The organism is Shewanella scandinavica (assembly GCF_031932065.1).
GTDB classification, from domain to species: domain Bacteria; phylum Pseudomonadota; class Gammaproteobacteria; order Enterobacterales; family Shewanellaceae; genus Shewanella; species Shewanella baltica.
Genome location: NZ_JAUOES010000022.1, coordinates 1 through 57,671, shown reverse-complemented (window position 1 = coordinate 57,671; position 57,671 = coordinate 1). Strand labels below are relative to the sequence as shown.

47 protein-coding genes (1 of these 47 running past the window's edge) are annotated in these 57,671 nt (G+C 44.2%); 32 read left to right on the top strand and 15 right to left on the bottom strand.

Features of this window, described 5'->3' with window-relative positions; all coding sequences use genetic code 11:
• The 3 genes from Q4Q50_RS17200 to Q4Q50_RS17190 all read left to right on the top strand — a co-directional run.
• Positions 1-184, top strand: the 3' end of a protein-coding gene (locus Q4Q50_RS17200) for a sigma-70 family RNA polymerase sigma factor (RefSeq protein WP_006080615.1). It extends 422 nt beyond the left edge of the window; 184 of the gene's 606 nt are visible here — the last part of the coding sequence; its start codon lies beyond the left edge, outside the window; its stop codon occupies positions 182-184.
• The gene (locus tag Q4Q50_RS17195) at positions 177-902 is read left to right on the top strand and encodes a hypothetical protein (protein ID WP_311900398.1); all 726 of its coding nucleotides are present in this window, start codon (positions 177-179) and stop codon (positions 900-902) included. The genes Q4Q50_RS17200 and Q4Q50_RS17195 overlap by 8 nt, the downstream gene beginning before the upstream one ends.
• A 235-nt stretch (positions 903-1,137) precedes the next feature.
• Positions 1,138-1,674, top strand: a complete 537-nt coding sequence (locus Q4Q50_RS17190; protein WP_311900396.1) for a hemerythrin domain-containing protein — start codon at positions 1,138-1,140, stop codon at positions 1,672-1,674.
• A 210-nt stretch (positions 1,675-1,884) separates the two neighbouring features.
• Here Q4Q50_RS17190 and Q4Q50_RS17185 read toward each other — a convergent pair whose 3' ends face one another.
• From Q4Q50_RS17185 to Q4Q50_RS17165, 5 genes are all read right to left on the bottom strand, one after another.
• A complete protein-coding gene (locus tag Q4Q50_RS17185; protein WP_006084967.1) occupies positions 1,885-2,070 on the bottom strand; it encodes a DUF3545 family protein in 186 nt (61 codons plus the stop codon).
• Positions 2,071-2,286: 216 nt separating this feature from the next.
• A complete protein-coding gene (pgi, locus tag Q4Q50_RS17180; RefSeq protein ID WP_311900394.1) occupies positions 2,287-3,924 on the bottom strand; it encodes a glucose-6-phosphate isomerase in 1,638 nt (545 codons plus the stop codon).
• Positions 3,925-3,943: 19 nt separating this feature from the next.
• Positions 3,944-4,900: a transaldolase gene (tal, locus tag Q4Q50_RS17175; protein WP_311900393.1), complete on the bottom strand. Its 957-nt coding sequence runs from the start codon at positions 4,898-4,900 to the stop codon at positions 3,944-3,946.
• A gap of 250 nt (positions 4,901-5,150) precedes the next feature.
• Positions 5,151-6,260, bottom strand: a complete 1,110-nt coding sequence (locus Q4Q50_RS17170; protein ID WP_311900391.1) for an OmpA family protein — start codon at positions 6,258-6,260, stop codon at positions 5,151-5,153.
• Between the two features lie 239 nt (positions 6,261-6,499).
• Positions 6,500-8,866, bottom strand: a complete 2,367-nt coding sequence (locus Q4Q50_RS17165; RefSeq protein ID WP_311900390.1) for a phosphoketolase family protein — start codon at positions 8,864-8,866, stop codon at positions 6,500-6,502.
• Positions 8,867-9,299: 433 nt separating this feature from the next.
• On the opposite strand from Q4Q50_RS17165, the gene Q4Q50_RS17160 reads away from it, so the two are divergent.
• Positions 9,300-10,742 carry an alanine/glycine:cation symporter family protein gene (locus Q4Q50_RS17160; RefSeq protein WP_220592252.1) on the top strand — a complete coding sequence of 481 codons (1,443 nt, stop codon included), beginning with the start codon at positions 9,300-9,302 and terminating at the stop codon, positions 10,740-10,742.
• 129 nt (positions 10,743-10,871) lie between these two features.
• Positions 10,872-11,645 carry a peroxide stress protein YaaA gene (gene yaaA, locus Q4Q50_RS17155; protein ID WP_311900389.1) on the top strand — a complete coding sequence of 258 codons (774 nt, stop codon included), beginning with the start codon at positions 10,872-10,874 and terminating at the stop codon, positions 11,643-11,645.
• A 73-nt stretch (positions 11,646-11,718) separates the two neighbouring features.
• Here the strand turns inward: yaaA and Q4Q50_RS17150 are convergent, their stop codons facing one another.
• Positions 11,719-13,125, bottom strand: a complete 1,407-nt coding sequence (locus tag Q4Q50_RS17150) for a M28 family metallopeptidase (RefSeq protein WP_311900388.1) — start codon at positions 13,123-13,125, stop codon at positions 11,719-11,721.
• A gap of 136 nt (positions 13,126-13,261) precedes the next feature.
• Between Q4Q50_RS17150 and Q4Q50_RS17145 the strand changes: the two genes are divergently transcribed.
• Positions 13,262-13,558, top strand: a complete 297-nt coding sequence (locus Q4Q50_RS17145) for an ArsR/SmtB family transcription factor (protein WP_006084975.1) — start codon at positions 13,262-13,264, stop codon at positions 13,556-13,558.
• A gap of 63 nt (positions 13,559-13,621) precedes the next feature.
• On the opposite strand, the gene rpsT is transcribed toward Q4Q50_RS17145, so the two are convergent.
• On the bottom strand, positions 13,622-13,888 hold the full coding sequence (gene rpsT / locus Q4Q50_RS17140; protein ID WP_311900387.1) for a 30S ribosomal protein S20: 267 nt from the start codon (positions 13,886-13,888) through the stop codon (positions 13,622-13,624).
• 252 nt (positions 13,889-14,140) lie between these two features.
• On the opposite strand from rpsT, the gene murJ reads away from it, so the two are divergent.
• From murJ to Q4Q50_RS17080, 12 genes are all read left to right on the top strand, one after another.
• A complete protein-coding gene (gene murJ / locus Q4Q50_RS17135; protein WP_311900385.1) occupies positions 14,141-15,700 on the top strand; it encodes a murein biosynthesis integral membrane protein MurJ in 1,560 nt (519 codons plus the stop codon).
• A 65-nt stretch (positions 15,701-15,765) separates the two neighbouring features.
• Complete coding sequence (gene ribF, locus Q4Q50_RS17130; protein WP_006084977.1) at positions 15,766-16,701, top strand: bifunctional riboflavin kinase/FAD synthetase; 936 nt, start codon at positions 15,766-15,768, stop codon at positions 16,699-16,701.
• 32 nt (positions 16,702-16,733) lie between these two features.
• On the top strand, positions 16,734-19,556 hold the full coding sequence (gene ileS / locus Q4Q50_RS17125; protein ID WP_311900383.1) for an isoleucine--tRNA ligase: 2,823 nt from the start codon (positions 16,734-16,736) through the stop codon (positions 19,554-19,556).
• Between the two features lie 9 nt (positions 19,557-19,565).
• A complete protein-coding gene (lspA, locus tag Q4Q50_RS17120; RefSeq protein ID WP_311900381.1) occupies positions 19,566-20,081 on the top strand; it encodes a signal peptidase II in 516 nt (171 codons plus the stop codon).
• Positions 20,078-20,500 (top strand): FKBP-type peptidyl-prolyl cis-trans isomerase, encoded by a 423-nt coding sequence (gene fkpB / locus Q4Q50_RS17115; protein WP_311900379.1) that lies wholly within the window; start codon positions 20,078-20,080, stop codon positions 20,498-20,500. Before lspA ends, fkpB begins: the two co-directional genes overlap by 4 nt.
• A gap of 28 nt (positions 20,501-20,528) precedes the next feature.
• Positions 20,529-21,458, top strand: a complete 930-nt coding sequence (ispH, locus tag Q4Q50_RS17110; RefSeq protein WP_170927454.1) for a 4-hydroxy-3-methylbut-2-enyl diphosphate reductase — start codon at positions 20,529-20,531, stop codon at positions 21,456-21,458.
• A 184-nt stretch (positions 21,459-21,642) separates the two neighbouring features.
• Positions 21,643-22,218 (top strand): type IV pilus modification protein PilV, encoded by a 576-nt coding sequence (gene pilV / locus Q4Q50_RS17105; protein WP_261273734.1) that lies wholly within the window; start codon positions 21,643-21,645, stop codon positions 22,216-22,218.
• The gene (locus tag Q4Q50_RS17100) at positions 22,219-23,220 is read left to right on the top strand and encodes a PilW family protein (RefSeq protein WP_311900378.1); all 1,002 of its coding nucleotides are present in this window, start codon (positions 22,219-22,221) and stop codon (positions 23,218-23,220) included.
• A gap of 27 nt (positions 23,221-23,247) precedes the next feature.
• Positions 23,248-23,688 carry a pilus assembly PilX family protein gene (locus Q4Q50_RS17095; protein WP_261273736.1) on the top strand — a complete coding sequence of 147 codons (441 nt, stop codon included), beginning with the start codon at positions 23,248-23,250 and terminating at the stop codon, positions 23,686-23,688.
• On the top strand, positions 23,688-27,191 hold the full coding sequence (locus tag Q4Q50_RS17090) for a pilus assembly protein (protein WP_371824881.1): 3,504 nt from the start codon (positions 23,688-23,690) through the stop codon (positions 27,189-27,191). The genes Q4Q50_RS17095 and Q4Q50_RS17090 overlap by 1 nt, the downstream gene beginning before the upstream one ends.
• Positions 27,192-27,205: 14 nt before the next feature.
• Complete coding sequence (locus tag Q4Q50_RS17085; protein WP_311900376.1) at positions 27,206-27,598, top strand: type IV pilin protein; 393 nt, start codon at positions 27,206-27,208, stop codon at positions 27,596-27,598.
• The gene (locus tag Q4Q50_RS17080) at positions 27,595-27,897 is read left to right on the top strand and encodes a TapY2 family type IVa secretion system protein (RefSeq protein ID WP_261273739.1); all 303 of its coding nucleotides are present in this window, start codon (positions 27,595-27,597) and stop codon (positions 27,895-27,897) included. Before Q4Q50_RS17085 ends, Q4Q50_RS17080 begins: the two co-directional genes overlap by 4 nt.
• Before the next feature lie 276 nt (positions 27,898-28,173).
• On the opposite strand, the gene Q4Q50_RS17075 is transcribed toward Q4Q50_RS17080, so the two are convergent.
• Both Q4Q50_RS17075 and Q4Q50_RS17070 read right to left on the bottom strand, forming a co-directional pair.
• Complete coding sequence (locus tag Q4Q50_RS17075; RefSeq protein WP_261273740.1) at positions 28,174-28,653, bottom strand: GspH/FimT family pseudopilin; 480 nt, start codon at positions 28,651-28,653, stop codon at positions 28,174-28,176.
• Between the two features lie 178 nt (positions 28,654-28,831).
• Positions 28,832-29,344, bottom strand: coding sequence for a GspH/FimT family pseudopilin (locus Q4Q50_RS17070; protein WP_311900374.1), 513 nt, complete (start codon positions 29,342-29,344; stop codon positions 28,832-28,834).
• A gap of 243 nt (positions 29,345-29,587) precedes the next feature.
• Here Q4Q50_RS17070 and glnB point away from each other — a divergent pair, with 243 nt between their 5' ends.
• Entirely contained in the window at positions 29,588-29,926 is a 339-nt protein-coding gene (glnB, locus tag Q4Q50_RS17065; RefSeq protein ID WP_012088533.1) for a nitrogen regulatory protein P-II, read from the top strand.
• A 185-nt stretch (positions 29,927-30,111) separates the two neighbouring features.
• Positions 30,112-31,401: an NAD(P)/FAD-dependent oxidoreductase gene (locus tag Q4Q50_RS17060; protein ID WP_311900373.1), complete on the top strand. Its 1,290-nt coding sequence runs from the start codon at positions 30,112-30,114 to the stop codon at positions 31,399-31,401.
• Between the two features lie 49 nt (positions 31,402-31,450).
• Here Q4Q50_RS17060 and Q4Q50_RS17055 read toward each other — a convergent pair whose 3' ends face one another.
• The gene (locus Q4Q50_RS17055) at positions 31,451-32,467 is read right to left on the bottom strand and encodes a LacI family DNA-binding transcriptional regulator (protein WP_220592262.1); all 1,017 of its coding nucleotides are present in this window, start codon (positions 32,465-32,467) and stop codon (positions 31,451-31,453) included.
• A 428-nt stretch (positions 32,468-32,895) separates the two neighbouring features.
• On the opposite strand from Q4Q50_RS17055, the gene Q4Q50_RS17050 reads away from it, so the two are divergent.
• The 3 genes from Q4Q50_RS17050 (at position 32,896) to Q4Q50_RS17040 (ending at position 37,856) form a co-directional block, all read left to right on the top strand.
• Positions 32,896-35,592: a TonB-dependent receptor gene (locus Q4Q50_RS17050; protein ID WP_311900409.1), complete on the top strand. Its 2,697-nt coding sequence runs from the start codon at positions 32,896-32,898 to the stop codon at positions 35,590-35,592.
• Between the two features lie 61 nt (positions 35,593-35,653).
• Positions 35,654-37,183: a tryptophan halogenase family protein gene (locus tag Q4Q50_RS17045; RefSeq protein WP_311900372.1), complete on the top strand. Its 1,530-nt coding sequence runs from the start codon at positions 35,654-35,656 to the stop codon at positions 37,181-37,183.
• A gap of 19 nt (positions 37,184-37,202) precedes the next feature.
• A complete protein-coding gene (locus Q4Q50_RS17040) occupies positions 37,203-37,856 on the top strand; it encodes a putative 2OG-Fe(II) oxygenase (RefSeq protein ID WP_311900371.1) in 654 nt (217 codons plus the stop codon).
• Between the two features lie 135 nt (positions 37,857-37,991).
• On the opposite strand, the gene Q4Q50_RS17035 is transcribed toward Q4Q50_RS17040, so the two are convergent.
• Entirely contained in the window at positions 37,992-38,903 is a 912-nt protein-coding gene (locus Q4Q50_RS17035; protein WP_311900370.1) for a sulfite exporter TauE/SafE family protein, read from the bottom strand.
• A gap of 496 nt (positions 38,904-39,399) precedes the next feature.
• Between Q4Q50_RS17035 and Q4Q50_RS17030 the strand changes: the two genes are divergently transcribed.
• From Q4Q50_RS17030 to nagP, 8 genes are all read left to right on the top strand, one after another.
• The gene (locus Q4Q50_RS17030; RefSeq protein WP_311900369.1) at positions 39,400-40,467 is read left to right on the top strand and encodes a substrate-binding periplasmic protein; all 1,068 of its coding nucleotides are present in this window, start codon (positions 39,400-39,402) and stop codon (positions 40,465-40,467) included.
• Complete coding sequence (locus Q4Q50_RS17025; RefSeq protein ID WP_311900368.1) at positions 40,467-41,954, top strand: methyl-accepting chemotaxis protein; 1,488 nt, start codon at positions 40,467-40,469, stop codon at positions 41,952-41,954. Before Q4Q50_RS17030 ends, Q4Q50_RS17025 begins: the two co-directional genes overlap by 1 nt.
• A 28-nt stretch (positions 41,955-41,982) precedes the next feature.
• Positions 41,983-44,781: a beta-N-acetylhexosaminidase gene (locus tag Q4Q50_RS17020; protein WP_311900366.1), complete on the top strand. Its 2,799-nt coding sequence runs from the start codon at positions 41,983-41,985 to the stop codon at positions 44,779-44,781.
• A 223-nt stretch (positions 44,782-45,004) separates the two neighbouring features.
• A complete protein-coding gene (gene nagK, locus Q4Q50_RS17015; protein ID WP_311900364.1) occupies positions 45,005-45,940 on the top strand; it encodes an N-acetylglucosamine kinase in 936 nt (311 codons plus the stop codon).
• Positions 45,941-45,957: 17 nt separating this feature from the next.
• Entirely contained in the window at positions 45,958-46,956 is a 999-nt protein-coding gene (gene nagB-II / locus Q4Q50_RS17010) for a glucosamine-6-phosphate deaminase NagB-II (protein ID WP_006084998.1), read from the top strand.
• Between the two features lie 70 nt (positions 46,957-47,026).
• The gene (gene nagA, locus Q4Q50_RS17005; RefSeq protein ID WP_311900363.1) at positions 47,027-48,163 is read left to right on the top strand and encodes an N-acetylglucosamine-6-phosphate deacetylase; all 1,137 of its coding nucleotides are present in this window, start codon (positions 47,027-47,029) and stop codon (positions 48,161-48,163) included.
• Between the two features lie 137 nt (positions 48,164-48,300).
• Positions 48,301-49,455, top strand: coding sequence for a transmembrane glucosamine N-acetyltransferase NagX (nagX, locus tag Q4Q50_RS17000; RefSeq protein ID WP_311900362.1), 1,155 nt, complete (start codon positions 48,301-48,303; stop codon positions 49,453-49,455).
• A gap of 317 nt (positions 49,456-49,772) precedes the next feature.
• Positions 49,773-51,071, top strand: a complete 1,299-nt coding sequence (nagP, locus tag Q4Q50_RS16995) for an N-acetylglucosamine MFS transporter NagP (RefSeq protein WP_107950148.1) — start codon at positions 49,773-49,775, stop codon at positions 51,069-51,071.
• 102 nt (positions 51,072-51,173) lie between these two features.
• Here the strand turns inward: nagP and Q4Q50_RS16990 are convergent, their stop codons facing one another.
• The 4 genes from Q4Q50_RS16990 to aptA form a co-directional block, all read right to left on the bottom strand.
• On the bottom strand, positions 51,174-51,896 hold the full coding sequence (locus Q4Q50_RS16990) for a TorF family putative porin (RefSeq protein ID WP_311900361.1): 723 nt from the start codon (positions 51,894-51,896) through the stop codon (positions 51,174-51,176).
• 183 nt (positions 51,897-52,079) lie between these two features.
• Entirely contained in the window at positions 52,080-52,445 is a 366-nt protein-coding gene (locus Q4Q50_RS16985) for a cupin domain-containing protein (RefSeq protein ID WP_107946772.1), read from the bottom strand.
• Between the two features lie 30 nt (positions 52,446-52,475).
• Positions 52,476-53,966 carry a CoA-acylating methylmalonate-semialdehyde dehydrogenase gene (locus Q4Q50_RS16980; RefSeq protein WP_311900359.1) on the bottom strand — a complete coding sequence of 497 codons (1,491 nt, stop codon included), beginning with the start codon at positions 53,964-53,966 and terminating at the stop codon, positions 52,476-52,478.
• Between the two features lie 69 nt (positions 53,967-54,035).
• Positions 54,036-55,400, bottom strand: coding sequence for an omega-aminotransferase AptA (gene aptA, locus Q4Q50_RS16975; protein ID WP_311900358.1), 1,365 nt, complete (start codon positions 55,398-55,400; stop codon positions 54,036-54,038).
• A gap of 279 nt (positions 55,401-55,679) precedes the next feature.
• On the opposite strand from aptA, the gene Q4Q50_RS16970 reads away from it, so the two are divergent.
• Positions 55,680-57,176 (top strand): aldehyde dehydrogenase, encoded by a 1,497-nt coding sequence (locus Q4Q50_RS16970; RefSeq protein ID WP_063883406.1) that lies wholly within the window; start codon positions 55,680-55,682, stop codon positions 57,174-57,176.
• The last annotated feature ends 495 nt before the right edge of the window (positions 57,177-57,671 follow it).

Here is a 57,671-nt window from a genome sequence, read left to right as displayed (position 1 = left end):
CGCACTGTTACCCCAAGTCCAGAAAGAGGCATTTATCCTGAACATTGAAATGGGGTTTACGGCTGCCATTATTAGCGACATTGCGGGCGTAACTTTAGAAGCGACTAAGAGCCGTATTCGCTACGCTTACCAAAGTCTAAAGGATTGCGTCAGCGCGAAATGGCAGGAGGCGGGTCATGAGTAATTTATCTTCAAGTGCTGATGAGCGCGCATTACAACGAGAAGTGCTAGCTTGGTATCGTCAACAGGCCTTAGAAGTTCCACCGCAGCAACTCGACCAAGATATCTTGCACCTAGCGCAAACTCACTTAGCTGAAATGCATCAAAGCAAAATAACCGCAGTTGAGTCTCCAACTTCCGGCTGGCGACGCCATCCTTGGGCGTTATCGAGCGCGGCATCTTTGGTGCTTGTTGTGGGTTTATTGGTCCTTAATCGGCCGCAAATCGAAGATGTTATGGCTCCAAGTCCAATGGCGATGAGTGCTCCGGCGCCACAAGCCATGACGAGAATAGCAGATACGCAAGCGCTGCAATCCTCAAATATGCAAGTAGAAGCTGTGGCTAAGCATGAAATACAGACTCAAATGCAGCAAGCGAAGGCTGCAGCGGGTGCGCTTGAGCGACAACATGATGCAAGCAGCCCAGCTATCGCTGCAAGGTCTATGAATGCTCCGAGCAATGCTGAATCTTCAGGAATAGATAAAGTGCCACTCGCAGAGTCTTTACATCTGTTACATGCCTTCATCGAAGCGAAGGAGACTGAGCAAGCATTGATGCTTGAGCAACAACTGCTTAAGGATTATCCACAACTCGCCGTTGAGGCTGCAGATAAAGCGCTGCTAAACGAACAACAGCTCGAATTTAAAAAGTTACAACAGCAGCTACATCAGCTTGCTAAATAAGTGTGTTGTTGTGGTTTTAGTAATAAAAGCGTGATGATCAATCATAACGTGGTGAGAAAAACCGCTAAATGCCCCTGAGATTTGGATAGACGTGTTAGTGTTTGTGGTCTGTTTACTGTTTGGTATGTGATTTACTTGATCAACGTCATAAAGTGAACAGGATTTAGCCTGCTATATTGGTGTTAGTCTACGACTTGACTAGTATCAATAGTCAGATCCATATCCAGGAGGCATTATGCTTAAAAGACTCATGCATGATCATAAACATATAGCTGTATTGCTAAATGTTTTAAAAAACAAGCAGATGAAGCTGTCCGAAGGTGAGTCAATCAATTTCATCGTGGTGCGGGATATCGTTGAATATATGCAAGGATATGCTGAGCGTTGCCATCATCCGGTTGAAGACATTATTTATGCCTACTATCAAGCGCATAAAGCCAATGACAATATCGATAAGTTGAGTGCCGAACACGAGTTAGTGATCCAAGCCTCGGCGGCTTTGATGACGACGTTGAATTTGATCCTCAGTGATATTGTGGTTGCCCGTGAGAAACTGATTGTTGATTTTGCAGATTATGTCGCATTACAAGAGCGGCATATGCAAATGGAGGAGCGGGAAATATTCCCGTTATTGGCCAAAACCTTGACTGAACAAGATTGGCAACTGATTGAGTCTGAGTGTCAGAAATCCTTGATTGATGATCCTTTGTTCTTAGATCGCGAGCAGAAAGAATTTGAGGATTTGCGGGCTTATCTAACAACAGCTGACTAGCATTGATTCACTCATAGGGCCCACCTTGTGGGCTTGAACCTAGGATTCAATACTACAGAGCGATGTTTTTTTTGCGTTAGCTTCTGTTACTCGCGAATCGTTATTCCCTCTTATTTCCCACCAGATCCGATAGTACAAATAAAAAAGCGCCGAATGGCGCTTTTCTTGTTCATGTTTGAGGCTAATGGTTTAGCTCATCTCAACATGTGATTACAACTGGATGGCATCAATGTCGTAGTTAAAGTTATTATCGATTTCTTGGAGTTCTTTGATTAAACGATGCTTATCTTTCAACGCTTCGATCTCACGCCATTTACGCTTTTTATTGGAGCCTCGCGAACGATCGGGTCTTTCAACGACTTCATCTAGCGCACAACCATAATCTAAACGATCCATGGCAACCTCCTGTTGTTGTATGTTTTGTCAGCGATTAAATAACATATTTTTAAAACAGGGTGCAAGAATTATGTTTCAATTGTGTTAAGTTGAAATGAACTTTGAGTGATATGTCGTTGATCTTAAGTGTTGGGTGAGAGCGGGGAAGAGTCGAAAAGTTTAATAAAAATAAAAGGATAAAATTAAAAAGCCAGCAATTGCTGGCTTTTTGTTCGATTAGATTTTGCCTTGTCGATAAAGGTTAATCAATGCGTTACTTGAGGCATCTAAGGCATCACAATCCTGCCCAGCGCCGATGCGTGCTAACACATCGTTACCGAGATCCTTACCGAGTTCTACACCCCATTGATCGAAGGAGTTAATGTCCCAAATTGCACCTTGAACGAAGGTTCTGTGTTCATACAGGGCAATCAAAGCACCTAAGGTACTCGGCGTGAGCTTATCCATGAGTAAGGTGTTGCTCGGCTTGTTACCTGGCATCACTTTATGTTTTGCGATCAACTGCTTTTTAGCCGCAGGTAATGCGCTATTAGCGAGCTCGGCTAAGGCTTCATCAAAAGTACGACCTTGCATTAAGGCTTGAGTCTGGCCAAAGCAGTTTGACGCTAATTGGTCGTGGTGCTCACCGATAGGATTATGACTTTGCAGTGGCATAATAAAATCGGCAGGGATCAGTGCAGTACCTTGATGCAACAGCTGGTGGTAGGCATGTTGGCCATTAGTACCTTCGCCACCCCAAATCACCGGACCTGTACTGTAGTCAACATCCGTCCCGTTTAAGGTGACAGACTTACCGTTACTTTCCATATCGAGCTGCTGGAAGTAAGCGGGTAGACCACGCAGATAATGATCGTATGTCAGTACAACATGGGACTGAGCATTGAAGAAGTTACCGTACCATAGGGATAATAAGCCCATGATCACTGGCATATTTTCTGTCAGCGGCGCATTGGCGAAATGCTCATCCATTTGGTGCGCACCTGAAAGCAAGGCTCTGAAGTTATCCATGCCAATCAAGAGTGCTATCGGTAAACCAATCGCTGACCAGAGTGAGTAACGACCGCCAACCCAATCCCACATTGGGAAAATGTTGTCTGAATCAATACCAAAATCCGTCGCTTTCGCGACGTTTGACGTCACTGCGACAAAGTGTTTTGCCACATCCGACTGCAAACCGCCTTTTGCTAAGAACCATTCTCTTGCAGTGAGGGTATTGGTTAAGGTTTCCTGTGTTCCAAAAGACTTGGACGACATGATGAACAAGGTCGTTTCAGGATCCAGTAACTTCAGCTTCTCACTGATAGAAGTACCATCTACGTTTGCCACAAAGTGACATTTCAATTCTGGGTTCCAATACGGGCGCAGCGCCTGAGAGACGATCTTTGGACCAAGGAAAGAGCCACCGATACCTATACTGACGATATCGGTTATCGCTTTACCTGTGTAACCTTTCCATTGCCCCGACGTCACTGAGCTCACAAACCCTTGCATTTTATTCAGCGTTTGTTGAACTTCAGGAACGATGTCTTGACCCTCAGCAATAATCGACTGCTCCGCAGTGCTACGCAGCGCTGTGTGCAGAACGGCGCGCTTCTCTGTGGTGTTAATGATCTCACCAGCAAACATCGCTTTGATTTTTGCTTCAAGTTGACTATTGCTTGCCAACGCAAATAACAGATCAAGCGTTTCCGCCGTTGCTCTGTTTTTAGAGTAATCCAGTAATAAACCACAGGCAGATAGCGACATTTTATTGAAACGTGCCGCGTCAGTGGCAAATAATTCCCGCATATGCGGCACATTTTTACTGTGTGCTGATAAAGCTTGCCATGTTGAGCTTTGGGTCAAGAGTGTCATCTCACTGTCTCCAGAATGCTTAGTTTGCGAGCTTAGCCGTGAGCATTACTTCGAGTTTGCCTTGGTCTATGGCAAAGTTTCGAATACCTTCCGCAAGCTTATCTACAGCCATTGGATCTTGGTTAAAGTCCCAACGGAATTGCGCTTCTGTCAATGGGGCTTCGGCCGCAACAGTGCTGGTTGCCGCAACCAGTTTAGGGGTAATGTCTATTTGTGAATTAGCCAGTTCTTCTAACAGAGAAGGGCCAATTGTGAGACGATCGCAGCCTGCTAGCTCGATGATTTCACCGATATTACGGAAACTTGCACCCATAACGACAGTATTAAAACCATGCTGTTTGTAATAATTATAGATTTCGGTAACAGAAACGACACCTGGATCATTTACAGCATCGTAGTCTTTACCCGTATCTTTTTTGTACCAATCAAGAATGCGGCCAACAAAAGGCGAAATCAGATAAGCCCCCGCTTCGGCACAAGCACGTGCTTGGGCAAAGCTAAATAGCAGGGTTAAGTTACAGTTGATACCTTCTTTCTCCAACTCTTTAGCGGCACAAATGCCTTCCCAAGTTGAAGCAAGTTTGATCAGAATACGTGACTTATCAACGCCCGCTTCTTGGTAAAGGCGAACCAGCTTATGGGCTTTAGCTATTGATTGTTCTTTATCGAATGATAAACGGGCATCAACTTCAGTAGAGATACGACCAGGAACGAGTTTCAGTATTTCTACACCGATATTAACGGCGAGCTTGTCGCTGGCATCATCAAGTTGCTGCGCGAGATCGGCACTTTGTGATTTTGCCCAGTCGATAGCGTTATCTATGAGGGATTCGTATTCAGGAATTTGAGCCGCTTTCAAGATGAGCGATGGATTGGTTGTCGCATCTTCAGGTTGGTAGCGTTTAATCGCTTCGATGTCGCCAGTGTCAGCGACGATAGTGGTATATAACTTGAGTTGCTCTAATGTATTGGCCATGAAAAACATCCTTCTCAGGTAGCAGTCTTAACTCGGAATTCACTGATGACTATTAGAAGCGATTTTGCCAACTTTTCCAACCTTGAATGTAAAAAAATTACAAAAATGACAATTTTATGTCTATTTAGGTTTGGCTTGAGATACAGGCTCTCATCTTGGCTGTGGTAGAGGGCATCGCTTTTCCTAGTGTATACCTCATAAAAACAAAAAGTCGCTGCAAGCAGCGACTTTTTTACGTCAATAAGTAATATTACTTAAGAACAGGTTGTTTAGCTGTAGTTGTCACAACGGCTTCGATGCGACGGTTAGCAGCATGGGCTTCTTTCGAGTCACCAGCAACCAGTGGCTGAGTCACACCGTAACCGTTAGAAGTTACGCGGCTTTGGCTGATACCATATTTCTCAACAAGAATTTTGGCAACGGCGTCAGCACGTTTGTCAGATAGCACCATGTTGTACTCTGGTTTACCTACGTTTGAGGCATGGCCAGCTATTTCAACAGTGAACTCTGGGTTTTTGTTCAGGTAGTTAGCGAGTCTTTCAATATCTTTGTAGAAAACAGGCTTAACTACAGCTGAATCGTTAGCAAACTGGATTGAACCCACGTCTTCTTTATTTTTTACGTTTTCGTAAATGGTACAGCCAACAGAGTCAACTTTATGTGTTGCTGGTGTGGCTGGACATTGGTCTTTGTCGTCATAGACGCCATCGTTGTCTGAGTCAACAGGTGCTGCTGCGATAACCGCTGCTGCAACAGGTGCTGCAACTGCTGGAGAACCGAAGCGGTAGCTTAATTCTAAGCCCCAGTAGTTGCTATCAGCTTGAACGATGTTGTAATCGTCATCCAGGTTTTCATAACGACGATATTTAGCTTGTAACTTCAAATTATCTGTGAAGTTGTAACCCACACCAGCGCCAATATATGGAGCAAAGTCGTTTGTACTGTATTTGCTTGATTGAATGCCATTATTTTGGCTATTCTCAAGTGAATAATACATAGCACCCGCTTCAGCTGATAAGCTCCAGCGATTGGCTAGTGGCCAGATACCTACTAAGCCTAGCGTTGAACCTTTCACGCCAGCATCATTACTGGTGGCCCCATTGGTCCAATCAGCATTACCTAAATCGCGGAAACCGATTTCAGCGCCGAAGTAATCATTGAACATATAGCCTGCGAATACATCCCATGCATATGGGTCATCTTGACCATTCTGGGTCGCGATATGTTCATAGTTGTTAACGCCTAAACCTGCGCCAACATACCAAGGAGTGAGTTCTTGAGCCGCTGATACAGTGAAAGGTAATAGCGAGGCAAGCAGTACAAATTTTAATTTATGATTCATCATGTTCTCCAATTCCATTATTTATGATTCTCCACCAATATGTCTTGCTTTATGTGTGCAAAACATTGCTAGCACTTAATGTGGGGATCCTTTGGTATTGTAGCCAGCGGTTAATTATCACTTGGTTTGTTAAGTTTTACCAGTGTTAAGAGTTTCCTTTTTATGGTCACTCGTGCTGTAAGTTGTTTTTTAAACATAAAAAAGGCACTCCGAGGAATGCCTTTAAAATGAATTATTTTGTTATTTATTCGTAAACTTTAACGTGTCCATACCCAATTCTCAATTTCTACTGGGTCGACACCATTGGATTTAATATAGTTGCGGTGATCAACTAATCTTTGCAACATGTCAGTGGTGATGGAAACATGCATAGTTTCATCAATGACGCCTTGTTGGAACAGTTTGTAAGCCATATCAATCACTAGGTGATAACGTGATGTGCCGTTACGAACGCCCATATCGAATGGAGTGGTTGTTGAACCTTCTTCTTCATAGCCTTTAATTCTGAAGCGACGGCTGCCTTTGTAATCAAATATTAACTTTTTAATCGTATTTGGGTAACCATGGTAGTTGAATACCACGCCTTTATCTTGGGTAAATATTTCGTCCATTAACCAAGGTTTTTCTTTAAATTTGCGGCTTCCTAAGCCATCACTGCTTAATTCGGTGACGCTAACGAAGCGAATTTTGACTCTTGGAAGCAGTTCTCTGATCAATACTAATGAAGCCATACACTCTTGAGTGACGTAATCACCACAACCTGCAAGTACGATATCTGGATTCTCATCAGAGGCAAAATCCCACACCATCACGCCATCTTTTGCTTGTTTACGCGCTTCTTCCAAGCTCAGCCATTGTGGTAGCTCTTTCTTACCTGCAACAAGAATATTGAGTTTGTCGCGGTCAGCGTAAGCTCTTTCTGTATAAACCAAGGTGCTGTTAGCATCTGCTGGTAAATAAGCAGAGATAATTTTTGGATGCTTCTCTAGCATCGCCCCAAGGAAAGACGGGTTTTGATGCGAGTAGCCATTATGGTCTTGGCGTTCAAGCAGCGAAGATAATACGACGTTACATGCAGGCAGCGGCTTACGGAAATGCACACCTTGGCTTGCATAGACGTATTTACAGTATTGGTCGGCCATCGATGAGATCACTTGTGAGAATGACTCATAGGTTGGGAACATACCGTGGCGGCCTGTGACTGTGTAGCCGTGCAACATACCAAAGAGCAAGTTTTCAGAAAGGAGCTCAATCACTCGTCCTTCGCGGGACATGTCTTCATCCCAGCTCTCAATTGGCCATTGCCATGCACGATCGGTTTCTTCAAATACGGCTTGTAACTGATTTGAATAGGTTTCGTCAGGGCTGAAAATACGTAGATTGCGTTGATCGCGGTTTAACTTGAATGCATCACGCATCCATTCACCCATTTTCAGCATTGAATAACCACGGTGACCACGTGGTACTTCTGGGCCGTAGCTGAGTTTCTCGAGATCAGGGTTCGTTAACGCTCTAACCACTTCACCACCATAGGTGAGATGTTGACGACCACAGGCAAGTTGCTTAGGTGGAATTAATGAGCAAATGTCGGCATCAAAAATCAGCTCGCCTTTATCATTCATTTGGTAAAGTTCTTGGAAGTTGTAACTGGCAAGCCAATTGTCAAGTGCATCCAGATGACCTTTATCTGTGGCACATTTATTGACGATCACTTGGTGTGATTCGCAGTTACCTTCTAATTTCTTACCTTTATACTCACTGACACCCGTCCAACCTTTGGCGGTGCGCATTAAAATCACTGGCCATTTAGGCTTAACCACATCTTCGCCGCTACGGGCACGACGTTGGATATCATTGATCATGGCATAAGCGGTATCCATGGCATTTGTCATTTGCACATAGATATCTTCTTCTAATTCGTTATCAACGATAATAGGGAAGTAGCCAAGACCACGGAATTCAAGATCCAGTTCTTCATGGCTCATGCGTCCCATACGGGTAGGGCCTGAAATTTTATAGCCATTGATATGCACAATCGGTAATACTGCACCACTTGTCGCAGGAGAGACTAGACGGTTTGCGTACCAAGATGCGGCTAATGGCCCAGTTTCTGCTTCACCGTCACCAATTAAGACGGTGGCGATCAGATCTGGATTATCGAGAACAGCGCCCCAGCCTACTGAAAGTGAGTAGCCGAGTTCGCCACCTTCAAGAATTTGTCCTGGAGCTTCTGGGTTTGCATGTGAAGGGTAGCCGTAAGCTGCGGAAAACTTCTTACAAATATCTTCGATACCCGTTTCATTGTAGGGGATTGTTTCAGGATAGAAATGGCTTAACGAACCCTCTATGAATAAGTTAGCTTGTACTGCAGGGAAACCATGACCTGGACCAACTAAATAGATGAACGAGCGATTGTGTTTAACAATCAATCTATTAATGTTGGCGTAAACAAAGTTAATGCCGGGGCAGGTACCCCAGTGGCCAAGTAAACGTGGTTTGATATCAGTATGGGCAAGTGGACGTTTATGTAAGACGTTTTGTTTGAGATAAATCTGCGAGGTCGCAAGAAAGTTAGTCGCTCTGACATATTTTTTCAGTGCATTGATTTCATGTATTTGTGTCATATAAAGCCTCACTAAAACAAACAAGAGATGATTGAAGTTTCTATGTGACTACTATATTTGTAATTTTATTACAAAAATGTGCCCTGCATCCAAATTTTAAAAGTTGTTTTTACTGTTAAAAATAATGTGCTAACCGTGCACTTTTGTTAATTCAGCTTTAACAGTGACTTAGCTTATGTTGTGAGGTGTGATGTTGATGGCGTTTAACTGTGCAAACGCGAGCTTGATCACATGAGCAATTTCGAATACTGTGCTATTTTGCTGCGTTGAATTCGGTAGCCGTGATGTTGTAAATTCACGGAAGGATAATTTGAAAAAATAAATCTACCGAAATTCTTACCTTTAACTTGGAAGGATTCATTCACCACAGATGTTGTACCTCTAATTGCCATTCAATTTGAGGAGCATTTGCTACGGGAAGAAGTAAAATAATATGTTAGAAACCATAGTTAATTTTTTGAATGCGCTACTTTGGGGTAAGTTGTTAGTATACGGGCTAGTAGGAGCTGGTCTTTATTTTACCATTAGACTTGCCTTTATCCAGTTAACCCACTTTAAACATTCCATCAAAGTCATGACCATGAGTCGCCAAGGTTGCGATAGCGGTCTTTCATCATTTCAAGTCTTTTGTACCAGTATGGCGGCCCGTGTCGGTGCCGGTAATATGGCCGGTGTTGCAGTCGCTATTGGTGCTGCAGGTCCTGGTGCGGTATTTTGGATGTGGCTTATCGCTATTTTAGGTATGGCTACCGCTATGGTTGAATCAACCTTAGCGCAGGTTTACAAAGTACGTGATCATAATGGTCAATTCCGCGGAGGTCCTTCTTATTATATGGAAAAAGGCTTGGGTCAGCGCTGGATGGGCATTTTATTTGCTGTCTTTCTGATCATTGCCTTTGGTCTGGTATTCAACGCGGTGCAAGCAAATACGATTACTGGAGCCATGGAGCGAGTTTTTGGGTTTAATCCAACTTATGTCGGGATTGGACTGGTGATTGCCAGTGGATTTGTGATTGTCGGTGGTCTGCGTAAAGTTGCCCGAGTCTCTGAGTTTATTGTTCCTATCATGGCATTAGCCTATATTCTCGTTGCCTTTATCATCGTTATTTTCAACCTTGATCAACTACCTGCGATTATTAGCTTAATTGTGAAAAGTGCTTTTGGTTGGCAAGAGGCTGCTGCTGGTGGTGTCGCTTATACTGTCGCGCAAGCTATGCAAGCGGGTATTGCACGCGGACTCTTTTCGAACGAAGCGGGTATGGGCAGTGCGGCGAATGTCGCGGCCAGTGCGTCGCCTAATCCGAACCATCCAGCATCCCAAGGTTTTGTACAAATGATGGGTGTGTTTGCTGACACTATTGTTATTTGTACTGCAACGGCTGCAATAATCCTACTATCAGGAGATATTGGCTCGAGTGACGATGGCATACGATTAACCATTAATGCTATGTCTACTCATGTTGGTGACTGGGGTGGGGCGTTTATTGCGGTAGCGATTTTCTTATTCTGCTTTACCTCCATCATAGCCAATTACTCTTACGCTGAAACAAACGTGATGTTTTTAATGGGTAACAGTACTAAATTACTGCCTTTGTTCCGTTTGTGTGTATTGGGCATGGTAATGTTTGGTGCCGTGGCGAAGATAAGTCTGGTGTGGAACTTAGCCGACGTTTCCATGGGATTAATGGCGACAGTGAACATTATCGCCCTCTTACTGTTATCAGGTTTGGCTATTCGCGTCATCAACGATTATCGCGAGCAGGTCAAAGCGGGTAAGTCTCCTGAGTTTGATCGCAGTAAGTTCCCTGAATTAATGGATCAACTCGATGATGATATTTGGCAAGATGCCAGCCTTACATCGGTTAAAAAGCCTTAGGTAACCCAGATAGTCGACGACAGAGATTTCTGATTGTCGCAATCGAAAAGACCACGCCGTTAAAGCGTGGTTTTTTTATGTTCGTTCAGTATCATAGGCATGTCTTTTTGTTTCTGTTGGGAGTTTTTGATGTTGATATTGGTTTCGCCGGCGAAGACCTTAGATTTTGAACAGCCGCCACTGACACAGGTGTATTCACAGCCTGATTTCTTAACTCATAGTCAGGAATTGATCCAAGTTTGTCGGCAATTGACCCCTTCAGATATTGAGACTTTAATGAAGGTGAGCGATAAAATTGCGGGTTTAAATGCGGCGCGTTTCGGAGAGTGGCAGCCAGATTTTAATTTAGATAATGCCAAACAGGCTATATTTGCCTTTAGAGGGGATGTGTACACTGGTTTTGATGCTGACACCTTATCTGAGGATGAAATCGCCCAGACTCAGTCGCAGCTGCGTATTCTATCGGGTCTTTATGGGCTACTCAGACCGCTGGATTTAATCATGCCTTACCGCTTAGAGATGGGAACGGCACTTTCGAATCCAAAAGGTAAAAATCTATATGAATTTTGGGGTGATACCCTAACGCAAGCGGTAAATGAAGCGCTTGCGGAAAGTGGTAGCGATATTATTGTCAATCTTGCTTCTAATGAGTATTTCAAAGCGATAAAGCCTAAAAAACTGCAAGGGCAATTAATTTCACCCGTGTTTAAAGATGGTAAAAATGGTCAATATAAAGTGATCAGTTTTTTTGCTAAGCGTGCAAGGGGCATGATGGCGAGATATATCATCACCAATAAAGTGAATACCCTCGCTGAGTTAAAGGCATTTAATCTCGCGGGTTATTATTATAGTGAAGAGCAAAGTTCACCGACACATCCAACATTTTTACGTGCAGAGCAATAGCGAAATATCGAGAAGATGTTAATTGATAGAGAGAACAGCTTATGTTGTTCTCTCTATTATTTTTATCAACTCTCTATTTTTCAGCCTGAGTGGCTAAAGGCGTTAATGTCGCGGTTGAATTTGCCATGATATAAGCAAATTGTGCGTAGGCGGCGACGTTTTGAGCCAATGCGGCGGGGTCAATCTTATCTAAGGTATCATTCGGTGTGTGATGGTAATCGAAGTAATCGTGACCATCTTGCCTTAATGATGCAACAGGTACGCCTAGGGCTGGCAGCATAGACACATCAGGCCCGCCAGAAGCTTGGTTGTTGCCAAGTGCAACACCATTGAATGACATAGGGCTAAGTGCATGCTGTACCTCAGTCCATGCGCTCTCATTGACCTTAGTATCGATTTGATAGATTCGGCCCGCGCCAAAATCAGACTCTGCAGCTATGTAGTGCAGTGGTAATTCCGCTTTATGCGCTTCGGCATAGGCTTTACCGCCCACGAGCCCAATTTCTTCAGCGGCATATAGCACCACTCTGACAGTGCGAGCGGGTTTTACCGGAAGATCTTGAATATGCTTAGCTGCAGCTGTCACAATCGCGACACCCGCCCCATCATCAATTGCACCCGTACCTTCATCCCAAGAATCTAAATGAGCGCCAATCAATACTATTTCATTGGGCTTGCTGCTGCCTGTCACTTCGGCAATGACATTGTAAGACGTATTAAAGCCTGCATTCTTTGGTGACATCTGCAATTCAAGTAGAGCATCAGGATTGCGTTTTAGTAATGCATCGACCAAATCTGCATCGGGGTTTGACATGGCAGCAGCGGGGATCTTTGGCACGCCATCTTGGTAGCGCATAACGCCAGTATGGGCCATGCGGTCATGATCTGTGCCAATAGAGCGGATCACGATCGCAACTGCGCCTTTTTGCGCTGCTGCGACGGCACCTTTTGAGCGGCCGCCAACGCTTTTGCCATAACCTTCACCAGTAATGTGGCGTTCAGTTTTTTGGTCAATAAACGCAATCTTACCTTGCACGTCTTCAGGCTTGGCTTGTTGTAGTGCCTCTAGGCTATCAAAACGTGCGATTTTAGCCTGTAAACCACCTGCTGGTGTCGCAACGCTGCCGCCAAGCGCAGTAATGACCAGCGGCTGCTCGACTGGGAAGGTTATTTTGGCTTTGGCTTCACCGCGCTCCCAAATGGGCACTTGTACTGGTTCTTTATAAACGCGGTCAAATCCAAGGCTTGTCAGTTTCTCCATCGCCCAGTTAACGGCGATGATATCTTTTGGGCTACCAGCAAGTCTTGGGCCCACTTCAACCGTGAGCGATTCGACTATGTCATAGCCTAATTGTGAAGCTAATGCCGTCTGTTGTAATTTTATGGCTTCACTTGTCGTGGCGGTTTCTACTTGAGTTTGGCACGCACTTAAACTCCCAATTAAAAGACTAGAGAGAAGTGCAGTTTGATAGGGCTTCATTAGATTTCCTTTATTTTTATTAAGCATGTCCCATTTTTAAAAACAATCTAGCAAAAAGTGTGCTTTATGTCCCGACTATATCCGTAAGGCAACGCTATATTAGCGCAGGGGTTAGTTTTAGGAGAGAAAGTGCGTAATGAATATTGAATTAATGCAGGAGCGAGCCGATCATGCCGTAGTGCTATTAAAGGCACTCGCGAACGAACGCCGTTTATTTATTCTTTGTTATTTATTGAATGAAGGAGAAATGTGCGTTGGAGAAATGAATAAAAAATTAGGCTTAAGTCAATCGGCACTATCACAACACCTTGCTTGGTTACGCAAAGATAATTTAGTAACCACACGCAAAGAAGCGCAAACGGTATTTTATTCGCTCAAGAGTGATGAAGTACGGGAGATGATCCACTTATTGAATAACATTTATTGTCATTAATAGTGTTTTTCAGATATAAAAAAACCGGCAATTGCCGGTTTTTTTCATTTGCTATTTTATAGATTAAGCAGCGATTGCTTTGATCTTAGCGTTCAAACGTGCCTTTTGACGAGCGGCTTTATTCTTATGAATAAGACCTTTAGTCGCCATACGGTCAACGATTGGTTGAGCAACAGCAAAAGCTTCTGATGCTGTTTTGTGATCGCCTGCTTTAATTGCAGCGATTACTTTTTTAACGTATGTACGTAACATTGAGCGACGGCTGGCGTTATGCTGACGACGCTTTTCAGATTGAAGCGCGCGCTTCTTTGCAGACTTGCTATTAGCCAAGGTGCAACTCCTAAAAACTGGATTTGATACTTTTAAAGGCCGAGGAATATGCCTGCATTTAGTCACTTTGTCAATGACTATGATTGAATATTCATCATAAAGATAAATTAATCCAACCTGCCTTGGCTATCTTCGACCCAACTCGTGTAATATGTGGCGCAATTCTAGCAGCTATTACCGCAGTGTGACAGAGCCTGAATCGATTTTTTGAGATGTATCACCTAATCAATTCGATATGGGTCTGGGGGACGTTTGAGTAGAAAATTATTAAAATCTGGTCTGATTGTTAGTGCTATGACATTGATATCCCGTGTGTTAGGCCTTGTCCGGGACGTCGTTGTTGCTAACTTGATGGGGGCTGGGACAAGTGCCGATGTGTTTTTCTTCGCCAATAAAATTCCTAACTTTTTACGTCGTTTGTTTGCTGAAGGGGCTTTTGCACAAGCCTTTGTGCCTGTTTTAACTGAGTACCAAGAGAAACATACCGCGGAAGAAACCCGTGACTTGCTGAGTAAAGTCGCTGGCACATTAGGTTTGCTGGTGACGATTGTGACGCTTGTGGGCGTGGTGGCTTCGCCTGTGTTATCAGCCTTATTCGGCGGTGGTTGGTTTATCGCTTGGCTTAACAATGAGCCCGACGGCGCTAAATTTGAACTCGCCACCGTAGTGCTTAAAATTACTTTCCCTTACCTGTGGTTTATTACCTTTACCGCATTGGCTGGATCGATTTTAAACACCCGAGGCCGATTTGCCGTCTCGGCGTTTACCCCAGTATTCCTTAATGTGGCGATTATTTCCGCGGCCATATTTTTTGCGCCAACATCGACTCAACCCGAAATAACCCTTGCTTGGGGCGTTTTTTGTGGTGGATTAATCCAGTTTTTATTTCAAATCCCTTTTTTGCTGCGTGAAAAAGCACTCGTTAAACCTTCTTGGGGCTGGCACCACCCAGGCGTGGTGAAAATCAGAACATTGATGATCCCGGCGCTATTTGGCGTGTCGGTTTCGCAGATTAACCTGTTATTTGATACCTTTATCGCCAGTTTTTTGATGACGGGCTCGATAAGTTGGCTCTACTATGCCGACCGTTTATTGGAGTTTCCCCTAGGATTGTTTGGGATCGCGATTGGTACTGTTATTTTGCCTGCGCTGTCACGAAACCATGTGAATGCTGAAGGTGCGGGCTTTGGCTTGACGATGGATTGGGGAGTTAAAGCGATTTTACTGCTAGGTCTACCAGCCATGATGGGGTTGATCGTGCTCGCCAAGCCTATGCTGATGGTGTTATTTATGCGCGGCGCTTTTTCGATGCATGATGTTGAAATGGCTTCTTATAGTTTGATGGCTTACGGTAGCGGTTTACTCAGTTTTATGTTGATTAAAGTTCTCGCACCAGGTTATTACTCCCGCCAAGATACCAAAACACCGGTGCGTTATGGCATTATCGCGATGATCACCAATATGGGATTTAACTTATTGTTTGCCATTCCTTTTGGATATGTTGGTCTAGCAATTGCGACTTCAATGTCAGCATTGCTCAACGCCACTTTGCTTTATCGAGGATTACATATCGCTGGTGTTTATCGTGTGTCTAAGCCGACTATGGTGTTTTTTGCTAAAGCCGTGGTCTCTACCGCCTTGATGGTGGTAGTCTTGTATTACTTTTTACCTTCGCAACAAATTTGGTTAGATTGGCATTTGTTCGAGCGTGCAAAAGCCTTGATAGGCTTGATTTTAGCGGGGGCAGTCAGTTACTTGTTGGGACTGCTTTTGCTCGGAATTCGTCCTTGGTCAATTAAACGGGGAGTTTGATTGCTGATTCTCATCGCTAGCTGTTATATAATCAGCCGATTTGCGCTTGGCAGTTGTCTAAAGTTATGGAATTAATCCGCGGTATACATAACATTTTGTCATCCCACCACGGGTGCGTATTGACTATAGGTAATTTTGACGGCGTCCATCGTGGTCATGCACAAGTGATTGCGAACTTAGTGCAGAAGGCAAAGCAGTTATCGCTGCCATCTACGTTGATGACGTTTGAACCTCAGCCGCAGGAATTATTTAGCGGCGACAATGCGCCAGCTCGTTTAAGTTTATTACGTGATAAAGTCATGTTGCTCGATGAACTAGGGGTCGAACGGTTAGTGTGTGTTAACTTTAATCGCACTTTTGCCAATCAACCTGCTGAGCATTTTATTGAAGAATTGTTGGTCCGTAAACTCGGTGTTAAGTACCTAGTGGTCGGCGATGATTTTTGTTTTGGTCAGGGCCGTAAAGGCAATTTTGAGATGCTAGTGCAGGCGGGTATCCAATATGGCTTTACAGTGGTCAGCACCCAAAGTTTTATGCTGGGCTCGCAAAGAGTGAGCTCAACTGCCGTGCGTGAACAATTGGCTAAGGGGAATCTTGAGCAAGCAAGACGCTTGCTCGGTCATCCTTTTACCTTGAGTGGTCGTGTCGCACATGGGCAAAAAATTGGCCGCACCATTGGTTTCCCTACAGCCAATATCGCCTTAAAGCGCAATGTTGTGCCGGTACGCGGTGTGTTTGCGGTCAAGTGTTATTGGGATAACAGCGATATTTATGAGGGCGTAGCCAATATTGGGTTCCGTCCGACAGTGAACGGTCAAGTGTGTCAGCTTGAGGTGCATCTTTTTGATTTTGAAGGTGACATTTACGGCAAACATGTTGAGGTCGAGTTGGTGGCTAAACTCCGTGATGAGCAACCTTTTGACTCATTGGATGCGCTTAAGCAACAGATTTTAAATGATGCAAATGAAGCCAGAGCTTTATTTGGTAATGATGCAGGCTGAAATTTATCAGTTTAATTAACGGTATAGGATCAATGAGCGACTATAAATTTACTTTGAATTTGCCGGAAACAGAGTTTCCGATGCGTGGTAATTTGGCAAATCGCGAGCCAGAGATGTTAGAGCGCTGGACAAAAGACGGTTTGTATCAGCATATCCGTGATAGCCGAATTGGCCGTACTCCCTTCATTTTGCATGACGGCCCACCGTATGCAAATGGCAGTATTCATATTGGTCACTCAGTTAATAAAATCCTCAAGGACATTATTATTAAGTCAAAAACCATGTCTGGTTTTGACGCACCGTATGTGCCAGGTTGGGATTGCCACGGATTACCTATCGAGCTGAAAGTTGAGCAAAAAGTGGGTAAGCCTGGTCAAAAAATCTCTGCAGCAGAATTCCGCGAAGAATGCCGTAAATACGCAGCTGAGCAAGTTAACGGTCAACGTGAAGACTTTATCCGTTTAGGTGTATTGGGCGACTGGCAAAATCCGTACCTGACGATGGATTTTTCAACCGAAGCTAATATCGTGCGTTCTTTATCGAAAGTGATTGAGAGCGGCCATTTGCATAAAGGCGTTAAGCCAGTGCATTGGTGTACCGACTGTGGTTCTGCCTTAGCTGAAGCTGAAGTGGAATACGAAGACAAAACATCACCCGCTATCGATGTAGCGTTTGTTGCTGCTGACAGCAAAGCCGTTGCGGCTAAGTTTGGGGTAAGCGATTACTCACATCCTGTTTCTATGGTGATTTGGACTACCACACCATGGACGCTACCAGCGAACCGCGCCTTGTCATTAAGCCCTGAGCTGGATTACAGCTTAGTTGAATTCGAAAAAGACGGTGTGACGCAAGCGCTTATTTTAGCTGAAGTATTAGTTGAATCTTGCCTGACTCGCTATAACGTAGAAAGTCATACTGTGCTTGGTTCTACTAAAGGCGCAGCGCTTGAGCTTGTCCGCTTTAATCACCCGTTTTTAGATTTTGATGTTCCGGCAATTTTAGGCGATCACGTCACGACTGATGCGGGTACTGGTATCGTTCATACTGCCCCAGGTCACGGTCAAGACGACTTTGTGGTTGGTCAAAAATACGGTTTAGAAGTGGCAAATCCTGTTGGCGACAACGGTGTGTACAAGCCTGATACTGAGTATTTTGCTGGCCAACATGTCTTTAAAGCCAACGATAACGTTGTTGCTTTACTGAGAGAAAAGAGCGCCTTGCTGAATCACGTGGCTTACCGCCATAGCTACCCACATTGCTGGCGTCACAAAACACCGATCATCTTCCGTGCAACGCCGCAGTGGTTTATCTCTATGGATAACTATGGTCTGCGTACGCAAGCATTGAAAGAAATCGAACAGACTCAATGGATCCCTGATTGGGGTCAAAGTCGTATCGAAAAAATGGTTGAAAACCGCCCTGACTGGTGCATTTCACGCCAACGTACTTGGGGTGTGCCTATCACGTTGTTTGTGAATCGTGAAACCGAAGAGTTGCACCCAGATAGCGTGTCGCTAATGGAACGCGTGGCTAATCGTATCGAACAGCAAGGTATTCAAGCTTGGTGGGATCTCGATGCCGCCGAATTGTTGGGTGATGAAGCTGAGCAATATCGTAAAGTCACTGATACTCTGGACGTTTGGTATGACTCAGGTTCAACCTTCTCGTCAGTGGTTGCGGCTCGTCCTGAATTCCACGGACACGGCGTTGACTTGTATCTTGAAGGTAGCGACCAACATCGCGGCTGGTTTATGTCATCTTTGATGATTTCAACCGCTATGAATGGCAAAGCACCTTATAAGCAAGTACTGACTCACGGTTTTACCGTCGATGGTAAAGGCCGCAAGATGTCAAAATCTATCGGTAACGTGATTGCGCCGCAAACGGTAACCAACAAATTAGGCGCCGATATTCTGCGTTTATGGGTTGCGGCAACAGATTACAGCGGTGAGATGACGGTTTCTGACGAAATCTTAAATCGTAGCGCCGATGCCTATCGTCGTATTCGTAACACTGCCCGCTTCCTATTAGCCAACTTGAACGGTTTCGATCCTGCTAAGGATTTAGTTGCTGTTGAAGATATGGTGGCGTTAGACCGTTGGGTTGTGCGCCGCGCTGCTGCGCTGCAACAGGAAATTATTGAAGCCTATGAACAATATAACTTCCATATTGTGACTCAAAAACTGATGCAGTTCTGCTCGGTTGAGTTAGGCAGTTTCTATTTGGACATCATTAAAGATCGCCAATACACGGCTAAGCAAGAAGGTCATGCGCGTCGCAGCTGTCAATCGGCTCTGTATTTGATCTCTGAGGCCATGGTGCGTTGGATTGCACCAATTCTAAGCTTCACTGCTGACGAAGTATGGCAATTATTGCCTGGCGAGCGTGATGCTTATGTCTTTACCCAAGAATGGTATCAAGGCCTGAAATCAGTCACCTTAGCGACGGATTTGAGCGACGATTATTGGCAGCAACTGCTGACCGTGCGTAACGAAGTCAATAAAGTGATTGAACAAGCGCGTCGTGATAAACGTATTGGTGGTTCATTAGAAGCGGAAGTGACCTTGTTTGCCGATGCAGCTTTGACTGAACAATTAACCCATATCGGTGATGAGCTCCGATTTGTGTTATTGACCTCTGAAGCCAAAGTCTTGCCTTTAGCGGATGCGACATCGGAAGCGGTTGAAACTGAGCTTGAATCACTGAAACTAGTCGTTGCATCAAGTACTGCACAGAAGTGTGAGCGTTGTTGGCACCACAGAGAAGAGGTTGGCACCATTGAGGCCCACCCAACACTCTGTACTCGCTGCGTAACAAACATTGAAGGCGACGGCGAAGTTCGTCTGTTTGCGTAAAGGATCTGTATGCCATTAACTTGGAAAGACAGTGGCTTACGTTGGTATTGGGTAGCTGTATTGGTGTTTTTCGCCGATCAGCTATCTAAACAATGGGTCTTAGCCAATTTTGATTTGTATGAATCAGTGAATTTATTGCCTTCCTTTAATTTCACTTATGTACGTAACTACGGGGCGGCCTTTAGTTTTTTGAGTGACGCCGGTGGTTGGCAGCGTTGGTTATTTACGATTGTAGCGGTTGGATTCAGTACTTTATTAACAGTGTGGTTGCGTAAGCAATCTGCTTCTTTGTTGAAACTGAATCTGGCTTACACCTTAGTGATTGGTGGTGCTCTCGGTAATTTAGTCGACAGATTAATGCACGGTTTTGTGGTTGATTTTATCGACTTTTTTTGGGGTAAAAGCCACTACCCAGCTTTCAATATCGCTGATTCGGCGATTTGTATTGGTGCTGCGTTGATCATTTGGGATGCATTTTTAAGCGGTAAATCTGAAACAGATAGCGCCGAAGGGGTTAAGAAGTGACTGTGACGCGATCTTTACTATGCCATATGAACATTGTGCTTTCTGATGGTTCAACCGCAGACAGCACTAAAGCTTCGGGTAAACCAGCTCGATTAAATGTGGGCGACAGTACGTTAAGTCCTGCATTTGAGGCACAATTGGCAACACTTGCTGAAGGCGATAAACACAGTTTTACCCTTGAAGCGATTGATGCCTTTGGTGAATCAAATCCTGATGCTATTCACTATCTAGACAGAAGCCGTTTTCCGGCAGACATGAGTTTAGAAGCTGGCGTGATTGTCAGTTTTGCAGGCCCTGGTGGCAGTGAAATCCCGGGGATTGTCCGTGATGTCGCGGGTGATTCCATCACAGTCGATCTGAATCATCCTCTGGCAGGGCACAAGATCACTTTTGAACTGGACGTAGTAAAGGTACTTTAAGATGAAACTCGATCCTACCAGCCCAAGTTTGAATATTATGCTCGCAAACCCACGCGGTTTTTGTGCGGGTGTTGATCGTGCTATCAGTATTGTCGAACGGGCGTTGGAATTGTTTTCACCGCCTATCTATGTTCGCCATGAAGTCGTACATAATCGCTATGTCGTGCAGAATCTGAAGGATCGCGGTGCGGTTTTTGTCGAAGAGTTAGATCAAGTGCCGGATAACAACATTGTTATCTTCAGTGCTCATGGTGTATCCCAAGCTGTGAGACAAGAAGCAAAGGCGAGAGGGTTGAGAGTTTTTGATGCGACTTGTCCCTTAGTCACCAAAGTACATCTTCAAGTGACGCGAGCAAGCCGTAAAGGTATTGAGTGCATTCTGATTGGACATGAAGGCCACCCTGAGGTAGAGGGGACTATGGGTCAATACGATAATCCTAACGGCGGCGTTTATTTAATTGAATCGCCTGCCGATGTGGATGCGCTAGAAGTGCGCGACCCTAATAATCTCTGCTTTGTGACCCAAACAACCTTATCAGTCGATGATACGTTAGACATTATTGCCGCGTTGCAAAAAAGGTTTCCTTCAATTGAAGGACCTCGCAAGGACGATATTTGTTATGCGACTCAAAATCGTCAAGATGCAGTACGTAATCTGTCTGCAGATGTGGATTTGTTGATTGTTGTCGGATCAAAAAACAGCTCTAACTCTAATCGGTTACGCGAGCTCGCATTGAAGACGGGAACCCAGTCTTACCTGGTAGATACTGCTGACGATGTTGAATCTAGCTGGTTCGATAATGTTTCGCGTGTTGCTGTTACCGCAGGTGCTTCTGCACCTGAGGTCCTAGTTCAACAAGTTGTCCAAGCAATTGCGAAACTTGCGCCTAGTGTGGTAACTGAGGTCGAAGGCCGTAAGGAAGACACTGTCTTTGCGGTGCCTGCTGAACTACGCTAAATCTATGTGCTGTTAAGTTATTAATAAAAAAGAGGCGCTAAGCCTCTTTTTTATTGCCTCAAATTCATTCAAGGCATAATGATATCAATGCTTATATGCTATTGTTACTGGCTACTTACATTTTACTCATCTATTATTAACTGTTGGTGTTTTTTGTCGTAAGACTAAGATTTTAAAAGGGTAAATGGCTGAAAAGCTTGTCAAAAATATGGCTAAATTCGAACGATTGACACAAAAGGAATTTAAACGAGGCTTCTCATTAATTGAGGTGCTTGTTGCATTAGTGATTTTAGTAATTGGCTTAATCGGTATTTTTAATTTACACATTGTGGCTAAACGCGGCAGCTTTGAATCTTTTCAGCAGACGCAGGCCTCATATTATGCCAACGATGTAATAAATAGAATGAAGTTGAATGCCACTCAATTGGGCACTTATGCAGGTACTTATACCGGAACATTAGCTGCGCCTTCGTTAAGTTGTATAGGGGGTAATTTATGTTCACCTGCTCAAACAGCGTTATGGGATAAATATGAATGGGAACAAGCTTTATTTGGAGCGTTTGAGATTGTTGGGAGTCAGAAGGTAGGAGGGCTAGAGAGCCCAGTAGGTTGCATTAACATAAATTCTAATACTGTAACTGTGATTATTACTTGGAGAGGAATTAGGGAAACTTCAGACGGCATTGGCGCATTAAGCTGTGGCTCGACCACTCCAGACAAAAAACGCCGTGTCTTCTCTGTTAAAACGGTGATTATTTAAATGTTTCATTTGAATCAAGTTTATGGGTATCAAAAGGGAATGTCACTCGTTGAGATCATGGTCGCGATGGTCATAGGACTTTTTTTGACTCTGGGTGTATTCACTATGTTCAATATGTCATCTTCAAATGTAACAACTACTAGTCAATATAATCAGTTACAAGAAAATGGCAGGATAGCTTTGGTTATTTTAGAACGAGATCTTAGCCAGTTGGGTTTTATGGGAGATATAACTGGCACAGACTTTGTCCTTGGTTCAAATGCGACTATTTCCATAGGGACTGCTGTAGTGAATGACTGTGTAGGTGACGGCGTCAATAACGCTAGTTTACCAAACAATCAACCTGCACATTTTCGACGTCTATGGGGTTATGAGAATGGCGTTAGCAGCCAATCATTTGCATGTTTGTCAGATGTTAAGGCCAAAACAGATGTGTTGCAGATTAAGAGGTTGATTGGGCCCCCTGTTGAAGCGGCAGATGTAGAATTAACCCGTTTTTACGTATCGGCTACGTCTAGTGAAGCCGTATTCTTTAGTGGCGCAGGAGGCGTACCGGCATTACCTAATGCGCGGATCTGGGAATATCAGCATCATATTTATTACATAAAGAATGATGCCGATGGAATTCCTGTACTGAGACGAAGAACTCTTTCTACTGGAAACGGTATGTCGAATGAAGAGCAGCTCGTTGAAGGCATTGAAAATATGCGTATTTTATATGGGTTTGATAATGATGGTGATGACACTCCCGATGCATTTATGTCTGCAGCGGAAGTGACATCTCTTATGTGGGACAATCAAGAGTTTCAACGTCTCGTCGCCTTAAAAGTTTATATTTTAGTGCGATCAATACAAGAAGATCGTAGTTATACAAACGTCACAAAATACCGATTAGGTGATAAAGATACTAATACTAAAATTCCAGTGACGGAAGATCACTTTAGACGGAAAGTACTTTCTACCACTGTGGTTTTAGAGAACCCAGTATTGATGCGAAATTGAGTTATGAAGCGGACTTTGAGGCTATTTATGAAAAAACAAGAAGGTATTGTGCTGTTTTTCGCTTTGATAGTGCTCATTATTATGACAGTCATAGGTGTTGCTCTTGCTGTCAATTCGACAACATCTCTACGAATGGCTGGGGCGGGTTCAGAAAGAATAGAAGCACAAAGTATCGCCGGCGGTGGGCTTGATGAGGCTATTGAAAACTCGAAAGGCTCTACATTGGCGAATATGGCTGTAGAAACGACACTAACAAGTACGCTCGGAAGCAAACAATTATTAACGCCTATGCCTAAAGATGGCACAGTTCAGGATGTTAGTTGTCAACGTAATACTAAAGCAAGTGGTGCAAATTTGGTTAGTTGCCGTCGTATTGAGATTAGCAGCAGTGCATCATTTGGTCGGGATAATCTGGGCCAGTTGACGGTTGTTGCTGGTATTGAGCAAGAAGTGCTTACGGGGAGTTGATCATGTGGAAAATAGTAACCTTCACTTGTTTGTTTTTCTTGATAGGTCTATCAAGTCAAACTCACGGAGATGATACAGAACTTTATGTCTTTGAAACGGCAACAGATGCTGGAGCACGTCCAAAAGTTCTTATTATTTTTGATAACTCTGGCAGTATGGATACATGGGAGAATGTCCCTGATCCTGATTATGTTCCTCCAGCCGATTACAATTCTGACTATAATCCTTCGACCGATTACTCCGGCTCTGGTATTAAAGATATTATCTATTTTTCAACAAGCTCTAGTACTGATCTTGAGTCATTGTTGGATTCCAATAAGCGTTTTTATACCAAATACAATGGATGCCATCAAAGTTGGGCCCCATTGGCTGAGTATGGTTTTTTTAAAGGTCATGTAAGTGAGTATTATTCTAGAAACTGGGATGATCTTAGAACCAATCAAGATCTGAGTAAAACAAGATATGTTGATTGCAGGGAGGATATTACAACAGCAGATCCTATTAATTCCAGTGATTATGGTCACTCTGGATTTCCAAAGGATGGTTCAAAGAGTACACCTTATACTCATGTCTCAAGTCCATCAGATAATAACTGGAATTCAGCTATATCTACAGCGAAGGAAACGGATATAGGTAAAGGCGGTTCGGTAACGCTTTACACTGAAAACTATCTTTTATGGTATAAGCTTATTAAGAATGGCAACATTCCTATAGTGTCAAAGAAGCGTATTGATATTGCAAAAAAAGCGATTACAGATGTAATTAATACGACTCCTTCAGTTGACTTTGGATTGGCAGTATTTAATGCTAATTCTAATGGGAAGGATGGAGGCAGAATTGTTTCTGGCATTCGGGATATGAGTCCAGGAACAACTCCCGGTATTGTTGCTAGAAGTAGTATAGTATCTACAATTATGAAATTGAATGCAGAAACCAATACTCCATTATGTGAAACTTTAGTTGAGGCGTATCAATACTTTTCAGGAGGATTAGTTAAGTTTGGTCATAAAGATAGTAGCAGTCCCAGTTATGATACAAGTATTGAGTCTGGTTCAAATTATATGACACCCCTTAAAATCTGCAATGACATGGCATATGTAATTTATGTAACGGATGGGGCGCCATATTATGATTCTGATGCTAATACCTATGTGAAAAATTTGACTGATGGTGGCAATAAATTGGGAAATTATGCGCCTATGTATGCAAGAACATATAATGGTTGGGCTGATAGCTATCTTCCCGCGTTGGCGAGTTATATGTACCACAATGATTTAGTCAATAAAAATGATGCTAATGGTGATAACCCACTTCAAAATGTTCGAACTTTTACTATTGGATTTAGCTCCGGTGCTGATGATGCCGCCCCTCTTTTGATTGAAACAGCAAAACGAGGCGGTGGCAAATATTTTGCAGCTCAAGACAGTTTACAATTAACGAATGCATTATCCGATGCATTGAGTTCTATTCTCGAGATAGATTCAAGTTTTACCTCACCAAGCATTGCCAGTAATAATTTTGACCGTACTCAGACTTTCGATTCCGCATATTATGCTATGTTTTTGCCAGGAAAAGGTCCTAGATGGGTTGGTAATCTCAAAAAATTAAAGGTGACTTCGAGTGGTATATTGGTGGACACCGAAGGAAATGTTGCCATTGGTGATAATGGCAACATTAAAAAAACAGTTTGTACATATTGGACTGACTGTAGTAATGGTTCCGATGGCAATCAAGTGGAAGTAGGTGGTGTCTCACAAATGCTAGAAGGGTTAAATAGTAGAAAAATATATAGCAATACTGCAAGTAGTAACGGGCTTGAGCTCCTTACTGTAATCAATGCATCAAATGGAAGTACTGCTAATTTAGCTACTTATATGAGTATTGATGAAGCTGAGCTAGATTCTACGTTCAAATGGATCCATGGAGTAGATGTGGATGATGAAGATGGCGATGGCAGTACTACAGACAAACGCACCGATATTATGGGGGATCCACTTCATTCCAAGCCATTAGCAATAAATTTCGGTACCAATGCGGCACCGGATGTGCGAATTATTTTAGGTACTAACCATGGTTTATTACATATGTTTAAAGATGCTGGAACAAGTGTCGATGAATCATGGGCATTTATGCCGTATGAGTTGTTACCAAATGTTCCTAAATTACGAGAAAATCTGTCCAGTGGACACTATGTTTACGGCATGGATGCTTCACCTGTCGCTTATGTGAAAAGTGGTACGAGTGGTGGAAAACCAACTGCTGCTTGGGTTTTCTCAGGTATGAGGAGAGGTGGTTCATCTTATTATGCATTAAATGTAACATCGCCCGATACACCTAGCTTAATGTGGGTTATTAATCCAGATACGGCGGGATTTTCTGAACTAGGACAAACTTGGGCTGAGCCAGTAATAACATTAATTCCAGGACATGATAAACCCGTGCTCATTTTGGGTGGCGGATATGATGTTAGCTATGATGGAACACCGTCCACTTCACCGCTGGGGAGGAATGTTTATATTGTTGATGCGGAATCCGGTGCTCTAATACACACATTTGGTTCATCTGCAGGATCTGGAGTTACTGCATTACCTGGAATTAGCGATAGTATTCCCAATTCAGTTGCGGTTTTGGATAGTAATAACGATGGTGTTTCAGATCGTATTTATGCCACGGATACTGGAGGAAATGTTTGGCGTATGGATTTACCTAGTGTGAATACCTCTACATGGACAGCATATAAGTTTGCATCTTTAGGGGGGGATTTAGCGGCTGATCGTCGTTTCTTTGCTGAACCAGTTGTTGCTCAAACTTTATTTAGTAATATTTCTGAAGTGTCTGTTGTTAATTCTAATGGTTCGACTACGACTACTAAAAATTATCAGAATGTACCATATGATGCCATTGCAATCGGCAGTGGTAATCGTCCAACTCCATTGTCCAAATCGACCGAGGATATGTATTTTATTCTTCAGGATCGTAATGTTATAACTAAAAGTTATGGTGGTAGTGGTCATCCTGCTGCTCCAGCAGCGATTACGTTAAGTGATTTATACAATGTGACTTCAGCGGCACCATCAACTGAAAATGAAAATATACAATTTGGTAAAAAACTGGGGTGGTATTATGATTTTCAGACAACAGGAGAAAAGAGTTTAACTGCCAGTTTAATTGTTGATGGGAAAGTGTATTTCACCTCATTTATTCCACCTTCTCAGTCAGTTTCTGACACTGTATGTACTGTTTCTGGTATCGGTAGACTTTATGTATTTGATTTGCATAAAGGTATTCGTACTCTGGCTAATGTATATTATGAGTTAGGAGAGCGGGTCCCTGATACCCCTCAGATTGTCATTCCAGCGCCAGAAACAGGTAAAGAACCATATATTTACATTATTGGGGTAGGGAAAGGGGAAAAACGTGATGATGGTGAATATACTGGAACAATTAACGTAGGCTCAGGTTTGGACGTTAATAAAATTTATTACCACATAGATGATAATTAATATAGATGACAAAGATGAAATTAAACAAAGGTTTTACGTTAATAGAGGTGATGATTGCTGTGGTTATCATTGGGATTCTTGCCTCTATTGCCTACCCTTCCTATGTGCAATATGTCGCTAAAAGTGCACGTTCTGAAGGTCTAGCGGCGGTAATGAGGATTGCTAATCTGCAAGAGCAGTACTATTTAGATAACCGTGCTTATACGACAGATATGACTAAACTAGGATTGTCTGCGAGTCCATTTATTACTGAACATGGACACTATAGTGTCACGTCTTCTGGTACTGGTACTCTAACAGTGACAGCGACAGCAAAAGGTATTCAGGCATCACGGGACACAGCCTGTGCAACTATTACGTTGACAAGTGCGGGGGTAAAAGGACCGTCAGAGGAGTGTTGGAAATGAGTAAATTAATATATGCCCTCTTTTTTTTAGCGTTAGCTGGTTTTGAAGGCGAAGTTTTGGCTGAAGAATTTCAAGACTATAAGTGTTATGTTGAATCATCGTATGGGGATGAATATTTAGTATTTTTTAAGTGGAATAAAAAGGATGTAAGTCGTCAAATGATGGCTCTACCAGCGAAACAATTAACTGATAAAATGGGGAAAAAATATTTTGTCAAATCGATTGATGAGTGTGTTCCTGTTGATAAGGATTTTATTTCAACTAAAGCAAAGAAATTAGATATTCAGACCTCGAAATAGTATGTAGTGAGGGAGAGATAAAAATCTGTGTAGATAGCATTCTATCTATATGTTTGCAAGGAAGACTGTAAATGTCCGAAGACGTACTGGAGGCTGCTTACAATTTTGTGGCAGGTTAATATTCTCATAAAATAATATGGTGACATGCTATAAAATCTAAGGAAAAAGGACTGTCAAATCTCCTTGTCGTGAAGAGGTGATCTTATGGCGAGCACAGGTTCCTTATGCGCTTACAGTCGATGGCCGAATTCTGATCTTGGACGCGTTCACTGATGATTAACAGCTGCTACCATTGACGCCGTATGAAATGATGCCGCCAACATTGACGATAACGCCTTTTGATCCTTCACTTTTTCCTCCGGGGCAATAAATTAATGTTCCCGCTGATGAAAGTCCATCAGATGTGAATGTGAGAGAATCAACAGAACCTGTAATTTTGTCACTCGAATGGAAACCGTCGATTGCACGTAATTCTTTATCGGTCCCAATATATACACGAATTCCTTTGCTCCAGTCTGTTGATGTCCCGCAGGAAGTGGCGCTAGCATATGGGCATACGTTCACGGTCGCTCCATAGCTGATGGCTTGATTGCGAGCAAAGACCATAATGTCATGGATTTTTGTAATATTATTATTTACCCGCATACCTTCGTAGAGAGAGACCAGTGACGGTATTCCAATGGTCAATAAAATTGCTGCGACAGTAATTGTGACCATTAATTCAATTAAGGTAAAACCTGACATTTTTTTTTGCATGCGGACTATCCTCACTTATCTTCCATAGAGTATAAGCGAGAATGGGGCTGATAACAGCATTTGAGTCATGCCTTTTTAATCTTATGTTTTAATGTGATATAGCTTCCTTGTTGTGATGCTCAGCACGGTTTTGTTTTCAAAAAATAAATTTATTATTCATTATTTTGGCGTTGTTAGGCTAAGTACAACTTATATTTTCATCGGTTGAAAAACGAACTCTACCAGCTTGATTAACAATAACAGCTCTAGAATAAGGGCTTGTGGCTGATGAGGGACAATATTTGAGTGTTCCATTTGTACCAGATGCCAGCCCGTCAGGCTGAAACCGGATTGCTGTACGATTGTATTTAACTATGTCTTTCGAATCAAATGCATTTGTCATATTGAGTATTTTATCGCTGTCATCGAGTTGGCTATTCTTGTTAGTGTCAATGAATACTGTTAGTCCAACTTGCCAATTTTGTACGCATTTTTCATCGATAACAGCACATGCTGTCACTGTTCTGTTAAGGGTAATTGCTTGGTTACGTGCAAACTGTAGCGTTTGTTGGATGATGCGTATGCTGCTATCAGCTCTATATTGGGTATAAACATCAGTTAAGGATGGTATTCCGCCTGTAAGTAAGATCGTTAAGATGGAAAGTGAAGTCATAAGTTCTATCAGGCTAAAGCCTTTTTGATGAGTTTTCATAACAAATCCTTGTTATTTTGCGCTTGCATCCCGCGAGCGAGTGTTTGTTTTGGCTAGAATGTAATTATAAAATCTTACGTAACTGTTGTAGTGCTTTTTTTAGACTATTACGTGCTAAAAGCGATTTTGTAGAAACTGTGTTTTATGAGTAAAGCACTACATTCACTTCAATATTGACCTAACCCCGTGTAAGCTAGTGTTATTCTGTTTGTTTATGTTATTGCAAGGGATGAGGAATTTTTAATGAAAAAAGTTGAAGCCATTATTAAGCCATTTAAATTAGACGACGTAAGAGAATCCCTTGCTGAGATTGGCATTACAGGTATGACGGTTTCTGAGGTCAAGGGTTTTGGTCGTCAGAAAGGGCATACAGAGCTCTATCGTGGTGCTGAATACATGGTGGACTTTCTGCCAAAAGTGAAAATAGAGTTAGTTATCCAGGACGATCTGCTCGATCAAGCAATTGATGTGATCGTTGAAACTGCCCGCACCGGCAAAATTGGTGATGGCAAAATTTTTGTCACTGATGTTGAACGTGTTATCCGTATTCGAACGGGTGAAGAAAACGAAGAAGCGGTATAAACTGCTGACTAACGAATCTAAAGGGCCTGTGGCCCTTTTTTGTTAGTTAAGTTGATGGAAGTACTGCTGAGTTTCTGAAATATCTTTAATGCAAAATCGTCAGTTTTACTGAACTAATGTAGTTATCTCTTATCTGTAACATGGTATAACTGAGCCTCGCAAATGAGTTTTATGAGGTTGTCATTTTGGCTACAAAAAGAATAGTGATCGTGGGCGGTGGTGCAGCTGGTTTAGCACTTGCATCTAAGTTGGGCCGTAAATGGGGCGGTAGTGATGTCGTCGATGTGTGCTTAATTGACCGAAGTCCTATTCATATTTGGAAGCCTAAATTACACGAAGTTGCTGTTGGCGTGATCGATCAATCTATTGAAGGTTTACTCTACCGCGATCATGGGCTTAAAAATGGTTACCGCTATATTCGCGGTGAGATAGAGCAGTGCGACCCTGATGCTAAATCGATTCAGTTAGCCGCCGTCTATAATGACGAAGGCGAGTTACTCTTAGAGCAGCGACAAATCGATTATGATTTTTTAGTCCTTGCTCTTGGTGGTGTTTCTAATAGTTTCAATACATTAGGAGCTGATGAACACTGCATCTTCTTAGATAGCCTTGAAAATGCCAACCTATTCCATCATAAATTACTCGACGCATTACTCCAATTAAACGAAACACAAGAAAGAGTCAGTATTGGCATTGTTGGTGCTGGTGCGACCGGTGTTGAATTAGCGGCAGAACTTCATCATGTGATTGAATCTGTTAAAGAGTATGGCTATCTGAACATTGCTAAACATCACCTTGATGTGCATTTGATTGAAGCATCACCCAAAATTCTCCCCCAATTGCCTGAGCGTGTGAGTGCTAGGGCTCAGTCTGTTCTTGATAAAATAGGTATACGTTTACATATTGGTGTTCAAGTTAAAGAAGTGACTCGTGATGGTTTTATCACTCAAGATGGTGATGTCATTAAAGCGGGCTTAAAAGTTTGGGCGGCAGGTGTAAAAGGGCCGAAAGCGTTTCAGAATTTTACTAAATTGCCCATTACGCTGCGAAATCAAGTAGAAGTTGATGATTGTATGCGAGTTAAAGGTCATCAAGATATTTATGCCCTCGGTGATTGCGCCTTATTGATCCAAAATTCCGGTCAGCCTGTCCCACCAAGGGCGCAAGCTGCAGCCCAGATGGCTGATACCTTGTTTGATAATATCGTTAATCGGTTACAAGGTAAGCCTGAAAAGGCTTTTGTTTATAAAGATTACGGCTCATTAGTGTCATTAAGCCGCTTCTCTGCAGTAGGCAATTTGATGGGAAACTTACGTTCTGGCACTTTCTTTGTAGAAGGGCATATTGCAAGATTGATGTATATATCTTTGTATCAAAGGCATTTAGCCAGTCTTTATGGTTGGTTTTCGGCAATTGTGTATCGATTGGCGCAAAAATTATTGAAATGGCAGCGGCCAAAACTTAAATTACATTAATATCTATGTAATTTAATATGACTAAAAGAGAGCAAATATGCTCTCTTTTTTATGGTTTAGGAATAGCCGACGAGTCGCGAATGATAGGTTCAGGCGTAAAAGTCTTAGAATATATTGCATCTTGCTCGCGACGTTTTGCGATTAATAATTCCGTTGCGACTTGCGCTATTTCTGCGTTTGGCTGATGTACTGTGGTCAGTTTAGGCCAAGTTTGACGTGAGAATGGGCTATCTTCGAAACCGACAATCGATAAGTCTACAGGGATATCTAAGCCCGCTAAACGAGCCGCAAAAAGTGCACCAGCGGCAATTTCATCGTTACAAGCTACAATCGCAGTCGGACGATGTTCTAGTTTAATAAGCTTATTCGCACCGTCAACACCGGACTCAAATGAGTACTTCCCTTCAATTATGTAGTTTTCATCCAGTTCTAGGCCATTTATTGTTAATGCTTGTTTAAAACCAAGTAACCGTTCTTTGGTGGATTCATGGTGTAAATCCCCACTTAAAAAAGCAATATGCTGGTGGCCTAAGTCAATTAGATGCTGGGTGATTTCAACGGCACCAAATTTATCGTTGACTAAAATAGTCAATCCATTCTGATCCTTGTCCTTTTCGCCTGCAATAATGCGCACATAGTTAGCATCAATCTCCGTAAGCGCTTTGAGTACTTTTGGGTCTTCTGACAAGGGAGGCGTCAGTACTAATCCCGCTAGCCTAGAATATTTGACTAGTGCTGTAAGTTCATCACAAATGGTCTCTGATTTAGCATTACAAGGGTGGATGACAAGTTCATAGCCCTTGTCTTTACAGGCTGCCAAGATCCCATTTTGCATATCAATAATGTAGTATGCGTTTGGATTATCGTAAATAAAACCAATAGCATAGGATTTTGTGCCCGCAAGGTTTCTCGCTGCTAAATTAGGTTGATAGTTAAGTGCTTTTATCGCCTCGTTCACTTTGTCAACTGTGGCCTGCTTCACTGAAGGTTCGTTATTGGTGACACGGGATACTGTCTTAATAGACACTCCAGCATATTTAGCTACGTCGTTGATAGTGACTTTCATTGATGTAAAAACTCTTTGTCTAAGGTCGCGAAGGGTTAACTGTTCTATGAACGTAAATTCTTTGCCAGCAATTTACAAGCTTACATTTTTATCAGTATTTTCTTACTTATACGTCTTATAGTGCGAGCTTTTGATGTGCTTAGCAATCCTGAATTGTTACAAATTGGCGTTAATTTATCGTTGTTACAATTATGCTGGGAGTTGTAAATTTACATCATAATATTAAAGCTCATGTTTTATAATGATTTTTAATAAAACTACTGATTCAAAATTCTGCTTTATGACATTTTTTTGCTTCCATCGTTATTTTGTTGTGGCAAGGCTGTTAATTATTGTGTAATGTTTGCACTAGACATGACAGCGTTGTCATTCCATCGGGAATGGTTATGAATACTAAAACGATAATAAAGTTATGGAAGGGAAACGAGATGCGACCATCTACCTTTAAGAAAACTGTACTAGCAACAAATATTGCTGTCCTACTCGGCAGTGCTGTATCCATCAGCGCTGTCGCTGCAGATGCAGCGGCAACCGCCGCCGTACCTGAAAATATTGAAAAAATTGAAGTTCGCGGTATTCGCGCTTCAAATAAAGCCAATATCAATGAAAAACGATTTTCTAACGCAGTAGTGGATGCTGTTACTGCGGAAGATATTGGTAAATTTCCTGATTCTGATGTTGGCCAAGCTCTCGGTCGCGTCCCTGGCGTAACTGTGGGGCGTACATTTGGGCAAGGTAGTTCAGTTTCTATCCGTGGTACCGATCCTTTAATGACTCTGACCACCTTAAATGGCCAGAACGTAGCATCTACTGGTTGGTACGATCAAATGAACGTCGACCGTTCGTTCAACTATTCTATGTTACCTTCTGAACTGATTGGTGGCATGGAAGTGTACAAGTCCACTCAAGCCAACCTTGTTGAAGGTGGTATCGGTGGTACTGTTATCGTTAAAACCCGTAAGCCTCTAGATATGGATGCTAATTCTGTATTTGTTTCTGCAAAGGGCGAATATGGCACTGTAAATGAAGATATAGCACCTGAATTATCAGGTTTGTATAGCTGGAAAAATGATGACGAGACATTTGGTGTTTTAGTTGCGGGTTCATATATTGACCGTGAGTATTTACGGACTGGTACTGAAGCGGATTTAGATTGGGGTGGACGTTCTTCTGTTCAGCCATCTAGTTTCTTGCAGCAGCAAGAGCGAACTGCGCTAGATGCAACACTACAATTCAGACCAACGGATAATTTAGAATTAGGTGCGCACGTACTATCACTGAAACTCGGTGCTGATAGTATTGGCGCTAACATGTATATTGAAACTGATACAAACTGGGCTGGCGCCCCTAAAGATGGCACCGCTGGACCCGGTAATACAACTAATCCTTCAGCATGTAAACAATTCAATGCTGCTGGTGTTTGTACGTTAAGTGTCACACCTGAAAATGCGCCATCAGATGTGTTCTTCCAAAACTGGGCGCGTAAAGGTGAGATGACGTCAGATACCTTTGAGTTGAACGCTGACTATAAAGGTGATGGTTTCGCAATTTCAGGTGTTGCAGGAAAGACAAAAGCTGAAGGTGGTACTCAAATGAGTGCTAACTTTGGTTATGGTTGGTGGGGTGATAAATTTGGTCAAGTTAAGTGGGCTGGCACTGTAGATGCTACAGGTAAACAGGTAGATATTAATGGTCGTGATATGGGCTTTACCCAAGACCAACTGGATACAACTGTGAGTACATCAACTTGGACGGGGATTAAAGGACCTAACTCTGACGAAGAAACTTATTTTCAGTTAGATGTTGATTTTGACCTTGACCTAGGTGTTATCAATAAGTTCGAAACAGGTGTTCGTTACACACAACATGAGTTTGAGAAAAGCGAATACCGCGCCATCTATGATCCAACCAAAACAAATGAATTTAAAACTTCAGACCTTTACAGTGGCACAATGAAGTTAGGTTATGACGGTTGGACGATTCCTAAAGCTGACCTAGACGCTATGATTAATGCCACAGAGTCTCTGGTTGATCAATTTGCCTACAGCCGCTCAGCCTATGGTTTAATCGAAGAAGACAACCTATCTATGTATGGTATGTTCTCGTTTGATGGTGAAGGTTTCCGCGGTAACTTTGGTTTACGTTATATCCAGACTGATGTCACTTCGAGCGGTCATGTGATTGATAACTCACCAGCGGATATCTTAGCTGTTAACCAAGGTTGGAGTGAAGAGCTTCATAGCGTTAAAGACAGCTATAGTGATGTCTTACCGAGCTTCAACATTTCATTCGATTTAGCTCAGGATTTGATCTTACGTATGTCAGCAGGACAAGCTATTACTCGTCCTAACTATGATAATTTGTTCCTAGCAACTTTAACTGGATTCCCAGATGATCGTAAAGGGAATGAAGCTTTAACGAAAGGAACTCCAGGCTTAAAGCCGATGAAGTCCTCGCAGGCTGATTTGAGTCTTGAATATTACTATGGTGATGGCAATCTTGTTTCTGCTACATACTTTATAAAAGACATAAGCAATTTTATTGTCGCTTCGTCAGAGTTTAATCAATCCATTGGTATCATAAATAAGGATTTAGAGGTGCCAGCTGATAGTTGGACCGTTAATACCTATGAAAATGCCGGTGGTGGTGAGATCGATGGTGTCGAACTGCAGTTAAACCATGCATTTGATAACGGTTTCGGTGTTAATGCGAACTATACATATGCAGATGGTAGTGCACCTTCAGAAGTTTATACTGACAACATAGGTATGTTTACTGAGTCATCAAAGCATAGTGCTAACTTAGTCGGCTACTGGGAGAATGATGATTTCTCAGCACGTGCCGCTTATAACTGGCGTTCTGAGTACATGGTTCGTGAATATGGTAAGTATTACGGCAACCGTATGCATGATGCCTTTGGTACACTCGATGTGACTTTAGGTTGGAATGTGACAGAAGCTATTGCATTACGTCTTGAAATTGTTAACTTAACAGCTGAAGATGACGTTCAATATGGTGCTGCTGGCGTAGGTACTGAAGTTAAGCCTGCGCTTCAAGATGATTTCCCTGCATGGTCATTTAAAGGCGAAACGACATATAAACTTGGTGCTAGCTTTGTATTCTAACACTTTGTTGTAATTCAAAAGCCCAGTCTTGACTGGGCTTTTTTATAGGTAAACAAACACTATGAAAATCAAACGTATTGCAATTATAGGAGGCGGAACCGCCGGATGGTTAGCTGCAAATCACCTTGGGGCTGAGTTGTGCCATGATCCTGAAATAGAGATTACTTTGATTGAGTCGTTAGATGTGCCAACAATCGGTGTCGGTGAAGGAAGTGTTCCATATCTAGCAAAGGGATTGAAGCGGTTTGGCATTTCCGAAGCAGAGTTATTGCTGGCTTGTGATGCGACTTTTAAGCAAGGAATCAAGTTTGTTAATTGGCTCGATAAAAACGTGCATGGAGACAACCATTACTATCATGCTTTCGATGCCCCTTACCCTGCAGGTATTGATGTCTCAAGTTACTGGGTTTCTCACGCGAGTCAACGTCCATTTGATGATGTTGGCATTCAGGCAAGGATTTGTGACTTAGGTTTATCCCCTAAGCTAAAAGGCTCGGGAGACTATGATGGGGCCTTATCTTATGCCTATCATTTTAATGCATTAAAGTTTGCAGGTTTATTAGCAAAGAACGCACAAAAAAAGTTTAATGTTAAGCATCAATTTGCCACTATTGTTGGAGTAGAGCGGGATCAATTTGGGCTGATTTCACATTTAATCACTGCTGATAATTCATCATTAGCTTTTGATTTTTATGTGGATTGTAGTGGTTTCTCTTCAATCCTAATTGATAAAGCACTGAAAGTTCCTTTTGAAAGTAAATCAAGTGAGTTACTGACTGATACTGTTTTGGTGCAGCAAGTACCTCTGAATGTAAGAGAAAATATCAATCCCTATACAACTGCGACAGCCCATAAGGCAGGTTGGATATGGGATATTCCACTCACTACACGTCGCGGAACTGGCTTTGTTTACTCAAGTCGGCATATGAGTGATGAGGAGGCTTTAACGTTATATGCTGATTACTTACAAGTCGATAAAGTTCAATTCAAGCCGCGGAAAATTCCGATGGAGATTGGTTATAGGAAGGAGTTTTGGCATAAAAACTGTGTTGCTTTAGGATTGGCCCAAGGCTTTGTTGAGCCACTTGAGGCGACATCTATATTAGTTTCCGATTTTTCTGCTGAACTGTTAGCTCGTCATTTCCCTCGAACTATAGAGGATATTAGCGTCTCTACTTCATATTATAATAGTGTTATTACGTATGTTTGGGAGCGTGTTGTTGACTTCATTAAGTTGCACTATTGTATTTCTGACCGGAAAGATTCATCATTTTGGTTAGATAATCAAAAAGAGGATACTATTTCATTTGAGTTAAAACAGCGCTTAGCTAGATTCAAATTACGTCCTCCGCATCAGTCTGACTTTTTTAGTCGTTTTGATTTATTTGATCATAAGAATTTTTTGTATGTTTTATATGGAATGAAATTTAAAACAAATCATTCAGTTTTATCTCGGCAAGAAATTAAACATTGTGAGACACTTTTCTCTGATAATGACCTCTTAGTTGGGCGAGCTGAAACCTTACTCTTAAATCATAGAGAATGGTTGGAAGGATTAATGCGCGCTGTTGAAGGTAAGACGCTTAAGTAGATAGTCATGAGGATATTAAATGTTAGTGCCTGTATTTGAACAAGCTATTTGTGTGTTTGATTTCGACGAATATGATAGTTTTGAGGGGAAACACGAAACATACAGTACACTTGAAACGCTGTTTTCACTTCCTGATGTGATCAATGAAGGGAACGTTCCTGATGCGAAAGGGGGACGGGCATTATCAACTGCACATCTTTACAAAACCCATCCAATTCCACAATTATTAAACTTCAAAACCAATCCTTTAGGTGATTGGATTTTAAGGCGTATATTTGAATCTGCTATTTTGTTAGGGTTTCAGAATACTCGAGATATTAAAAAGCTTAAGTATCACCGAACTTGGGCAAATAGGATGGAGTATAATTGTGATGCAATTGCCCATAGGCATGCCAATAACGATTGGACTATTCCTCATTTAGTTGCAATATATTATACCGATGTGCCAGATGAAAGTGCAGACTTGGTTTTTATTAATGATAAAGATAACAGCATTATGCGGGGTGATCATTGTCACGAATACCCGGCTGAGAAGCAATATATTGTCAAATCAAAAACAGGTCGACTTGTTTGTCATGACGCAAGATTTTTACATGGAACAACTGTACACAAGAGCCACTTACCACGTACATGCTTAGTTATTGAAGTTGGCTTTCCACCATTAAATAAATAACGGTGTAATCAAACTTTATTTAATTTTATTCTTATAGAAAGTAGTATTTAAAATAATGTAATTAAATTCTATCAGTAGGCATAGTGCTTTTTATTTAGTTTCATCGTCTATTTTAACTTTGTAGCATAAAAAATGTTACAGCATAACAACCCCCGTCAAAATGATCCAAATGGAGAAAAAGAGTTTTAATACTTTTACTGGGAGATATAGCGCTAATTTGCGAGCAAGTAATCCCCCGATAACGGCGCCCGGGCCTGCGAATAACACTAACTCAAAGAGGGCTTGGCTATTTGTTGAAAAGATATGAATAGGGCTTGCCGACCAAACGGTAATCGCAGAGACAACAACGCCGGTGGCGACTGCCATTTTGGCGCATAGTCCCCGTAACATCAGATAAATCACCACTAATTCTCCGACGCCTACCGATAACCAAGCTGTGATAATACCGCCGAAATAACCAATGAGAGCGAGCGATAGAAAATCAATCGGCATTATAGCGCGAGTTATTTGCGTACTTCTTTTGCTACTGAGAATGATGGCAATACCGAGTATTATCGAGAAAATGCTGAAACTTGTGTGTAGCGAAGAGGGCGCATTGAGCTGTAGTAATTGGCTACTCCAGAAACCTAATACTGAAAAGAAGGCGGCAAGTAATGCTGCTTTCACAAAACCAGACCAGGTGACATCTTCTCGGTGACGTTTTTGATAATGCAGTGACCATGAAATCGCGCCTGCTGTCATACCAAAGCATTGGATCATAAATGAAGTCGCGATGCTTTGAGACTCACTAAAGTTGAGGCTCGAAAAAACGGGAATAAAGATGACGCCACCGCCTGCTCCCGTCGCATTGGCAAATATCGCTCCTGTAATACCCAGAAAAATAAAGCGGCCATATTCTTGGATAAGATCAAATGGCGAATGAAAATGGCTCGCCCAAAATAACCAAACTCCACAAAGTAGCAATATCAAACTGAGGTTTCGGTAGTGCCGAGTTAAGCGCGGAGCAGATTGGGTATTACTGGGCACTAATGTGTTAAGGGGACTCATCGATAGCTACCGTGATCTTTGTCATGTTATCGCCATGTTACCAATGAAAGACAACGTTGTCACATAAGCTTGAGTAAATAAATTAAACATTTTAAGTCATTGAATAATAATGACTTAAAATGTCTATTCATAAAAAATAACAATAATTGTCAAAAAAATGTAGAAATCCTGTTCTTTCTTGTGTACTTTAACAATGACAACGCTGTCATCTGCTTGTGTGATACGTTGTTTGTAAGGTCTGCATGAGAGGATGAGGTCTCCTTTTCATGTGTTTGGCAGGAGTATTGCTGTCGGGCGGCTATACGTTTGTCTTTGATATTTTGATAGTCTCTCCCCAGAAACTAGCGTGGGCTGGGTACTGTAAGCAGTGCCCAGCCATTTTTTTAGGGTGTTTTTACAATATGACTTCAATGCCTACCTCAGCATTTGAACGTTAGCGGCATAGATCAATAAAACTCTCTGGTAAAAACCAGATCATAAAAAGAGGCTGCAATTTATGGCGATTCATTTAACGGCTGCGATGCGCGTCATTGCAACGGGCATGACGAGTGTCATTCGTCCTGTTTTTACACTAACGTCCGTACTCATTATCACTCAACGAGCTGTTTGCTTGTCATCTTTCATCCTAGCATTGACGGGTGTTTCGACGACCGCCTCCTTCACTGTCTTTGCTGCCGATACCGTCTCAAGTCATTTCGCTGCAAACTCAAACTCAAACTCTAAATCTGACTCTGACGCCATTAAGTCTGATGCTTCTAACACTCGGCCACCGATTTCAAAAACAATCGTCACCACCATACAACAGACTTGGCAGTTAAATTTACTTAAGGAAGCACTGCGCCGTTCGGATCGCGGCTATCAAGTACAGCAAATGTCGACTCAGATGAATCAAAAACGTAAGGTCGAAGAAGCACTCGCTGGGACAGTCGATGTATTTTGGAGCATGACCTCAAAAGAATTAGAAGAAACTGTGCTTCCCGTTCGCATTCCATTGTTTAAAGGGTTACTCGGTAATCGACTGTTGATTATCCGTAAAGCGGATGAAACGCGATTTGCCAAGGTGAAAACCATGGCGGATTTTAGGCAGTTAAAGGCGGGACAAAATCGTTATTGGCCCGATGCCACGATTTTAGAAGCCAATGGATTACCCGTCATCACGAGTTATCAGTACACCAATCTATACCCCATGTTGGAAGGTGGGCGTTTTGATTATCTTGCCCTCGGCGCCCAGGAAATTGGTGAAGAACTTGCTAGTCACCCCGATCCCGCACTTAAGGTTGATAGCCATATTCTGCTGCAATATCGCTCGCCGGCTTATTTCTTTGTGTCCCCTAAGCGCCCCGAACTTGCGGCGGCCATTTTAACTGGGCTTGAAAGTATGGTCAGCGACGGCTCTTTTGATGAGATGTTCAATCGCGAGCTAAAAATTGAGCAACTGTACCGCGAGGCAAAGTTTGAACACAGGGTCATTATCCGCCTGGATACGCCGGATTTAAGCCCGTTAACGCCAATAGAACGCAAAGAATTATGGTTAGATCTCTTTAGTATGCAAGGTGCAAAATAATGAAAACATTAGCCTTAAAAGTACAGATTGGCTTAGCAGCAGCGATTTTTATGATAGTCAGCGTGTTGTTCGGCGTATCTTACTGGTTGGCGAGCGATAAATTGGCTGCCAGTGAAACTGAGTTTGAAAACAATACCGTCGCCAATTTGCAAGTCACTATGGCGCAGCCCATCTTCACCTACGACTATGAGCAGATCTGTGCAGTGTTATCTGTGATGCTTAAATCTGCGCAGATTTATCATATTGTCGTGAGCGACCATCGCGGTAAAGTGCTCGCCGAGAGTCAACAGGCTCAAACTGTGGCCGATGAGTATCTAGTAAAACGTGAAATTCACTTTGCTGACCAAGGTAACCCAACGGGCCAATTGGCCATTCAGTTTTCTATGTTGCCCATTCGCGCTCAGTTGTCAGATTTACTCTTAGGTTATTTCTTGCAGGCGTTGTTAATTCTTGGTGGTAGTTTATTTGTGATCTTCATTATTCTTAAACGTTTAGTGATTAATCCACTGGAGAATGTTGTTCGCGCTATGGAAGAAATTGCCAGCGGTGACGGTGATTTATGTCACAGATTACCGGTTGAGAGTCAAGATGAGATTGGTCAGCTTGCTAAGGCATTTAATGGTTTTGTAGAGCAAATCCACGGCACGATTTCCAAAGTGCACGAAACCTCAGGGCAATTACTGGGCGATGCCAAAGCGCTTGGTTCACTGTCGCAAACCAACAATGATCGCGTGCAAACCCAACTAAAAGAAACCGAGGCCGCTGTGACGGCTGTAACTCAGCTGAGCGCCAGTGCTAACGAAGTTGCGATTAATGCCAAGCGCACCGCGGATGCGGCGAGTCAAGCCGATAAAGCGGTCGATGACAGTCAACGTCAGTTTGATTCGGGATTAGACATTACCCGCAAGCTGGCATCTGAATTAGCTCGCTCGGCATTGTCCGTCTCACAGTTACAGCAAGAAACCCAAAAGATTGATGAAGTGGTCGTAGTGATCAACAGTATTGCCGAGCAGACCAACTTACTGGCGCTTAATGCTGCTATTGAAGCGGCAAGGGCGGGTGAACAAGGGCGCGGTTTTGCTGTGGTGGCCGACGAAGTGCGCACGCTGGCGAGCCGAACTCAACAAGCCACAGGTGAAATACAGAAAATGATCCAGCAGGTTCAGAGCCGTGTGGCTGAAACGGTCACTGTGATGCAAGCGAGCCAAGCCCTCTCGACTCAGGGCGTAAACCGCTCGGAAGAAATTAAGTTAGTACTCACTAAAGTGACTGATTTAGTCTCAAATATCAGTAATATGAACATCGAAGTTTCCCATGCGGCGCAGGAGCAAACCTGCGTCACCGAAGCGATTTCTCGTACGTTAAATGATCTTGCCAATGTCTCAGGTTCAGCCTCACTCGATAGCGAGCACTTAGCGCACTCGAGCGAGCGACTGTTTCACCAAGGGGAAAGACTGCGGACGTTAGTAACTTCCTTCAGATTGTAGCCATTTCTGGAGCTAGATAAGGATAATCATGAAAAAAACACTTTCAGCAAGCGCCATTTTACTGGCTTTAGGATTAACGGCCTGTTCCGAGGCGCCTGTGACGTCTTCCGCAGCGTCAGCCGATAAGGCTGTGGCTCAAACACAGCAAGCTCAGGACGCATTAACTCAAGCGCAGTTACAACAACTCGGGGATTCGTTAGTCGTAACTTACCGTGTCGTGACCAATGTGCCAGACGATAAGTGCCTAAAAGATAAAGCCGATGGTCGCTGTTTTGTCGCTCAAATTGATTTCGTGCCAGGTATGGATTTAGCCAGCCAGGATTGGGAAATTTATTTAAGCCAAATGCGCCCAGTGCAATCGGTTGAAAGCGGTGAATTGACGATAACGCACGTTAAAGGCGATTTACATCGTATTACGCCAACGGCCGCTTTTAAGGGATTTATTAAGGGCGAGAAAAAGCAACTGACATTCCGTGGTGAGCCGTGGCAATTGGCTGAAACCGACGTTATGCCAAACTATTACCTCGCAGCAAAAGGATTAGAACCCGTCATTATCGCCAGCACTCAAGTGGGTAAAGATGCCGAAACGGGTTTAGAGACGCGTCCGTATGTTGAAGGATTGACGAATTTTAAAACCCAATATCAACGCACTGAAACGGATAAACTCGCACCAGCCGATGCCGCGCAATTATTTAAAGACAATCAAAGCGTGAGTGAAGATGCCGCCTTGGCTGTGGATACCATTATCCCAACGCCACAAAAGGTGAAGATCCATTCAACCGATACACCAGTATCCCTTGCTGGTGGTATTAAGCTCGAATATCAGCAAGATAACCCAGAGCAAAAGAGTCAAGTTGCGGCGGCGTTGGCACGTTTAGCTCGCCTGGGTGTGGCTGAATCTGCGAGTGGCATTACGGTGAAATTTGCCAGCCAAAAAGGGGATGAGGGCAGTTATCGCTTAGATATTCAGCCAACTGAAATTGTGATCGCTGCCAATGATGCGGCGGGCTTCTCTTACGGTTTGTCATCATTAGCAAGCCTTGTGGATGTGAATTCGCTGAAAGTGAATGCCATGACCATTGCAGACACCCCACGTTATCCGTTCCGTGGTATGCACATTGATGTGGCACGTAATTTCCACAGCAAACAATTGTTGCTGGATTTGCTCGACCAAATGGCGGCTTATAAGCTCAATAAACTGCATTTACACATGGCTGACGATGAAGGTTGGCGTTTAGAAATCGATGGTCTGCCTGAATTAACCGACATTGGCAGTAAACGTTGCCATGATTTAGATGAAAATTCCTGCTTATTACCGCAGTTAGGCAGTGGGCCGTTTGGCGATACAAGCGTCAATGGCTATTACACCAAACAAGACTATATCGACATAGTGAAATATGCCGAGGAGCGTCAAATTCAGGTGATCCCGTCGATGGACATGCCGGGTCATAGCCGCGCCGCGATTAAAGCGATGGATGCGCGTTTTCGTCGATTACAGGCTGAAGACGTAGAGCTTCAAAACACGGGCAAAGTGCAGGTTGTCCCTGTGCAGGAAACGGCACATCAAGCTAGCACAGCGGTAAAAGCGTTAGATGCGGGAGCTCGTCAATTGCAAGCTGAAGGGAAAACCACTGCAGCTGAGCAATATTTGTTATCCGATGCAAACGACAAAACAGTTTATTCTTCAGTGCAATATTACGACGACAATACGCTTAACGTGTGTATGGAGTCGACTTATCACTTTGTCGATAAAGTGATTGATGAAATTGCCAAGTTACACCAAGCCGCGGGTCAACCATTGACGCGTTACCACATTGGTGCCGATGAAACGGCGGGAGCTTGGAAACAATCACCCCAGTGTTTAGCATTTGTCGCCAATAACGATAAAGGCGTTAAGTCGATAGATGACTTAGGCGCTTATTTTATCGAGCGAATTTCGACTATGTTAGCGGCCAAAGGCATTGAATCTGCGGGGTGGAGCGATGGTATGAGCCATGTTCGCCCTGAGAATATGCCCGCTAAAGTGCAGTCTAATATTTGGGATGTGATTGCCCATAAAGGCTATGAGCGCGCCAATCAGCAGGCGAATCTTGGTTGGGAAACCGTGCTCTCTAATCCTGAGGTGCTGTACTTTGATTTCCCCTATGAGGCCGATCCTAAGGAGCATGGTTATTACTGGGCGAGTCGCGCGACCAACAGCCATAAAGTCTTTAGCTTTATGCCAGATAACTTGGCCGCCAATGCCGAGCAATGGACCGATATTCAAAATCAGCCGTTCGAAGCGGACGACAGAATAAAACTTGATGAGGCGGGTAAAAAAATCTCGGGTCCAAGGGAGAAAGGCAAACCTTTTACTGGTTTGCAAGGGCAGGTTTGGAGTGAGTCGATTCGCAGTGACGATACGATCGAATACATGGTGTTCCCGCGTTTGTTGATGTTGGCTGAGCGTGCTTGGCATCAAGCCGCATGGGAAGTGCCTTATCAATATCAAGGCGCTGTATATAGCCAAAGTTCGGGCGCTTTTACTTTAGCCATGCGTGATGCACAGGCAAAGGATTGGCAACAACTTGCGAATACCTTAGGTCATAAAGAGTTTGTTAAGCTAGATAAAGCGGGGATTGATTATCGCGTACCGACGGTCGGCGCCGAGATCCGTGACGGTAAACTGTTTGCTAATATCGCCTATCCCGGACTCAAACTGGAATACCGAAGCTTAAATGGCCAATGGCAAGCTTATCAAGCGGGGCAGGCGGTCACTGCACCGATTGAGGTCCGTGCCATAGCTGCCGATGGTATTCGTAAAGGCCGAAGTTTAATCGTTAACTAAATCGATTTTTATATCTGGCTGTATTTTAAAGATAAAATACAGCCTTTTTGTTTTTATGTGTCAGTGATTGCCTAAATTTGATTTTAGATCATAAATCACTTAAAAAAGTAAATGACAACGCTGTCATTCTTGCTGTAACATTGAGTTAACTAAAGTTGAGCGCTGTATTAACGGCAAATAATAAGCAACGGTAGCGCTGCATTGATAGCTGAAGAGGGGTGTCATGGGGTTAGTCCAGACAAAAGATCAACAACTGTTTATAGGTGTAGATGGCGGCGGCAGTAAATGTCGAGCCACCATCTACTGCGCAGACGGTACCGTTTTAGGGACAGGTGTTGCTGGGCGTGCAAATCCACTGCATGGTCTCATACAAACATTTGAATCCATTGAAGCATCGACTCGCCTGGCGTTGCTGGATGCGGGCATGAACGAGAGCGATAGTCACTTGCTGGTGGCGGGTCTTGGTCTTGCTGGCGTAAATGTCCCTAGGTTATATCAAGACGTGATCAACTGGCAGCATCCTTTTGCGGCCATGTATGTCACCACAGATCTGCATACGGCTTGTATTGGTGCCCACCGCGGTGCCGATGGCGCAGTGATCATCACGGGCACGGGTTCTTGCGGTTATGCCCATGTTGGTGATACCAGCTTGAGTATTGGCGGTTATGGTTTTGCATTAGGTGATAAGGGCAGCGGTGCTTGGCTGGGATTAAAAGCCGCCGAACACGTGTTGTTAGCACTCGATGGCTTTGCCGTACCAACCCGATTAACCGGTATGCTGCTGAGCTACTTTAACGTCACCGATGCGCTCGGCATTGTCGAAAATCTAGCCGGTAAATCATCAAGTTGCTATGCCGCATTAGCCAGAAGTGTGCTCGATTGCGCCAGTGAAGGTGACGCGGTCGCGACGGCGATAGTGCAAGAGGGCGCAGATTATATTAGCGACATGGCGCGTAAGCTATTTAGCCTAAATCCGGTGCGTTTTTCGATGATCGGTGGCCTTGCAGAGCCTTTACAAGCCTGGCTCGGTGCCGATGTGGTCGCCAAAATTTCAGAAACCTTAGCACCACCCGAACTCGGTGCTATGTATTTCGCCCAGCAAGAATTTAATAAGTCGTTGTCAGTGCAAATAGGCACTGAAGCCAAATCCTGTATTTGAACGTGAAGGTAAAAGACATGACAAACACTATTATGGAGCAAGAAGCTCGCACCGCACCGCAAAAAATCGCTGGTCAGTTAGAAGCTAACGCTGAAATCATGCAGCAGTTAGGTGAAAAGCTGCGCGCCTTCGATCCCCGTTTTGTAATGATCGTTGGTCGAGGTTCATCGGATCATGCGGGTGTTTTTGCTAAGTACTTATTTGAAATCGAAGCGGGCGTACCGACGTTTGCCGCCGCCCCTTCAGTGGCGAGTGTGTATGGTAAGACCTTGAAACTCGAAGGCGCATTAGTGATTGTGATTTCACAATCTGGCCGTAGCCCTGATATTTTGGCGCAGGCGCGTATGGCAAAAAATGCCGGCGCTTTCTGTGTTGCCTTAGTGAATGATGAAACCGCACCGATTAAAGATATCGTCGATGTGGTTGTACCTTTACGTGCAGGTGAAGAAAAAGCCGTTGCCGCGACTAAGAGTTACCTCGCGACCTTGTCGGCGATTTTACAACTTGCCGCCGCTTGGACTCAAAGCGAATCGCTTGCTAGCGCCGTCGCTTCTTTACCCCAAGCGCTGCAAACGGCGGTGGACGCTGAGCCACAACTCACGCCAGAATCTGTTGCCGACGTGAAGAACTTAGTCGTACTCGGCCGTGGTTTAGGCTATGCGGTATCTAAGGAAATCGCGCTTAAGTTAAAAGAAGTGTGTTCAATCCATGCCGAAGCATTCAGTAGCGCCGAGTTCCTCCACGGTCCTGTGACCTTAGTTGAGAAAAAACTCACTATCGTTGATGTGTGTATTGGCGATGAATCTTACGCTAGCCACATCGAACAGATTGAAAACGTGAGTCAACGCGGCGCCGATTTAGTGCATCTGAATCAAACCTCGACCGACATTCACCCACGTGTGGCGCCGTTAGCCTTATTACAACGTTTCTATATCGACGTGGCTGCGGTTGCGATTGCCCGCGGTATTGACCCTGATCAACCGGCTGGCCTTAAAAAAGTGACCCAAACGCTTTAAGCTGACTAACGGTAAGCGGTTTAGGTTTAAGCCTTAAGTTACTCGTATTGTTTATTGAAAGAGGTTCGCGATGAAAATCACCCTGATCGCCGAGCGTATTTTTGATGGTGAATATTTCCATCAAGATGTGCCTGTGACTGTCGAAGACGGGCACATTCTGGCGTTTGATACAGTCTCTGGCGCGAAGGAAATCCGCCAAGCCGGAACGCTGGTGCCGGGATTTATCGATGTGCAAGTGAACGGCGGTGGCGGGGCGTTATTCAATACCGATCCGAGTGTGAATTGTATTGAAACTATCGGCCGTGCCCATGCGCGTTTTGGCACCACGGGATTTTTACCCACACTTATCACCGATGATGTTAGCGTGATGGCGAGTGCCGCCGACGCAGTGGCCGAAGCTTTAGTCAAAGGTAGCGCTGGCGTTTTAGGGGTGCATTTTGAAGGGCCGCATTTATCTGTGCCTAAAAAAGGTGTGCATCCGCAGGGTTTTATTCGCGAAATAACCGATGCTGAACTCGCGGTATTTTGTCGCCAAGACTTAGGAATTAGAGTCGTTACGCTTGCGCCAGAGAATGTGTCGCCAGAGGTGATCCGCACGCTTGTCGCTTCGGGCGTGAAGGTGTGTTTGGGCCATTCTAATGCCGACTACGACACTGTAGTTGCAGCATTAGCGGCAGGCGCGACGGGCTTTACCCATCTTTATAATGCGATGTCACCACTGGGCTCCCGTGAGCCGGGCATGGTTGGCGCGGCGATTGAGAGTGAAACCGCTTGGTGTGGTTTGATTGTCGACGGTCACCATGTGCACCCAGCGGCGGCAAAGGTTGCACTACGGGCAAAACCGAGGGGCAAGATGATGTTAGTCACCGATGCTATGCCGCCTGTCGGTATGGACGATGAGACTAGCTTCGAGCTCTTTGGTACTCGAGTGCTGCGAGTCGGTGACAGATTAAATGCCGTGACAGGTGAGCTGGCGGGCTGTGTGCTCGATATGGCGACTGCGGTCAATAATACCGTCAACTTGTTGGGTTTGCCTTTGGCGGAAGCTTTGAGAATGGCGGCGCTTTATCCCGCGCAGTTCCTCGGGATTGACCATAAAGCTGGCCGTTTAGCACTGGGGCATAGGGCTGATTTTGTCTTGCTCGATGCGCACAACAAAGTGCAGGCAAACTACATTGCTGGAAATGCCGTTTATGTTCGCCCTTAGTGTGCGTTGAGTCAGCAAAGCGTTAACCTTGGCCCTTGTCGTATTTTGATGACAGGGGCTAAGTTTTTTTATTGTACAGCATTAGTTTTGCTCAACTTTACTAAAAGCTTTTAATAACAATAATAAAGGATGATGGCATGGGGACGACACAGACAAATGCAATTGCGCCAGTAAAGGTGAATAAACCTAGGTTGATGTCGCTGGATGCACTGCGCGGCTTCGATATGTTTTGGATTTTGGGCGGTGAGGCTTTGTTTGGTGGCTTGCTTATTCTAACGGGCTGGGCAGGTTGGCAATGGGGCGATGAACAAATGCACCATAGCCAATGGCATGGTTTTCACTTCTACGATTTGATTTTTCCGCTGTTTATTTTCCTCTCTGGTGTGGCCTTAGGTTTATCCCCTAAACGTTTAGATAAATTACCTATGAAGGAGCGATTACCTGTGTATCGTCATGGGATTAAACGACTCTTTTTATTGCTGTTACTAGGCATTTTATACAATCACGGTTGGGGAACTGGCGCGCCTGCCGATCCTGAAAAAATTCGCTATGCCAGTGTGTTAGGTCGAATCGCCTTTGCATGGTTTTTTGCCGCATTATTGGTGTGGCACACGAGTCTACGAACCCAAATTATCGTCGCCTTGGGCATTTTGCTTGGTTATGGCGCAATGCAACTTTGGTTGCCTTTCCCTGGTGGACAGGCCGGCGTGCTCTCGCCAACGCAATCCATCAATGCCTATGTCGATTCGATTTTATTACCCGGCGTGAGCTATCAGGGACGCACGCCCGATCCAGAGGGATTACTGTCGACTATTCCCGCCATAGTCAATGCGTTAACGGGTGTGTTTGTCGGCCACTTTATTGTTAAATCCCATCCTAAAGGTGAGTGGGCTAAAGTGGGATTGCTCGCCGCTGCGGGTGGCATTTTGTTAGCCTTAGGTTGGCTGTTAGATCTTGTTATTCCGGTCAATAAAGAGCTGTGGACCAGTTCATTTGTGCTGGTGACGTCGGGCTGGAGCATGATACTGCTGGCGGTATTCTATGCCTTAGTCGATGTGCTTAAGTGGCAAAAATCCGCATTTTTCTTCGTGGTGATAGGCACGAACGCCATCATTATTTACTTAGCGTCGAGCTTAGTGGATTGGAAATATATCGCTCAAAGCGTGTTTGGCGGCTTAGTGCTGGCCTTGCCTGAAAGCGCTCAAGCGTTAGCTGCGGTTATCAGCTTGCTTGCGGTGCAGTGGCTGGTTTTATATTGGATGTATCGCCGCAATATTTTTGTCAGAATTTAGTCAGTTGGCTTAATAGCTTGAGATCAGCCGCACGCACTCAGTGTCTGCGGCTTTTTTTACATTATTTTCTGGATGTGAGTTACAACTTAGCTATCGGCCAATTGATGATTACGAGGGAATATTCGCGAGAATTTATTAAATGACAGCGTTGTCTTTTTGTGTTATTTGTTTTAACATCACTGAAACAATGGTGCGTTTGGATGATAACATTAGCCATTGCGGACGAGTCGCGATACGGATATTCGGGAACTTAGGCATTAATGTAAACCCCGTTATCACCTCAATAATTAATTACTATAAGAAGCAGGTTTATGGAAATGACACTCGATAAAAGCCAGCAAAAAAGCAGCTTTCTCCCTATGGCCATAGTGGCCGCTCTCTTTTTCATCCTCGGATTCGCCACTTGGTTGAATGGGTCTTTGATGCCGTATTTGAAACAAATATTGCAACTCAATCCCTTTCAAGCGTCGTTGATCCTGTTTTCTTTTTATATCGCAGTGACCTTTACTGCCTTGCCATCCGCTTGGCTTATTCGCAAAGTCGGTTATAAGAATGGTATGGCGATTGGCATGGGCGTAATGATGCTGGCGGGTTTACTGTTTATCCCCGCCGCGGAAACCCAAATATTTGCCTTATTCCTTTTCGCTCAATTAGTGATGGGCGCGGGCCAAACTCTATTACAAACTGCGGTTAACCCCTATGTGGTGCGTTTAGGCCCTGAAGAATCCGCCGCTGCCCGTGTCAGTGTGATGGGTATTTTGAATAAAGGTGCGGGTGTGATTGCGCCTTTGGTGTTCTCTGCATTGATTTTAGACAGTTTTAAAGACCGCATTGGTACTGAGCTGACCCAAGTACAAATTGAAGAAATGGCCGACGGTCTAGTATTCCCTTATTTAGGCATGGCGATTTTTATCGGTATTTTAGCGCTAGCGGTAAAAAAATCCCCATTACCAGAATTATCCAATGAAGATGAAGTGGCTGAAAATACCGATAAAGGCCAACTTAAAGCGGCACTATCACACCCTAACTTAGCCTTTGGCGTGCTGGCGCTGTTTGTGTATGTAGCGGTGGAAGTGATCGCTGGTGACACTATCGGCACTTTTGCGCTATCACTCGGGGTTGAACATTACGGGGTGATGACCTCCTATACTATGGTGTGTATGGTGCTAGGTTACACACTCGGTATCCTATTAATTCCTCGCTTTATTTCACAGCCTAAGGCTTTGATGGTGTCGGCTATTCTGGGTTTGTTACTGACATGCGGGATTTTGTTCGGCGACAATAACTCCTACGCTATCGCCAATGTTGTGTTAGTGCCTTTTGGTGGCGTTGCGCTGCCCGACACCCTGTTGATGATTGCCTTCCTTGGTTTAGCCAATGCGATCGTTTGGCCTGCAGTATGGCCGCTAGCATTGTCTGGGATGGGCAAATTGACCAGTACAGGTTCAGCGCTTCTCATCATGGGGATTGCTGGTGGCGCCTTTGGTCCAGTGTCTTGGGGCTTAATGAGCTCGGCGACTGATATGGGCATGCAGGGCGGTTATATTGTGATGTTGCCCTGTTATCTGTTCATCCTGTTCTACGCGGTGAAAGGCCATAAGATGCGTAGTTGGTAGACCAGTCAGCTTGAATAGCTAAAAAGAAGCCCTCGATGATGAGGGCTTTTTTGTGTCTTAGTTTATCTAAGCGGTTCTTCCGAACTTTATACTAAGGCCAAATTAGAACGCGTAACTTACGCTAGCAAGCACGGTATCTGAGGTTTTGAATGCGCCATCAGAGACCTTTTGATCGCCGCTAAGATCTGTGCCTAACCAAGCGAGAGAAAGCCCAAAGCCTGACAGTTCAGTCGATACGCCAACAGAGTAATCTGAGTAGCTATCAAAGCCTTCACCGTCATCCAATGCATCACCAACGTTGTAACCATAGTGCAGATCGATACTCCAGTTCTCAACAAATTCATAGGAATAGTTAAGCTCAGCATAGTGATAGTCTAAATCACTACCGCCGTAGTCATTGGTGTACCAGTAAGCGGCGCGAAAGCCTTTATAATCCATGCCAGCCGTGACTTCAAAATAGCCAATGTCACTTTCGCCAGAGTAGTTATAACGGTTAAGGGTAATGTCGTAGGTCAGATCTTCGTTGATCTCGCCACCATAGGCGACATAGAAATCGTATTCGATAGCAGGGCCGTTATAACCTGACTCATCAAAATCCACGTTACTTGCCCAAGCGCCGACAGAGAAACCCGAGTCGAAGCTCCAATCAATACCGCCTTGCAGGGCAGGATCGCCAGCGGTTTGTGAAACGCCGCGGAAACGATAGTCGTTAGTGAGACTAATTTCCCCTGTTACTTCAGCGGCGGCCATGCCGGAGAATAGGGTCGTGGTTAGCGCGAGTCCGACAAGCTGTACCAGCCGTTTTTTATTCAGATTGTTATACACGGTATTTCTCCCATTTTCTTTGTTGACTCGGACGTGTTACTGGCGGCCATGCTCATTCAATTGCGCCAGTGCATCCGTTGGTTTGCCAAACAACAGCCTAGGAAAACCCGTTGCTGTGACCTCATGGCGAGTTATTGCTAAGATAACTTAGCTTTTTTGAGGCTAACATCAGCCTCGTTGATCTCACTTTTGTTCGAAAATGACGTAAACCTTGCGGCAGGGTTCCACAACTTCCCAAGTGCCTTGAAAACCCGCGGGTATAATAAACCTGTCACCCACAGTGAACGTCTGCGATTGACCTTGAAGATCTGTGATAACACTTATCCCTTCGAGGATTTCACAGTACTCGTATTCAGTGTAGTTTATTTTCCAAGCGCCTGATTCACTTTGCCAAATTCCACTGTGAAATTGATCACAAGGACTAGAATAATGATTCTCTAGCCCTTGAGTTGGATTGCCTGCTAACAACTTTTCCGTCGGTAACTGATAGGTCTCGACGGGTGTTTGCGCCGTAGCAAAGCGAATAATGGCGTTGATACTCAAAGTCATTTGCGATTTCCTTGTTGAGCTGACATTCGGCTATTTCATCGTTGGCATCACAAACTCGGCTTGAGTCTGTTTACCCACGGGCCAGCGGGCAGTAATTGCCTTACGCTTGGTATAAAAACGCACGCCATCTGGTCCATGCATATGCAGCGGCCCAAAGAGTGATCGCTTCCAACCGCCAAAACTGTGGAACGCCATTGGTACCGGGATCGGCACGTTCACCCCAACCATACCAACTTGTACGTGGTGGCAAAAATGTCGCGCCGCTTCACCACTTTGGGTGAAAATCGCCGTGCCATTGCCAAATTCGTGTTGGTTAATCAGCTCAAGCGCCGTCGGGTAATCTTTCACGCGCACAATCGCCAGCACTGGGCCAAAGATTTCTTCGCGGTAGATGCTCATTTCAGGCGTGACGTGGTCGAACAAACAGGCGCCAAGGAAATAGCCCTGTTGATGATCTTCAACACTCAGTTTACGGCCATCGACCAGCAGCGCTGCGCCTTCTTGCACACCGGCTTCAACATATTGGGTGACCTTGGCAAGGTGCTGTTTTGAGATCAGCGGACCCATTTCCATCTCTGGCGTCAGGCCGTTGCCGACTTTTAAGCTTTGGATTTGCGGTAGCAGTTTTTCCACTAACGCGTCGCCCACATCGCCTACCGCTAGTACGACTGAAATCGCCATACAACGCTCGCCAGCACTGCCATAAGCTGCGCCCATTAAGGCGCTAACGGCTTGATCTAAATCCGCATCTGGCATGAGTAACATATGGTTTTTCGCGCCGCCTAAGGCTTGCACGCGTTTGCCATGTTTAGAGGCTGTGCTGTAGATGTATTCGGCAATCGGAGTAGAGCCCACAAAGCTCACCGCTTGCACATCTTTATGGGTGAGTAAGGTATCGACGGCTTCTTTGTCGCCGTTAATCACGTTAAACACGCCATCGGGAAGACCCGCTTCTTTAAGCAGCTCGGCAATACGCATCACCGAGCTTGGGTCTTTTTCCGAGGGTTTCATAATAAAGGTGTTACCGCAGGCAATCGCGATTGGGAACATCCACATGGGAACCATCACGGGGAAGTTAAAGGGCGCTATGCCTGCGACAACACCTAAAGCTTGATTAACTGACCAAGAATCGACGCCGCCACCGACTTGCTGGGTGTGTTCACCTTTTAGCAAGTGCGGAATACCACAGGCAAATTCGACCACTTCGAGACCACGGATCAACTCGCCCTTAGCATCGTCGATCACTTTGCCGTGCTCGCGGGTGATAAGTTGCGCCATTTCATCTAGGTGCTGCTCAACTAAAGCTTTGAATTTAAATAGCACTCGAGCGCGGTTGAGCGGTGTCACCTGCGACCATGTTTCAAAGGCGGTTTTAGCTATTGCGATGGCTTCACCCACTTCAGTTTCGCTTGCGAGTGAGACTTGGCCACGTAGTTCACCCGTGGCGGGTTCAAAAATATCTTGGGTTCTGGTACTGGCAGGTGTGTGCTGACCATTAACAAAGTGAGTGATCTTGAGCATAGTTAACCTTTGATGTTCCCCGCCGCAGCGGGGTGTTAAATGTGAGAGTGGAACGAACAGCTGGCGCTATTATCCAACGGCGTTAATGGCATCGCTTAGGCTATTAACCATTTGGTCAATTTCGCGTTTATCGACAATCAGTGGCGGTGACATGGCAATGATGTCGCCCGTGGCGCGCACTAAAGTGCCGTGGCGGAAGCAGTGTTCAAACACGCCGTAACCCCGTTTACCCGCGCCTTGAGCGTTAGGGGAGAATTGAATCCCAGCAACTAGCCCTGTGTTGCGAATATCAATCACATTCGGCAACCCTTTGAGGCTGTGCACGGCGTCTTCAAAGTAGCGTTCAAGCTCAAAACTGCGCTCGAATAATTGCTCATTCTCATAAATCGATAGGGTGGCAAGCGCCGCCGCTGCAGCGACTGGATGACCGGAATAGGTGTAGCCGTGGAAGAACTCAATCAGTTCATTAGGGCCTTGCATGCAAGTGTCGTGGATAAAATCTTGCACGAACACTGCGCCCATAGGAATCGCACCGTTATTGATGGCTTTAGCCGTGGTGATAATGTCTGGAATAACACCCCAACGCTGACTCGCGAAGGCGGCGCCAACGCGGCCAAAAGCGGTAATGACTTCATCAAAAATCAGTAGGATGCCATGCTTTTTAGTGATTTCACGCAGACGTTTTAAGTAACCTTGTGGCGGCAATATCACCCCTGCTGAACCCGACATTGGTTCAACGATTACGGCGGCAATGTTTTCGGCGCCATGCAGGGTAACAAGCTGTTCTAATATCTCGGCTTTTTCAGCGCCAAAGTGTGAGAGTCCACGGGTAAATGCCGCATTTTGGATATCTAAGGTATGAGGTAAGTGATCGACGCCCTGCAGTAATTGGCCGCTAAATGCTTTGCGGTTATTGCTTAACCCACCCACAGAGATGCCGCCAAAGCCGACACCGTGGTAACCCATTTCGCGCCCGATAAAGCGAGTGCGTGAGGCTTGACCGTTGGCTCTGTGATAGCAAAGTGCCATCTTAAGTGCTGTATCGACGGACTCAGAACCTGAGTTAGTAAAGAAGACTTTGTTTAATCCTTCAGGACTTAGCTCGACTAAGCGCTCGGCAAGTTCAAAGGCGATGGGGTGACCCATTTGGAAGGAGGGCGCGTAATCCATCTCTTTAATTTGTTTGCTGACCGCTTCGCTGATTTCTTTGCGACCATGGCCTGCGTTACAACACCATAAACCGGCGGTAGCATCTAATACCTTATTGCCATTAATATCCGTGTAATACATGCCTTCCGCTTTGGTGAGTAACCGCGGGTTGGCTTTGAATTGGCGGTTGGCGGTAAAAGGCATCCAGAAATGTTCAAGTGAGGGATGCTCAGTTGAAGATTGATGTGAAGCATCACTTGAGGAATTGAGCGGCAAATCGGCCATAGTGTCTACCTTGTCCTGTATTTTCAGGTCTTGTTTTAGGGTGGCTAATATTTGCTATGCTATGTTAGAAATAATGAACATGGAAGAGCTGTGTGCAGTTATTTGTGGCAAAAAAGCTATTTTTGTAAAAAATATTGAATTTTATTGCTCAAACAGCGTAATCTGAAGCTCGGATTACGACTGTGATGATGTGTAGCATTTGCGCTAATGTCGTCACTGATCACTATTTCTTGTCGATGAACGATAAACCACACCTATGCGAACTATTAAGAGGTCATCATGAGCACACCGAAGAAACGCAGCGAATGGGAAAGTCTTGCTGCCAGCCTGTCTATTAATGGGAAGGCGTTTATCAATGGCGAATACCAAGATGCCGTTTCGGGTAACACCTTTGATTGTATTAGCCCTATCGATGGCCGCTTACTGGTAAAAGTGGCGAGTTGCGATCTTGCGGATGCCAATCTTGCGGTTGCCAATGGCCGCAGCGTATTCGATTCCGGTGTTTGGTCGCAGCAGTCTCCAGTAAAGCGCAAACAAGTGATGATACGTTTCGCCGAATTACTCGAAGAAAATGCCAATGAACTCGCATTGTTAGAAACCCTCGACATGGGTAAACCTATTCGTTTCTCTAAAGCGGTGGATGTGGCGGGCGCCGCCCGTGCGATTCGCTGGTCTGGCGAGGCGATTGATAAAATTTACGATGAACTCGCACCAACCGCTCACAATGAAATAGGCATGATCACCCGCGAACCTGTCGGTGTTGTCGCTGCAATTGTGCCTTGGAACTTCCCAATGCTGATGGCATGTTGGAAGCTCGGGCCTGCACTTGCCACTGGTAACAGTGTGGTGTTAAAACCCTCAGAAAAGTCACCCTTAACGGCTATCCGTATGGCGCAACTCGCCATTGAAGCTGGGATCCCACAAGGCGTACTAAACGTGTTGCCAGGATTTGGTCATACCGTAGGTAAAGCCTTAGCCCTACATATGGATGTGGATACGCTGGTGTTCACAGGTTCGACAAAAATTGCTAAGCAATTAATGATTTACGCTGGCGAGTCGAACATGAAACGCGTGTGGTTAGAGGCCGGAGGCAAGAGCCCCAATATCGTCTTTAATGACGCGCCAGATCTGAAAGCCGCTGCTGTTGCTGCCGCCGAAGCCATTGCCTTTAACCAAGGTGAAGTTTGCACCGCAGGTTCACGTTTGCTGGTGGAATCTGGGGTGAAAGATGAGCTTATCGCGCTTATTGCAGAGGAGCTAGCCTCATGGCATCCGGGTCATCCACTCGACCCTGCCACTGTGAGCGGCGCCGTTGTCGATAAACAACAGTTAGACACAGTACTCAGTTACATTAAAGCAGGTAAAGATGAAGGCGCGACCTTAGTCCACGGTGGCAGCCAAGTCATGGCCGATACGGGTGGTGTATATGTGCAGCCAACGGTATTCTCTAACGTAAACAATCAGATGAAGATTGCCAGTGAAGAGATCTTCGGCCCTGTGTTATCTGTCATTGAATTTAATGGCATGGAAGAAGCGATATCAATCGCCAACGATACTATTTACGGTTTAGCCGCTGGCGTGTGGACATCGAATATTAGTAAGGCCCATAAAACCGCCAAAGCCCTGCGCGCTGGCATGGTATGGATCAACCATTACGATGGTGGCGATATGACAGCGCCGTTCGGTGGCTATAAACAGTCAGGTAATGGCCGAGATAAATCTCTGCACTCCTTCGACAAATATACAGAACTGAAAGCGACTTGGATCGTGCTATAAGCGTTCTGTTTTTATAACCGCTCTTTTTTGTCTATATAAGAGAAGGAGCCGCTTTCGCTCAATACTAAAACCTCTTTTCATATTACATGGAAAGAGGTTTTTATTTTTAGGGCGTCTTTACCCCAAGCAAGATCATTGAATCGTCAGTTGTGCTGCATTAATTGTCATTGTTTCCCCTGTGATTCGCGGTCTTTAGATTTAAAAAGAAGAATCCCTCTAGGCTCGACGGTAACATCTACAGCACACGGAAGTGTATATGCCGTGTTCACAGGGATGTGAAAAAGCGGCCATGTCGCTAACGGTCACTGTTACAACAATGCCAATCCTAACCAACCCTCTCGCTGCCGTTCTGCGAAAAAGCTATTGCCCCAAAGCAAGATAACTTTGTTGTCAGTTTGCAGCATGAATTGTCATTGTTTCCCCTGTGACTCGCCATAAACTCGTCCCTGAGGGCTCGACGACGGCATCCATGCCGCCAACGGTCACAGTTGCAAC

Bases quoted from the DNA above. Each gene is read 5' to 3' on its own strand.
- Q4Q50_RS17195 (WP_311900398.1), top strand. From the start codon at position 177: ATGAGTAATTTATCTTCAAGTGCTGATGAGCGCGCATTACAACGAGAA.
- Q4Q50_RS17190 (WP_311900396.1), top strand. From the start codon at position 1,138: ATGCTTAAAAGACTCATGCATGATCATAAACATATAGCTGTATTGCTA.
- Q4Q50_RS17185 (WP_006084967.1), bottom strand. From the start codon at position 2,070: ATGGATCGTTTAGATTATGGTTGTGCGCTAGATGAAGTCGTTGAAAGA.
- pgi (WP_311900394.1), bottom strand. From the start codon at position 3,924: ATGACACTCTTGACCCAAAGCTCAACATGGCAAGCTTTATCAGCACAC.
- tal (WP_311900393.1), bottom strand. From the start codon at position 4,900: ATGGCCAATACATTAGAGCAACTCAAGTTATATACCACTATCGTCGCT.
- Q4Q50_RS17170 (WP_311900391.1), bottom strand. From the start codon at position 6,260: ATGGAATTGGAGAACATGATGAATCATAAATTAAAATTTGTACTGCTT.
- Q4Q50_RS17165 (WP_311900390.1), bottom strand. From the start codon at position 8,866: ATGACACAAATACATGAAATCAATGCACTGAAAAAATATGTCAGAGCG.
- Q4Q50_RS17160 (WP_220592252.1), top strand. From the start codon at position 9,300: ATGTTAGAAACCATAGTTAATTTTTTGAATGCGCTACTTTGGGGTAAG.
- yaaA (WP_311900389.1), top strand. From the start codon at position 10,872: ATGTTGATATTGGTTTCGCCGGCGAAGACCTTAGATTTTGAACAGCCG.
- Q4Q50_RS17150 (WP_311900388.1), bottom strand. From the start codon at position 13,125: ATGAAGCCCTATCAAACTGCACTTCTCTCTAGTCTTTTAATTGGGAGT.
- Q4Q50_RS17145 (WP_006084975.1), top strand. From the start codon at position 13,262: ATGAATATTGAATTAATGCAGGAGCGAGCCGATCATGCCGTAGTGCTA.
- ribF (WP_006084977.1), top strand. From the start codon at position 15,766: ATGGAATTAATCCGCGGTATACATAACATTTTGTCATCCCACCACGGG.
- ileS (WP_311900383.1), top strand. From the start codon at position 16,734: ATGAGCGACTATAAATTTACTTTGAATTTGCCGGAAACAGAGTTTCCG.
- lspA (WP_311900381.1), top strand. From the start codon at position 19,566: ATGCCATTAACTTGGAAAGACAGTGGCTTACGTTGGTATTGGGTAGCT.
- pilV (WP_261273734.1), top strand. From the start codon at position 21,643: ATGGCTGAAAAGCTTGTCAAAAATATGGCTAAATTCGAACGATTGACA.
- Q4Q50_RS17100 (WP_311900378.1), top strand. From the start codon at position 22,219: ATGTTTCATTTGAATCAAGTTTATGGGTATCAAAAGGGAATGTCACTC.
- Q4Q50_RS17095 (WP_261273736.1), top strand. From the start codon at position 23,248: ATGAAAAAACAAGAAGGTATTGTGCTGTTTTTCGCTTTGATAGTGCTC.
- Q4Q50_RS17085 (WP_311900376.1), top strand. From the start codon at position 27,206: ATGAAATTAAACAAAGGTTTTACGTTAATAGAGGTGATGATTGCTGTG.
- Q4Q50_RS17080 (WP_261273739.1), top strand. From the start codon at position 27,595: ATGAGTAAATTAATATATGCCCTCTTTTTTTTAGCGTTAGCTGGTTTT.
- Q4Q50_RS17075 (WP_261273740.1), bottom strand. From the start codon at position 28,653: ATGCAAAAAAAAATGTCAGGTTTTACCTTAATTGAATTAATGGTCACA.
- Q4Q50_RS17070 (WP_311900374.1), bottom strand. From the start codon at position 29,344: ATGAAAACTCATCAAAAAGGCTTTAGCCTGATAGAACTTATGACTTCA.
- glnB (WP_012088533.1), top strand. From the start codon at position 29,588: ATGAAAAAAGTTGAAGCCATTATTAAGCCATTTAAATTAGACGACGTA.
- Q4Q50_RS17055 (WP_220592262.1), bottom strand. From the start codon at position 32,467: ATGAAAGTCACTATCAACGACGTAGCTAAATATGCTGGAGTGTCTATT.
- Q4Q50_RS17050 (WP_311900409.1), top strand. From the start codon at position 32,896: ATGCGACCATCTACCTTTAAGAAAACTGTACTAGCAACAAATATTGCT.
- Q4Q50_RS17045 (WP_311900372.1), top strand. From the start codon at position 35,654: ATGAAAATCAAACGTATTGCAATTATAGGAGGCGGAACCGCCGGATGG.
- Q4Q50_RS17040 (WP_311900371.1), top strand. From the start codon at position 37,203: ATGTTAGTGCCTGTATTTGAACAAGCTATTTGTGTGTTTGATTTCGAC.
- Q4Q50_RS17035 (WP_311900370.1), bottom strand. From the start codon at position 38,903: ATGAGTCCCCTTAACACATTAGTGCCCAGTAATACCCAATCTGCTCCG.
- Q4Q50_RS17030 (WP_311900369.1), top strand. From the start codon at position 39,400: ATGGCGATTCATTTAACGGCTGCGATGCGCGTCATTGCAACGGGCATG.
- Q4Q50_RS17025 (WP_311900368.1), top strand. From the start codon at position 40,467: ATGAAAACATTAGCCTTAAAAGTACAGATTGGCTTAGCAGCAGCGATT.
- Q4Q50_RS17020 (WP_311900366.1), top strand. From the start codon at position 41,983: ATGAAAAAAACACTTTCAGCAAGCGCCATTTTACTGGCTTTAGGATTA.
- nagK (WP_311900364.1), top strand. From the start codon at position 45,005: ATGGGGTTAGTCCAGACAAAAGATCAACAACTGTTTATAGGTGTAGAT.
- nagB-II (WP_006084998.1), top strand. From the start codon at position 45,958: ATGACAAACACTATTATGGAGCAAGAAGCTCGCACCGCACCGCAAAAA.
- nagA (WP_311900363.1), top strand. From the start codon at position 47,027: ATGAAAATCACCCTGATCGCCGAGCGTATTTTTGATGGTGAATATTTC.
- nagX (WP_311900362.1), top strand. From the start codon at position 48,301: ATGGGGACGACACAGACAAATGCAATTGCGCCAGTAAAGGTGAATAAA.
- nagP (WP_107950148.1), top strand. From the start codon at position 49,773: ATGACACTCGATAAAAGCCAGCAAAAAAGCAGCTTTCTCCCTATGGCC.
- Q4Q50_RS16985 (WP_107946772.1), bottom strand. From the start codon at position 52,445: ATGACTTTGAGTATCAACGCCATTATTCGCTTTGCTACGGCGCAAACA.
- Q4Q50_RS16980 (WP_311900359.1), bottom strand. From the start codon at position 53,966: ATGCTCAAGATCACTCACTTTGTTAATGGTCAGCACACACCTGCCAGT.
- aptA (WP_311900358.1), bottom strand. From the start codon at position 55,400: ATGGCCGATTTGCCGCTCAATTCCTCAAGTGATGCTTCACATCAATCT.
- Q4Q50_RS16970 (WP_063883406.1), top strand. From the start codon at position 55,680: ATGAGCACACCGAAGAAACGCAGCGAATGGGAAAGTCTTGCTGCCAGC.